The organism is Pseudomonas sp. 1L-B-1-E-C1, from assembly GCF_057291835.1.
Map to the genome: position 1 here is coordinate 343,206 of NZ_JBXAWN010000004.1, position 45,584 is coordinate 388,789.

At 59.1% G+C, this 45,584-nt stretch carries 42 protein-coding genes and 1 pseudogene (1 of these 43 only partly in view); 25 read left to right on the forward strand and 18 right to left on the reverse strand.

What is annotated here, in order from left to right:
- Positions 1-4,736 carry the 5' portion of a membrane-targeted effector domain-containing toxin gene (locus tag AC0Z4S_RS09815; RefSeq protein ID WP_485622824.1) on the reverse strand. 994 nt of this gene lie to the left of the window's left edge, so only the first 4,736 of its 5,730 coding nucleotides appear in the window; it begins with the start codon at positions 4,734-4,736; the stop codon falls past the left edge of the window.
- 504 nt (positions 4,737-5,240) lie between these two features.
- Between AC0Z4S_RS09815 and AC0Z4S_RS09820 the strand changes: the two genes are divergently transcribed.
- Positions 5,241-5,531 carry a hypothetical protein gene (locus tag AC0Z4S_RS09820; protein WP_485622825.1) on the forward strand — a complete coding sequence of 97 codons (291 nt, stop codon included), beginning with the start codon at positions 5,241-5,243 and terminating at the stop codon, positions 5,529-5,531.
- A 51-nt stretch (positions 5,532-5,582) separates the two neighbouring features.
- Here the strand turns inward: AC0Z4S_RS09820 and nagE are convergent, their stop codons facing one another.
- The 7 genes from nagE to AC0Z4S_RS09855 all read right to left on the reverse strand — a co-directional run bounded on the left by nagE (position 5,583) and on the right by AC0Z4S_RS09855 (position 14,316).
- Positions 5,583-7,328 (reverse strand): N-acetylglucosamine-specific PTS transporter subunit IIBC, encoded by a 1,746-nt coding sequence (gene nagE / locus AC0Z4S_RS09825; protein ID WP_485622826.1) that lies wholly within the window; start codon positions 7,326-7,328, stop codon positions 5,583-5,585.
- 23 nt (positions 7,329-7,351) lie between these two features.
- Positions 7,352-9,865: a phosphoenolpyruvate--protein phosphotransferase gene (gene ptsP, locus AC0Z4S_RS09830; protein ID WP_485622827.1), complete on the reverse strand. Its 2,514-nt coding sequence runs from the start codon at positions 9,863-9,865 to the stop codon at positions 7,352-7,354.
- Between the two features lie 143 nt (positions 9,866-10,008).
- Positions 10,009-11,031, reverse strand: a complete 1,023-nt coding sequence (locus AC0Z4S_RS09835) for an SIS domain-containing protein (protein WP_485622828.1) — start codon at positions 11,029-11,031, stop codon at positions 10,009-10,011.
- Positions 11,012-12,118 (reverse strand): N-acetylglucosamine-6-phosphate deacetylase, encoded by a 1,107-nt coding sequence (nagA, locus tag AC0Z4S_RS09840; RefSeq protein WP_485622829.1) that lies wholly within the window; start codon positions 12,116-12,118, stop codon positions 11,012-11,014. Before nagA ends, AC0Z4S_RS09835 begins: the two co-directional genes overlap by 20 nt.
- Before the next feature lie 40 nt (positions 12,119-12,158).
- The gene (locus AC0Z4S_RS09845) at positions 12,159-12,890 is read right to left on the reverse strand and encodes a GntR family transcriptional regulator (RefSeq protein ID WP_065615855.1); all 732 of its coding nucleotides are present in this window, start codon (positions 12,888-12,890) and stop codon (positions 12,159-12,161) included.
- A 282-nt stretch (positions 12,891-13,172) separates the two neighbouring features.
- A complete protein-coding gene (locus AC0Z4S_RS09850) occupies positions 13,173-13,688 on the reverse strand; it encodes a L,D-transpeptidase family protein (protein ID WP_485622830.1) in 516 nt (171 codons plus the stop codon).
- 76 nt (positions 13,689-13,764) lie between these two features.
- The gene (locus AC0Z4S_RS09855; protein ID WP_471877391.1) at positions 13,765-14,316 is read right to left on the reverse strand and encodes an NUDIX hydrolase; all 552 of its coding nucleotides are present in this window, start codon (positions 14,314-14,316) and stop codon (positions 13,765-13,767) included.
- Between the two features lie 147 nt (positions 14,317-14,463).
- Between AC0Z4S_RS09855 and AC0Z4S_RS09860 the strand changes: the two genes are divergently transcribed.
- The 5 genes from AC0Z4S_RS09860 (at position 14,464) to purT (ending at position 17,720) form a co-directional block, all read left to right on the forward strand.
- On the forward strand, positions 14,464-15,063 hold the full coding sequence (locus AC0Z4S_RS09860; protein ID WP_016771547.1) for a CoA pyrophosphatase: 600 nt from the start codon (positions 14,464-14,466) through the stop codon (positions 15,061-15,063).
- A gap of 38 nt (positions 15,064-15,101) precedes the next feature.
- On the forward strand, positions 15,102-15,626 hold the full coding sequence (locus AC0Z4S_RS09865; RefSeq protein ID WP_471877390.1) for a gamma carbonic anhydrase family protein: 525 nt from the start codon (positions 15,102-15,104) through the stop codon (positions 15,624-15,626).
- Positions 15,623-15,838 (forward strand): DUF1289 domain-containing protein, encoded by a 216-nt coding sequence (locus tag AC0Z4S_RS09870; RefSeq protein ID WP_485622831.1) that lies wholly within the window; start codon positions 15,623-15,625, stop codon positions 15,836-15,838. Before AC0Z4S_RS09865 ends, AC0Z4S_RS09870 begins: the two co-directional genes overlap by 4 nt.
- A 132-nt stretch (positions 15,839-15,970) precedes the next feature.
- Positions 15,971-16,438: a VUT family protein gene (locus AC0Z4S_RS09875; protein WP_016771544.1), complete on the forward strand. Its 468-nt coding sequence runs from the start codon at positions 15,971-15,973 to the stop codon at positions 16,436-16,438.
- Positions 16,439-16,538: 100 nt separating this feature from the next.
- Positions 16,539-17,720: a formate-dependent phosphoribosylglycinamide formyltransferase gene (gene purT, locus AC0Z4S_RS09880; protein ID WP_485622832.1), complete on the forward strand. Its 1,182-nt coding sequence runs from the start codon at positions 16,539-16,541 to the stop codon at positions 17,718-17,720.
- A 96-nt stretch (positions 17,721-17,816) separates the two neighbouring features.
- On the opposite strand, the gene AC0Z4S_RS09885 is transcribed toward purT, so the two are convergent.
- From AC0Z4S_RS09885 to AC0Z4S_RS09895, 3 genes are all read right to left on the reverse strand, one after another.
- Positions 17,817-19,133, reverse strand: coding sequence for an MFS transporter (locus tag AC0Z4S_RS09885; RefSeq protein ID WP_485622833.1), 1,317 nt, complete (start codon positions 19,131-19,133; stop codon positions 17,817-17,819).
- A gap of 293 nt (positions 19,134-19,426) precedes the next feature.
- A complete protein-coding gene (locus tag AC0Z4S_RS09890) occupies positions 19,427-20,668 on the reverse strand; it encodes a transporter associated domain-containing protein (protein WP_485622835.1) in 1,242 nt (413 codons plus the stop codon).
- A 12-nt stretch (positions 20,669-20,680) separates the two neighbouring features.
- On the reverse strand, positions 20,681-21,493 hold the full coding sequence (locus AC0Z4S_RS09895; RefSeq protein WP_485622836.1) for a cytochrome C assembly family protein: 813 nt from the start codon (positions 21,491-21,493) through the stop codon (positions 20,681-20,683).
- A gap of 210 nt (positions 21,494-21,703) precedes the next feature.
- Between AC0Z4S_RS09895 and ffh the strand changes: the two genes are divergently transcribed.
- The 12 genes from ffh (at position 21,704) to AC0Z4S_RS09955 (ending at position 32,818) form a co-directional block, all read left to right on the forward strand.
- Positions 21,704-23,080 (forward strand): signal recognition particle protein, encoded by a 1,377-nt coding sequence (ffh, locus tag AC0Z4S_RS09900; RefSeq protein WP_007967791.1) that lies wholly within the window; start codon positions 21,704-21,706, stop codon positions 23,078-23,080.
- A 310-nt stretch (positions 23,081-23,390) separates the two neighbouring features.
- The gene (rpsP, locus tag AC0Z4S_RS09905) at positions 23,391-23,642 is read left to right on the forward strand and encodes a 30S ribosomal protein S16 (protein WP_003185073.1); all 252 of its coding nucleotides are present in this window, start codon (positions 23,391-23,393) and stop codon (positions 23,640-23,642) included.
- Positions 23,643-23,647: 5 nt separating this feature from the next.
- Positions 23,648-24,184, forward strand: a complete 537-nt coding sequence (gene rimM / locus AC0Z4S_RS09910; RefSeq protein ID WP_016771538.1) for a ribosome maturation factor RimM — start codon at positions 23,648-23,650, stop codon at positions 24,182-24,184.
- 2 nt (positions 24,185-24,186) lie between these two features.
- A complete protein-coding gene (trmD, locus tag AC0Z4S_RS09915; protein WP_485622838.1) occupies positions 24,187-24,939 on the forward strand; it encodes a tRNA (guanosine(37)-N1)-methyltransferase TrmD in 753 nt (250 codons plus the stop codon).
- 45 nt (positions 24,940-24,984) lie between these two features.
- Positions 24,985-25,335, forward strand: coding sequence for a 50S ribosomal protein L19 (rplS, locus tag AC0Z4S_RS09920; protein WP_003175895.1), 351 nt, complete (start codon positions 24,985-24,987; stop codon positions 25,333-25,335).
- Between the two features lie 187 nt (positions 25,336-25,522).
- Complete coding sequence (gene xerD / locus AC0Z4S_RS09925; protein WP_253499433.1) at positions 25,523-26,419, forward strand: site-specific tyrosine recombinase XerD; 897 nt, start codon at positions 25,523-25,525, stop codon at positions 26,417-26,419.
- 250 nt (positions 26,420-26,669) lie between these two features.
- Positions 26,670-27,401, forward strand: a complete 732-nt coding sequence (dsbC, locus tag AC0Z4S_RS09930; protein ID WP_253499436.1) for a bifunctional protein-disulfide isomerase/oxidoreductase DsbC — start codon at positions 26,670-26,672, stop codon at positions 27,399-27,401.
- A 131-nt stretch (positions 27,402-27,532) separates the two neighbouring features.
- Positions 27,533-28,837, forward strand: a complete 1,305-nt coding sequence (locus AC0Z4S_RS09935) for a homoserine dehydrogenase (protein WP_485622839.1) — start codon at positions 27,533-27,535, stop codon at positions 28,835-28,837.
- A gap of 108 nt (positions 28,838-28,945) precedes the next feature.
- Entirely contained in the window at positions 28,946-30,355 is a 1,410-nt protein-coding gene (gene thrC / locus AC0Z4S_RS09940) for a threonine synthase (RefSeq protein WP_485622840.1), read from the forward strand.
- A 120-nt stretch (positions 30,356-30,475) separates the two neighbouring features.
- Positions 30,476-31,849, forward strand: a complete 1,374-nt coding sequence (locus AC0Z4S_RS09945) for a transporter substrate-binding domain-containing protein (protein ID WP_471877384.1) — start codon at positions 30,476-30,478, stop codon at positions 31,847-31,849.
- A 117-nt stretch (positions 31,850-31,966) separates the two neighbouring features.
- Complete coding sequence (locus tag AC0Z4S_RS09950; protein ID WP_485622841.1) at positions 31,967-32,374, forward strand: response regulator; 408 nt, start codon at positions 31,967-31,969, stop codon at positions 32,372-32,374.
- A 162-nt stretch (positions 32,375-32,536) separates the two neighbouring features.
- The gene (locus tag AC0Z4S_RS09955; RefSeq protein ID WP_253499450.1) at positions 32,537-32,818 is read left to right on the forward strand and encodes a DUF3509 domain-containing protein; all 282 of its coding nucleotides are present in this window, start codon (positions 32,537-32,539) and stop codon (positions 32,816-32,818) included.
- Between the two features lie 221 nt (positions 32,819-33,039).
- Here AC0Z4S_RS09955 and AC0Z4S_RS09960 read toward each other — a convergent pair whose 3' ends face one another.
- The gene (locus tag AC0Z4S_RS09960) at positions 33,040-34,239 is read right to left on the reverse strand and encodes a CaiB/BaiF CoA transferase family protein (protein ID WP_485622843.1); all 1,200 of its coding nucleotides are present in this window, start codon (positions 34,237-34,239) and stop codon (positions 33,040-33,042) included.
- 146 nt (positions 34,240-34,385) lie between these two features.
- Here AC0Z4S_RS09960 and AC0Z4S_RS09965 point away from each other — a divergent pair, with 146 nt between their 5' ends.
- The 3 genes from AC0Z4S_RS09965 (at position 34,386) to AC0Z4S_RS09975 (ending at position 38,064) form a co-directional block, all read left to right on the forward strand.
- Positions 34,386-34,928: a YaeQ family protein gene (locus AC0Z4S_RS09965; RefSeq protein ID WP_007908961.1), complete on the forward strand. Its 543-nt coding sequence runs from the start codon at positions 34,386-34,388 to the stop codon at positions 34,926-34,928.
- Between the two features lie 54 nt (positions 34,929-34,982).
- Positions 34,983-36,692 carry a single-stranded-DNA-specific exonuclease RecJ gene (gene recJ, locus AC0Z4S_RS09970; RefSeq protein WP_485622844.1) on the forward strand — a complete coding sequence of 570 codons (1,710 nt, stop codon included), beginning with the start codon at positions 34,983-34,985 and terminating at the stop codon, positions 36,690-36,692.
- Positions 36,693-36,957: 265 nt separating this feature from the next.
- Complete coding sequence (locus AC0Z4S_RS09975) at positions 36,958-38,064, forward strand: NADH:flavin oxidoreductase/NADH oxidase (RefSeq protein ID WP_485622846.1); 1,107 nt, start codon at positions 36,958-36,960, stop codon at positions 38,062-38,064.
- A gap of 176 nt (positions 38,065-38,240) precedes the next feature.
- Here the strand turns inward: AC0Z4S_RS09975 and AC0Z4S_RS09980 are convergent, their stop codons facing one another.
- A complete protein-coding gene (locus AC0Z4S_RS09980) occupies positions 38,241-39,869 on the reverse strand; it encodes a glucan biosynthesis protein D (RefSeq protein ID WP_485622847.1) in 1,629 nt (542 codons plus the stop codon).
- Positions 39,870-40,272: 403 nt separating this feature from the next.
- Between AC0Z4S_RS09980 and AC0Z4S_RS09985 the strand changes: the two genes are divergently transcribed.
- The 4 genes from AC0Z4S_RS09985 (at position 40,273) to AC0Z4S_RS10000 (ending at position 42,366) form a co-directional block, all read left to right on the forward strand.
- Positions 40,273-40,458, forward strand: coding sequence for a hypothetical protein (locus tag AC0Z4S_RS09985; RefSeq protein ID WP_016771524.1), 186 nt, complete (start codon positions 40,273-40,275; stop codon positions 40,456-40,458).
- 196 nt (positions 40,459-40,654) lie between these two features.
- The gene (locus tag AC0Z4S_RS09990; protein WP_253499460.1) at positions 40,655-40,900 is read left to right on the forward strand and encodes an AbrB/MazE/SpoVT family DNA-binding domain-containing protein; all 246 of its coding nucleotides are present in this window, start codon (positions 40,655-40,657) and stop codon (positions 40,898-40,900) included.
- Complete coding sequence (locus AC0Z4S_RS09995) at positions 40,900-41,301, forward strand: type II toxin-antitoxin system VapC family toxin (RefSeq protein WP_485622849.1); 402 nt, start codon at positions 40,900-40,902, stop codon at positions 41,299-41,301. The genes AC0Z4S_RS09990 and AC0Z4S_RS09995 overlap by 1 nt, the downstream gene beginning before the upstream one ends.
- Positions 41,302-41,643: 342 nt before the next feature.
- The gene (locus AC0Z4S_RS10000) at positions 41,644-42,366 is read left to right on the forward strand and encodes a tellurite resistance TerB family protein (RefSeq protein WP_485622850.1); all 723 of its coding nucleotides are present in this window, start codon (positions 41,644-41,646) and stop codon (positions 42,364-42,366) included.
- A gap of 124 nt (positions 42,367-42,490) precedes the next feature.
- Here the strand turns inward: AC0Z4S_RS10000 and AC0Z4S_RS10005 are convergent, their stop codons facing one another.
- The 5 genes and pseudogenes from AC0Z4S_RS10005 to AC0Z4S_RS10025 all read right to left on the reverse strand — a co-directional run.
- Entirely contained in the window at positions 42,491-42,835 is a 345-nt protein-coding gene (locus tag AC0Z4S_RS10005) for a hypothetical protein (RefSeq protein WP_485622851.1), read from the reverse strand.
- A gap of 107 nt (positions 42,836-42,942) precedes the next feature.
- Positions 42,943-43,230 (reverse strand): barstar family protein, encoded by a 288-nt coding sequence (locus AC0Z4S_RS10010; protein ID WP_485622852.1) that lies wholly within the window; start codon positions 43,228-43,230, stop codon positions 42,943-42,945.
- A gap of 145 nt (positions 43,231-43,375) precedes the next feature.
- Positions 43,376-44,133: pseudogene (locus tag AC0Z4S_RS10015) on the reverse strand (RHS repeat-associated core domain-containing protein); the annotation flags it as partial.
- A 132-nt stretch (positions 44,134-44,265) separates the two neighbouring features.
- Positions 44,266-44,679, reverse strand: coding sequence for a hypothetical protein (locus AC0Z4S_RS10020; RefSeq protein ID WP_485622854.1), 414 nt, complete (start codon positions 44,677-44,679; stop codon positions 44,266-44,268).
- A partial coding sequence (locus AC0Z4S_RS10025; protein ID WP_485622855.1) for an RHS repeat domain-containing protein occupies positions 44,676-45,584 on the reverse strand: 909 nt, incomplete at its 5' end. The genes AC0Z4S_RS10025 and AC0Z4S_RS10020, both read right to left, overlap by 4 nt.

Genomic DNA, 45,584 nt, shown 5'->3' on the forward strand with positions numbered 1-45,584 from the left:
TCGGCGAACGTGTCTCTGGCAGTTTTTTCCAGACGCTCGCGTATGGAAATGAAGGCGTCGTAGGCCGTTTGCTCATTCGACGCGACCGGGCGGTAGTTTGAATCCAGGGAGTAGGGTTTATTTAACATCTGCGCAATATCGTCACGCAGTGAGGGTGCAATGTCGTAGTCGCTGAAATGATCGACAACGGCGGCAGGTGCCTCTGGCTTTGTGACCGGTGGGGGAGCTTTGTACGGGGTCGGCGTTTGCACGAGATAGTCGCCCCTCGCCGTTGTGTCCCCGGCGATTGAACCTGGCGAATCCAGACCGACCCGTGTGGGCTGGTTCAGGCCGATGTCTTCAATGCGCACGGCAACGGCGTCGTGCAGATCCGCCAGACCTGGCGTGCCGTTGAAGGTGGTCATGCGCGAGTCGTCCACCAGTGCTACCCAGCGTTCGTCCGGTGCATCGGCAACATCGTCGGCAATGACCTGGTGCGAATAGAAGTTTCTGACCTCATTGCTACGTGGGGTGAGCGGCGAGACGTCCGACATCAGCAGGACATCGTCCAGCTCATAGCAGGTGGAGGCGTCCAGTGCACCGATCTTCAGGTTTTTTTCATGAGCCTTGCGCACCAGTGCCAGATAGGAGAATGCCGCGTCGGCCTCATGACCGAGGGCTTTATCCACAGCTTGCAGATGCTTTTTGATGTGCCGCCATGACTTGCCCTGGTTGAACTTCTCCAGCTTGAGGGCGAAGACATCCCCCGGCAGATATTCCAGATAAAGACGCTTGAAGCCGTTGGCGATCAGCGCGTCGATGTAGGTGATCAGCACCTGTTTGCTCGCGATGGATCCAGGGCGGGCGCCGATGACCAGATTCTTGCCGGTGAAGGCTTCGCTGGCGATCAACTGCGTGAAGGAGGTGTCCGCGCCGACAGAAGCGACCTCGGTCCGGGCGGGGAGGGCAGCCAGGTCTGCGAAATGCAGCCTGGCGTCCGTGGTCAGTTTGGCCGCCTGGCTCAGGTATACCCTGCGGGTAGTGCCAAGTTCATCGACCGCGCCAGCGAGGATCGTATTGGGGTGGGCCATGTAGTCCTCGGCTCGTTTTACGAGTTGTAGCCTTGTCTCCGGGTTCATGGCCGCTTCGATGCGCGCATGGTATTTGGTCGGAACACCGTAATCTTTATGGGGGCCGGGTGTTTCCGATACGGCGTCGTACTTCGGGGCTCCGCCGGCCACACCGCTGCGCACCAGCACGCCATCGGCATTGGGCACGACCACAATACCGGTCGACAGCAAACGGCCGGTATTCGGGTCAGGGCGATGCAACAAGTAGCGACCCAAGGCATCGGGCTTGTCCGGGGCCCACAGGGCCCGCCCGTCAAAAAACACCGGGCGCAGACCTTGTGTCAGAGAGGTATCGGATTCCAGCGGCGCGATCAACTTCAGCGCTTGCTCTGCACGGCTTCCGGCGGTGCTCAGACGCGCACTTTTCACATGGAACCTGAGTGAGCGCACAACCGGGCGCAGATCGGTCAACAACGCGCCGGCGCTGTTGAACAGGTAACCCACCAGATACTGCAGCGCGGCACCGTTGTCGCCTCGCTGGTAAGCGGCGAGCGCGAGCATGGCGTCCTTGAAGGCCAGCAGCAGACCGCTGCTCAGGCTTAAAAGAGGGTAGGGCATGGTTGCGATGGCGGTAACGATCTCGACGCACGTCCAGAGCAACCCCATGATCATCTCGTTGCGATTGACGGTGGTCGCGTGGACGTCGTCGATCTTGCGTTGCAACTTCATGTCGTAAAGGGCGTAGCGCAAGTCACTGACAGGCGCCACGGAACGCGTTGAATCGTAATGCGCCTCGCTGGGCGTGGACTTGTTGAGTTCCTGTGGTAAACGTTTTTTCGCCGTCTCGAGAAACGTGCGAATGCGGGTTCGCGATTGCACCGAGACCCGGCTGGTGAGGTATTCGATCATGCCGGGCTGCTGTTTCAGCAGGTAGTTGAACAGCCTGGCTTCGCGGAAACCGATGCCGTCCGGCGACTCGGGAGTGTAAAGCAGCACCGGATCGTTGCCGTGGCTGAACAGCCAGGTGTCGATCACCCATTCACCGTCGATCATCAGCCGGTGCAGCATGAATTCGTTGCGCTTGCTGGCGGAGCTGTCGCCCATGCTGGCGATGCTCTTTTCCAGCCATTGTTGATCGGCTTGGGTAATGTGCCCTTTCAACTGGCTTTCGAGGGCGGCGCCGCGCATTTGCCGCTGGATCACCGCCAGCGTCGTGTTGCGTCTGAAGCCATATCCGCGGCTGGCGGAGCTTTGCAGCTCAGCGCGAACCTTGTTGGTGTAACGTTCGCCGATCCATACGCCGGTGACAGAGCGGGCGACGTTTTGCGCGGTCAGCGCACTCAAATCAACCCCGTCCGGGCCTTTGAAGCGTGCCGAACGAGAGAATTTGGGATCGATCAGGCCGAAGCTGTCCGGGTAGCCATCGCGATACAGGCGGGTATAAGTCATCGGTGCGGCGGTCCATGAAGGCACCACCGAGGTCTGTGAATACGCCCATACGGTATCCGGATCGACATCGTTGGCCGGACGTTTGAGCAGCGCATTCAGGGCTTTTTTCGCCTGTTCATGTACATAGGTGTCGAACGGTGGAAACCCGCTGCCCGACAATGTATGCGCGTTGAACGCTTGCAGGGTGCCTTCGGCTTCTTCGGCCAGTGTCGACAGCTTCCTGCGGTTGGCTGTGCTGGTCGAGCGGTACCACAGCGGGGTGCTGAAGTCGTAGTCATCGGTGCGCGTAGCCAGTACATGCACAGTCATTGCCCGCAGGCAGTCACTATGCGGCCCGGTGTTGGCGAATGTGAGTTTGCTGTATTCCTCAGCCTCGGGTTTGAAACTCAGGCCGGACAACAGTTTCTGCATGCTTTGGCGAAAGCGCAGCGGCGCGCGGCTGACCAGATAGGCGACCATGCCTTCGGTATCCTCGCTGTGTTTGGCCCAGCCGAGAATGTGCGCCTGACAGGCACGCTCGCTGTCGAAAGCACGGAACCGCTTGTTGTCGGGCGCATCCGGCGTACACAGCAATATCCGCTTGAGGGCGCCTTTATCGTCGGACTGGCGCAACACCCAGAGATCCAGAAGTTGTGCACCGTGCAAGGTCAGTGTCGCGGCTCGCAGTCGAGCATCGTTACCGGCACGCAGTTGCTGGATCAGTTGCAGGTCACTGTCCACCAGGTCGCTCTGCAGCCTGGCGGTGTAGGCCGAGGCAACGATCCGCTGATCAAGCATGTCGGCGACGGCCAGACTGAAGGAGGGCAGGCCATGCAGGCGTTGCTGCACCTGGTTGAAGTCGATTCGCGGTCGCAGGGTCAGCGCTTGCTGGACGATCCAGGCCGGCGTGACATCCACGTAGGCTTCGGGTAGCGGCGCGTCCTTGTAACTCAGGGTCGTGGCTCGGAGGGAACTGGAACCGGCCAATTCGTCACCGGTGTGCGGCCCGAGCAAGGCCAGTTCGATGAGGTTGCGGCGGTGCTCGAATACACCGAAACCACTCACGTGGCGTTTGGTCTTGAGCGTCAGGTGCTCGGGTTCGAGGTCATCGATTTCAAGCTCATCGCTGAGGCGCTCGAGCCATTGGTGACGAGCCAGCGTCAGCGGGCTGGCGGCGGCTCCGATCAATTGCAACAGGGTCTGGCGGGCCTGTTCATATTGATTCAAGTGCCCCGCCAGTTCGGCCTTGCGAGCGCTACTCGCACTGCGATACCAATCCGGTGCGCTCAGGTACAGCTGGCGTTCGAACAGCGCTTGCGCCTGGAGCGCCAGACGCGGTGTGAGATCCGGCAAGGCGCCGGCGATGGCCAGATCAAGTGCTGTGCGCAACAGGCCCGCGTCGTGTTGCGGGTTATCGATGAGGCTCAATGCCCGTTCGATATCCTGCGTGCGCTTTTCGATCAATGCCTCGTAGAGGTGTTCAAACAGCGGTGTGCTATCAATCGGTGACAGCTCCAGCGGCCAGATGCCGGCAGCCCCGACACCGTGATAGCTCACGGGCAGCATCTGCAGGAAGCCGTCGCGATCGGCGTCGTGCTTCAGACACTGGAGCAAATGCCCGTCCAGCTCCGCCAGAGAATTGAAGAACTCGATGCCCCTGACCGGGGTGAACAGCACCGCGAAACCGGTGTTTTGCTCGGTCAGCAAATCACTGACTGACGTGCTGTTTTTTTCCGTGATCACGAAGGCCCCCGCCAGTTCCACGGTGGTTGCCTGATAACTGAACTGCAGTGCGTAGGTTGCGGGGCGCAGCATCGGCGCCAGTGCCAGTTTCTCCAGCAAGGCGCCGGCCTCGGCGGACAGCAGGCGATCCTTGACGGCCTGACGCGCCTCGTTTTCGATGGCGGTGAAGCCGGCATCGTAGATGAGGAAAGATTTGGCCGGTTTGCCATCAATCCGCTCGCGCTGGTCGATGTTTTGCAACTGCGCCAGCAGTTGGGTCTTGAGGGTGGCGAGCAGCTTCTGGCCCACCATGCTGTTCAGATCGGCGCCGTGCAGGGACTGGTAAAGCGCGCGGCTGGCTTGCAGATAGTGCTCGCGGTAGGTTTTCAGCAAACCGTTCACACGTTTCAGATAGGCCTGTTCGGTAGTAGGGAGGCTCTCGGCGAGTAGCGGCTTTTCGATCTTGAACAGATGGTGAGCGATCTGATTGAGATCGCCCCTGATTTCTTCGCCCGAGGGGGCGGTGTGTGCGTTCATTGGCATCGTCTTCATGCTGGTGGAAAAGACCTCAGCATGGGGACCGTGTCCGCGACGATGGTGGTACATAGTTATAGCGTCTGCCCGAGTGGATCCCTCCACCCAGCCGGTTTGTCAGCGATGGCGTTTGCTAAATGACCTGATTCCGGGTTGTTCGCATAAGCTGTAGCAGCTGCCGAAGGCTGCGATCCTTTGATTTCGCTTTTTACCGCGCCCCTAAAAAAGTAAGCAAAAAACGCTTGCTCCTGCGTTCGGCCCTCGCAGGCTCGGGGTCCTTCGCTGCGGGATCGATCCTGGCGCAGCGGCTCCGGTTTGCTTCGCTGCACCTCCTCTCGCTGTGTTCGACTGCGTCGGACGGTCGCTGCGCTCCCACCCCAGTGGCAGATGTGGCATTGACCATTCATCGGAAACACCCCTTAACCTGTAATTTCTGACAGTGGCGCGATACCTCCAACTCCTGTCACATAAGCCTTACATCCAAAACGGCTAAGAAGGAACTTGACTATGTCTGCTGAAATTGTGCCAGTAATCACCTCTGTGAGAGACGATAAGGGAGAGATTCCCAACGGTGGCGCCACCTCGGCAACTTCTGTGCAATTGAGCGGGGTTGCAGCTGCTGGAGAAAAAGTTGAAATCTTCGACGCTGCTGTTTTGAGGGGGCAAGTAGTTGTCAGTGCTGCAGGACGCTGGGATTTTCGCCTGACGAGTCTGATGCTGGGTGCTCATTCGGTTATGGCCAAAGGAAGCGCTGGTATGTCATCTATTCGTACGTTTACCGTTGTTGCAGCAAAGTAACTGCCGATTGAAAAAGCCGCTGAGCTTCATAGCCCGGCGGCTTTTCATGGGTCAGTAAGGCTGTTGGACTTTTATTGCGGGTAAAACCTTCGCACTTGTTTCACTACGATTGAGCAGAGCTTGAAGTGCTCCACTCAAACTCGCAGCTTTGTCACCCACTAACAAGTGCCAAACCCCACCCTCCAACTGGCTGACACCCTGACAACCCAGCTCTTTCAACTGCGCGTCGGACAGAGCCTTGCTATCCGCCAGCAACAAGCGAATCCGGCTCATGGCAATGCAATCCAGTTGCAGCACGTTGTCGCCGCCACCCAGTGCATTCAGCCATTGCTGAGCTTCTGGACCCGAGACCGAAACGGCTTTCGGCTCATCGACAAGCGCAACAGTCTCAGCGATGACCGCTCGGCCCAATGCCGGCATGGCGAGGCGAATCTCATCAGCAATGCTGTCCGCCATCGGACCCACAACAACCTGCAAGCTGCCGCCCTTGCCCGGGCGCACCACGGCCATTGCGCCCAGCGCTTTCAGCTCGGCGTCCGAGGCCTTGTTGCGATCGACCATTTCCAGGCGCAGTCGGGTCGTGCACGCGCCGACGGTCAGCAGATTCTCTGCGCCGCCCAAGGCTTTGATATATGCACTGGCGCGTTCGGTTTCCGAAAGCACAGCTTTTTCGGCCGTGGCCACGTCTTCACGCCCCGGCGTCTTCAGGTTGAAGCGGCGGATACAGAAGTCGAAAACCAGGTAATAAATGACCGCGTAAGCCAGACCGACAGGCACAACCAACCAGCCATTGGTGGACTTGCCCCAGCCGAGGATCATGTCGATGAAGCCACCGGAAAAGGTGAAGCCCAGATGAATGTTCAGGCCGTTGGTAATCGCCATCGACAGCCCGGTCAGCAGCGCATGCAGAAGGAACAGCAGCGGCGCGAGAAACATGAAGGCGAACTCAATCGGCTCGGTCACCCCGGTCAAAAACGAAGTCAAAGCCATCGACAGAAAAATCCCGCCCATGACCTTGCGCCGTTCCGGCAGGGCATTGCGATACATCGCCAGGCATGCCGCCGGCAGGCCGAAGATCATCATCGGGAACATGCCGGTCATGAACTGGCCGCCCTTCGGGTCGCCGGCGAAATAGCGCGACAGATCGCCAGTCACCAGCGCCCCAGTGGTCGGGTCGGTGAAGTTGCCGAAGACGAACCACGCCATGTTGTTGAGGATGTGATGCAGACCGGTGACGATCAGCAGTCGGTTGAACACACCAAACACGAACGCGCCGAGGCTGCCGCTTTCCATCATCAGCGCGCCGAACGCATTGATGCCCTGCTGGATCGGCGGCCAGATATAACCGAACAGCACGCCCAGCCCGACCGCCGCAAACCCGGTGACAATCGGCACGAAACGCCGGCCACCGAAGAACGCCAGATACTCCGGCAGCTTGATGTCCTTGAAGCGGTTGTACAGCGCGCCGGCCAACAGGCCGCTGACGATCCCGGCGAGCATGCCCATGTTGATGGTCGAATCGAGCACCTTGAGCGTGGAGATCATCACCAGATAACCGATCACCCCGGCCAGGCCGGCGGTGCCGTTGTTGTCTTTGGCGAAACCGACGGCGATGCCGATGGCGAAGATCATCGCCAGGTTGGCGAAGATCACTTGCCCGGCATCGTGAATGATCGCGATGTTCAGCAGGTCGGTGTCACCCAGGCGCAGCAGCAGGCCGGCGATCGGCAGGATCGCGATTGGCAGCATCAGCGCGCGGCCGAGGCGTTGCAGGCCTTCGATGAAGAGTTGGTACATGGCGTTTGTCCTTGTTGTTTTTGTTAGCGCAGTGGCCAATGTTGATGACAGGCCTCACGCACCGCTGCGGCGCTGCTCAACTTGAGCAGGTCACGGGCGAGGCGCTGACATTCGGCTTCGTGCAGCTGGCGCACGCGGTCCTTGATTTCACCGATCTGCACCGGGCTCACCGACAGTTCGGTGACGCCCAGGCCGATCAGCACCGGCGTCGCCAACGGGTCGGAGGCGAGGGCGCCGCAGACGCCGACCCAGCGCTTATGCACCGCCGCGCCTTCGCAGGTCATGGCGATCAGGCGCAGCAGCGCCGGGTGCAGGGCATCGACCCGCGCCGCCAGCCCGGCGTGGTCGCGGTCCATGGCCAGGGTGTATTGCGACAGATCGTTGGTGCCGATCGAGAGGAAGTCGGCGTGCTCGGCCAGTTGTTCGGCCTGCAGCGCGGCGGCGGGCACTTCGATCATCACGCCGATCTGCGGGCGCTCGGCAATGCCCAATTCAAGGCACAAGCCGTCAACGCGCTGACGGATGTGCAGCAACTCGTCGACCTCGGTGACCATCGGCAACAGGATCCGGCAACGCTGCAGCGGCTTGACCTGCAACAGCGCGCGCAGTTGCTGATCGAGAATGTCCGGGCGCGCCTGCGCCAGACGAATGCCGCGCAGGCCGAGCACCGGGTTGGCTTCGGCAGGCAGCGGCAGGTAGTCGAGTTGCTTGTCGCCGCCGACGTCAATGGTGCGGATGATCACCGACTTGTCGCCCATGGCATCGATGACCGCTTGATAGGCGCTGCGTTGTTCTTCGACGTCCGGTGCAGTCTGGCGATCGACGAAGAGAAACTCAGTGCGCAACAGGCCGACGCCATCGGCACCGTTGGAAAAAGCGTCTGCCGCTTCGCTGCTGGAGGCGACGTTGGCGACCACTTCGATGTGCACGCCATTACGGGTTTCGGCGGGCAAATGCGCTTTGGCTTGTTGGCTTTCGCGGCGCTGCTGGCGCTCGATTTGCGCTTGCTGCACGTCAGCCAGGCGCTGAGTATTTGGCGTCAGTTCGAGACGACCGCCATCAGCGTCGAGTACCACGGGCTGATCTTGCGGTTGATCGAGCAATTGAGCGCCCAAAGCGACGATGCACGGCAGGCCTTTACCGCGCGCCAGAATCGCGACGTGCGAGGTGGCGCCGCCTTCGGCCATGCACAACCCGGCGACACCTTGCGCGCTGAGTTGCAGCAGATCCGACGGCGTCAGTTCGTGAGCGGCGACGATTGCGCCGGCCGGCACCTGGTATTGCCAGGCCTCGCCAAGCAAGGCGCGCAGGACGCGTTGCTTGAGGTCGCGCAAATCGTTGGCGCGTTCGGCCAGCAGCGGACTGCCGGTGTCTTGCAGCATGTCGCACTGCGCGTCGATCGACTGACTCCAGGCGTGCGTCGCTGCGGTGCCTTGTTCGATGAATTGCTGCGCGGCGTCGAGCAGGGCCGGGTCTTCGAGCAGCGCCATGTGCGCAGCGAAGATGGCTTCTTCATCGGCGTTCTTGTGTTTTTTCGCTTGGGCGAGGGTGGCAGCGATTTCGCTGCGCACCGCGTTCAATGCCGCTTCAAGAATCTGCTGCTGTTGCAGCGGATCGTGATTGCCCGCATCCGCCGGCAACGTGATTGCGTTCAAGCGAAACAACGGCCCGGCGACCAGCCCCGGCGCCGCGCAAACACCATGCAACACCCCAGCCTCGGCCGGGGGTTCCAGCGCCGCAGTGCTGACCGGCGCTTGCGCGTGATGGTCGTCCGGCAGCGCCGTGGCCAATGCGCTGAGCAAGGCTTGCAGTGCGGCATCGGCGTCCGGGCCCTGACAACTGACCTGCACCTCATCCTGCTCGCCGATCGCCAGCCCCATCAAACCGATCAAGCTGTTGCACGGCGCCGATTTGCCAGCGAAATGCAGCTGCGATCGGCTATTGAAACCCTGCGCGGTCTGGCGGATCAGCGCAGCGGGGCGCGCATGCAAACCGCCGCGATGAGCGACGCGCACCTGGCCATGAGCTTCGGGCCCGCCGAGCGTTTCGGTATTCGCCGCGACAACGTTGCGCGCGATGATGTGCAGCAACGGCTCGCCGACTTTCACCGCTTTGAGGGTGATCGGCCGCACCTGAAAGTCCGCGCTGTTGGTCAGGATCAGCAGGCTGACCAGGCTTTTGCACTGCTGGCCGACTTTGTCCAGGTCATAGCGCAACAGCGGTTGACCGAGGCTGACGCGATCGCTTTCCTTGACCAGCATGGCGAAACCTTCACCGTTCAGTTCGACGGTGTCTAGGCCCAGGTGCAGAAGAATTTCCGCGCCGTTATCGGCGCGCACGGTCACCGCATGGCTGCTGCGCGCGACGTGGATGATCACGCCGGCGCAGGGCGAATACAGCGTGTCGTTGAGCGGGTCGATGGCGATGCCGTCGCCCATCGCGCCGCTGGCGAACACTGCGTCCGGGACGTTGGCGAGCGTCAGCACGGGGCCGCTGAGCGGGGCGCTGAGGGTCAGCTCTTTATTGTTGTCGGGCATGGCTGGGTCTCATCAGTTGAATCTCGGTTCGATGTCCCCTCGTAGGAGCTGCCGCAGGCTGCGATCTTTTGATCTTGTTTTTGGCTACGTCAAAATCAAAAGATCGCAGCCTTCGGCAGCTCCTACAGGTCGGACTTCGGTGGTCAGTGCGTGCGGGTCACTTTGCTCAAATGACGCGGCTGATCCGGGTCCATGCCGCGCGCCACGGCCAGGCCTGCGGCCATCACGTAGAAACTCTGGATCGCCAGAATCGGGTCGAGGACCGGGTGCTCGGCGCGGGTCAGGGTCAGGTCGCGTTCGCTGACGTCATCCGGGGCGGCGAGCAATACCCGGGCGCCGCGTTGACGCATTTCTGCCGCCAGGCTCAGCAGACCCGCCTGTTCGGCACCGCGTGGGGCGAAAACCAGCAGCGGATAGTGTTCGTCGATCAGTGCCATCGGCCCGTGACGGACTTCGGCGCTGCTGAACGCTTCGGCCTGAATCGCCGAGGTTTCCTTGAATTTCAGCGCCGCTTCCTGGGCGATGGCGAAACCGGCGCCACGGCCGATCACCATCAAACGCTCGCAATCGCGCAGCGCTTCGATGGCAACGCTCCAGTCCTGTTTTGCGGCTTTGCGCAAACCTTCAGGCAGGGCGTTGCCGGCCTCGAGCAATTCGCTGTCTTCTTTCCAGTGCGCGATCAAGCGCGCGCTGGCGCTAAGGGTGGCGATAAAACTCTTGGTCGCGGCGACGCTGCTTTCAGTACCGGCAAGCAGCGGCAGACTGAATTCACAGGCCGCTTCCAGTGGCGAGTCGGCGGCGTTGACCATCGACACACTTAGCGCGCCGCGCTTGCGCAACAGCCGCAGGCTGTTGACCAGATCCGGGCTCTGTCCCGACTGCGAAAACGCGAACGCCACCTGACCGCTGACTTTCAACGGCGCCTGCTGCATGGTCACCACGGACATCGGCAGTGAGGCTACCGGCACCCCCAGTTGCTGCATGGTCAGGTAGGCGAAGTAGCTCGCGGCGTGGTCGGAGCTGCCACGGGCAACGGTCATCGCCACTTGCGGTGGCTGCCGGCGCAGGCGCCCGGCGATCTCGATCATCGGCGCGTCGAGCTGTTGCAGTTGGGCTTGCACGGCCTCGAACGAGGACAGCGCCTCTTCAAGCATTTTTGAAGTCAATGTCTTCTCCTTCGACCATGACGGCGGTCAGTGTGAGTGAGCGATCGAGCCGCACGCAGTCGGCCCAGGCACCTGGGGCAAGGCGCCCGCGTTCAGTGAGGCCGAGGTAATCGGCGGGAAATTGCGACAGACGCTGCGAGGCTTCGCTGATCGGCAAACCGATCTTCACCAGATTGCGCAGGGCCTGATCCATGGTCAGGGTGCTGCCGGCCAGCGTGCCGTCGGGCAGACGCACGCCGCCCAGGCATTTGGTCACGGTGTGGCTGCCGAGCTTGTATTCACCGTCGGGCATACCGGCGGCGGCGGTCGAGTCGGTCACGCAATACAGGCACGGGATCGAACGCAGGGCCACGCGAATGGCGCCGGGGTGCACGTGCAACAGATCGGGGATCAGCTCGGCGTACTGCGCATGGGCAAGTGCCGCGCCGACGATGCCAGGCTCGCGGTGATGCAGCGGGCTCATGGCGTTGTAGAGGTGGGTGAAACTGGTCGCACCGGCAGCCAACGCAGCGACGCCTTCCTCGTAACTGCCGAGGGTGTGGCCGATCTGCATGCGAATGCCACGGCTGCTCAGTTCACGGATCAACGCATCGTGACCGGCGATTTCCGGGGCGATCGTAATCACGCGGATCGGCGCCAGCGCCAGATACTCTTCGACTTCGGCCATCAACGCGGTGTGGGCGAAGTTCGGTTGAGCGCCGAGTTTTCCCGGGTTGATGTACGGGCCTTCAAGGTGCACGCCAAGCACTCGCGCGGAGCCTTTCGGACGCTGTTCGCAGAATTCTCCTACCTCTTTGAGGACGCTGGAGATCTCCGCACTCGGTGCGGTCATGGTGGTGGCCAGCAACGAGGTCGTGCCAAAACGCACGTGGGTTTTGCTGATGGTTTCGAAGGCATCGGCGCCTTCCATGATGTCTTTGCCACCGCCGCCGTGAACGTGCAGATCGATGAACCCCGGCAGCAGATAAGGCAGATCGTTATCGGCCGGATCGCAGGGTACGCCTTCGATCGACACGACCTTGCCGTGTTCGTGAATCAGCCGGCCGCGAACCCAGCCGCTGGCGGTGAGGATGTTGTCTTCGGACATTTTCGTTCTCGCTTGGGGCCGCGCTTAACGGCGCGGCTCTTTATCTACGAAGCTCTGCAACAAAGTCGTAGTAGTCGTTGCGGCAATAGGTGTCGGTGACTTCGATCGGCGTGTTGTCTTCCAGATAGCCGACCCGGGTCATCAGCAGCATGGCGGTGCCGGGGGCGATGCCGACCAGTGCGGCGAACTCGTCAGAGGCGTTGATCGCCTGGATGTGCTGCAGGGCGCGGACGATGGGTTTACCGATGCCGTCGAGGTATTCGTAGAGCGAGTCACCCACCGCTTGCGGTTTGGGCATGATCGACGCGGGCAGGGTACTCATTTCAATCGCCATGACCGTGTCATCGGCTTTGCGCAAGCGTTTCATCCGCGCGACTTTGTCGTTGGGCGACAGGCCGAGGCGGATCAGTTCTTCGTGGGTCGGAAGAGTGATTTCCCGCTCCAGCCATTTCGAGCTGGGTACGAAGCCTTTCAAACGCAGCATTTCGCTGAAGCCGGAAAGCCGCGACAGCGGTTGTTCCAGGCGTGGGGTGATGAACGTGCCCGAGCCTTGCAGGCGGCGGATCAGGCCTTGATCAAGCAAGACTTCCAGCGCCTTGCGCGCGGTGACCCGGGAAATGCCGAGCTGGTCGCTGAGGTTGCGCTCGGACGGCATCGCCTGTTCGGCCTTCCACTGCCCGGCATGAATCGCCGCTTCCAGATTGCGCGCCAGCTGCAAGTACAGCGGCGTCGGCTGGGCGTCGTCAGGACGTAGGGATTGGAGGTCGTTCATGTAGGTCGTTTCCGCCGCGAGTATAGGATTGTTGTGGCTCGCTTGTGGGACGGAAACTAATACCACTTGAATACCATGTCAACGCAGGTAAATGGCTTGTAACCCGCGAATATCGGGGCTTCAGGGGGTAGTGGTCTTAAGTGGTATTAGCGGTGGACGTCGAAAAGCAAAAGATCGCAGCCTTCGGCAGCTCCTACAGTGGGAAGTGGTATCAACCCTGTAGGAGCTGCCGAAGGCTGCGATCTTTTGATTTATTTTTTTTGCGGTGACCAGCGGTCGAGATTACGGGCGAATCTCGATCATCGTGCCGTCCGGTACCAGATTCCACACTTCACGCATGTCGACGTTGCGCATGGCGATGCAGCCATCGGTCCAGTCGAGGGTGTGGAACAACTGCTCCGGGTTGTCCTCCGAGTCCGGGGTGCCGTGGATCATGATCATCCCGCCGGGCTCGACACCTTCACGGCGTGCGCGGGCGGCGTCGCTGATGTTCGGGTAGGAAATGTGCATCGACAGGTTGAATTTCTCGCTGGTCTTGCGCCAGTCGATCCAATAGAAACCTTCGGGTGTGCGTTTGTCGCCCTCGATCAGTTTCGGCCCTTTCTTCGCCCCCTTGCCCAAGGACACGCGATAGGTCTTCAACGGCTTGCCGTCGGCAATCAACTGCAGTTGGTGGGCTGATTTGAGGACCAGGACCTTTTCGATGAGGGGGGTATTCGACGGCGTCACGGTGGTCACGAATGACGCTTGCGAAACGCTGACGAACGACAGGCAGAACAGGGCAAGCAACCAGCGCATTGAAACGATTCCCCAAGAATGACGCAGACACATATTGATAGATGCAGGTGTGGTTATCGGCCGGCTACCGGGAAGCTCAAGTGATCGCCGGCTGCACCAGTGGCGGGATCGATTCCGAACGCACCGGGTAAGTCTCGCTGCGCCGATCAGCGAAGAAGCATTCTAAGGTGCGCCCGACCGTGCGGAAAGCCAGCTCGTCCCAGGGGATGTCGGCTTCGTCGAACAACTGCACCTCAAGACTTTCAGGGCCGGCGGCAAACTCGAGATCGGCCAGTTCGGCGCGAAAAAACACGTGCACCTGGCTGATGTGCGGTACGTCGATCAGCGTGTAGATGCTCAGGTTGCGCACCCGGGCGCAGGCTTCCTCGGCGGTTTCGCGGATGGCCGCCTGCTCGATGGTCTCGCCGTTTTCCATGAAACCGGCGGGCAGTGTCCAGTAACCGAGGCGCGGCTCGATGGCGCGGCGGCAGAGCAACACTTGCGTGCCCCAGGTCGGCACGCAACCGGCAACGATATTGGGGTTCTGGTAGTGAATGGTCTGACAGCTGTCACAGACAAATCGCAGCCGCGAGTCGCCTTCGGGAATGCGCTGGGTGACCGGGTTACCGCAGTGGCTGCAAAATTTCATGCTCGGGTTCCTGAATGCTGCGCCTATCTTGGCGTGCAGCGGGGCCGGTCGGCAAGTTGTCGTTTCGCGACACGACCGGTTTCGGGGGCTTGGGCGCTCGCTTTGATTGGTGCATGATGCGGAGCAAGGCACCGATCGAGAACACTCATGCTGGACGAGCTACTGCATAGGGTAAGCAACCACACACCGCGCACGCTGGAGACCGACGCACGTTTCCCCGAAGCCGCCGTGCTGGTGCCGATCACCCGCAGTGACGAACCGGAACTGGTCCTGACCCTGCGCGCCAGCGGGCTTTCGACCCACGGTGGCGAAGTCGCCTTCCCCGGTGGGCGCCGCGACCCGGAAGACCCGGACCTGATCTTCACCGCGCTGCGCGAAGCCGAAGAAGAGATCGGCCTGCCGCCGGGGCTGGTCGAAGTCATCGGCCCGCTCAGTCCGTTGATTTCCCTGCACGGCATCAAGGTAACGCCGTATGTCGGCGTGATTCCCGACTTTGTCGAATACCAGCCCAATGATGCCGAGATCGCTGCCGTCTTCAGCGTACCGCTGGAATTTTTCCGCAAAGACCCGCGCGAGCATACCCATCGCATCGACTATCAAGGCCGCAGCTGGTACGTGCCGAGCTATCGCTTCGGCGAGTACAAGATCTGGGGCCTGACGGCGATCATGATCGTCGAGTTGATCAACCTGCTCTATGACGCCAAAATCAGCCTGCACCGACCGCCGAAAAGTTTTATCGATACCTGAGCCGTCGTTCGAACGGCCGTGAGCCCGAGGAAAACAAAATGAAATACCGCCTGGGCGACGCCCGTGTCGAAACCCATCCGCAGAGCTGGGTCGCGCCCAATGCCGTATTGGTGGGCAAGGTCCGCCTGGAAGAGGGCGCCAACGTCTGGTTCAACGCTGTGTTGCGGGGCGACAACGAACTGATCCTCATCGGCAGGAACAGCAATGTGCAGGACGGTACGGTGATGCACACCGACATGGGCTATCCGCTGACCATCGGCACCGGCGTGACCATCGGCCACAACGCCATGCTCCACGGTTGCACGGTCGGCGATTACAGCCTGATCGGCATCAATGCGGTGATTCTCAACGGCGCGAAGATCGGCAAGAACTGCATCATCGGCGCCAATTCGCTGATCGGCGAAGGCAAGGAAATTCCCGACGGTTCGCTGGTGATGGGCTCACCGGGCAAGGTTGTGCGCGAACTCACCGAGCCGCAGAAAAGGATGCTCGAAGCCAGCGCCGCGCACTATGTGCATAACTCGCAGCGTTACGCCCGCGATCTGGTCGAGCAGGAAGAATGAGCGCTGTCGAACGACCTGTTGCCTCGCCGTGCGTGAATATCTGCGCGCTGGATGAAGACGATATCTGCACCGGTTGCCAGCGCACGGTCGCAGAGATCACCCGCTGGGGCCGCATGAGCAATGACGAGCGTCGGGTGGTGCTGGGGTTGTGTCATGAGCGGGCGAAGGCGAGTGGGTTGGTTTGGATGATTGGCAAGACGCCGAGCCAATAGATCAAAGGATCGCAGCCTTCGGCAGCTCCTACAGGGGAACGCATTTCCAAATGTAGGAGCTGCCGAAGGCTGCGATCTTTTGCTTTTCAGGGCACTCAAGTAACCTGTGCGCCAAATCGACAGGCCGCCCCCATGATCTTCCTCATCGCCTACATCAGCAGCGTCGTGCTGATCAACTTCGCCTTTTCCACCGCACCGCACCTGGACATCATCTGGTCGGCCTGGGGCGGGCTGGTGTTCGTGCTGCGCGACATGGTGCAAACGCGCTTCGGTCATGGCGCGATCGTGGCGATGCTGGCGGCGCTGGTGCTTTCCTACATCACGTCCGACCCTTCCATCGCGCTGGCCAGCGCTACGGCGTTCGCGGTCTCCGAATGCATCGACTGGCTGGTGTTCAGCATCACCAAGCGGCCATTGCGCGACCGTTTATGGATCAGTTCGGCGCTGAGCATTCCGCTGGATACCTTCATCTTTTTCGGCATGATCGACGCCTTGACGCCGCCGGTGATCATCACCGCGTTGGCCTCGAAGTTCGCCGGCGTCACCGCTGTCTGGCTGATCATGGCCTGGCGTGATCGCAAACAGGCTGTCGCCAGCTGAAGCCAAACCCTCGGGTTCATGTAAAATGCCGCGCTTTCTCCCCATGGAAAGCGCACTTGCGTGGCTTTCCTCGATGATCCGCTTCCTTTGAGGACCTGAGATGACCCGTATCGGAACTCCATTGTCGCCAACCGCGACCCGCGTATTGCTGTGTGGCTGTGGTGAGTTGGGCAAGGAAGTGGTAATCGAACTGCAGCGCCTGGGCGTTGAAGTGATTGCCGTCGACCGCTACGCCAACGCGCCGGCCATGCAGGTTGCCCATCGCAGCCACGTGATCAACATGCTCGACGGCGCCGCCCTGCGTGCAGTGATCGAAACCGAGAAGCCGCATTTCATCGTGCCGGAAATCGAAGCCATCGCCACCGCCACGCTGGTCGAGCTGGAAGCCGAAGGCTTCACCGTGATCCCGACCGCGCGTGCGGCGCAATTGACCATGAACCGCGAAGGTATTCGTCGTCTGGCCGCCGAAGAGCTCGACCTGCCGACCTCGCCGTACCATTTTGCCGACACCTTCGAGGATTACAGCAAAGCCGTTCAGGACTTGGGTTTCCCTTGCGTGGTCAAGCCGGTAATGAGTTCGTCGGGCAAGGGCCAGAGCCTGCTGCGCAGCGCCGATGACGTGCAGAAAGCCTGGGATTACGCGCAAGAGGGCGGTCGCGCCGGCAAAGGTCGGGTGATCATCGAAGGCTTCATCGATTTCGATTACGAAATCACCCTGCTTACCGTGCGTCACATCGGCGGCACCACGTTCTGCGCGCCGGTCGGCCACCGTCAGGAGAAGGGCGATTATCAGGAGTCCTGGCAGCCGCAAGCCATGAGCCCGATTGCCCTGGCTGAATCCGAGCGCGTTGCCAAAGCCGTAACCGAAGCGCTGGGTGGCCGTGGCCTGTTCGGCGTTGAGCTGTTCATCAAAGGTGATCAGGTGTGGTTCAGCGAAGTGTCGCCGCGTCCGCATGACACCGGCCTGGTGACGCTGATTTCCCAGGATCTGTCGCAGTTCGCGCTGCACGCTCGCGCCATTCTCGGCCTGCCGGTACCGCTGATCCGTCAGTTCGGCCCGTCGGCGTCGGCAGTGATTCTGGTGGAAGGGCAGTCGACCCAGACCGCTTTCGCCAACCTGGGCGCTGCGCTGAGCGAGCCGGACACCGCGCTGCGCCTGTTTGGCAAGCCAGAAGTGAACGGCCAGCGCCGCATGGGTGTGGCGCTGGCGCGGGATGAGTCGATCGAGGCTGCGCGTGCCAAGGCGACTCGTGCTGCTCAGGCGGTTGTTGTAGAGCTGTAAACCGAGTCGCGGCAGCTATTCGCGAGCAGGCTCGCTCCCACATTTGGAATGCATTTTCCTGTGGGAGCGAGCCTGCTCGCGAAGCTTTGGATCTTTTCAGGCAACTTGATTCAGATCGTTATCGCGGGTTTCCTTCAGGCACAGCACCGCAATCAAACTCAACACCGCCGCCGCCGATACATACCCGCCGACATAACCCAAACCACCCATCGCCACCAGTTTCTGCGCAAAGAACGGCGCCGCCGAGGCCCCGACGATGCCGCCCAGGTTGTACGCCGCTGAAGCGCCGGTATAACGCACATGGGTCGAAAACAGCTCGGGCAGCAGCGCGCCCATCGGTGCGAATGTCACGCCCATCAGAAACAGCTCGATGCACAGAAACAGCGCCACGCCCCAGGTCGAGCCCTGACTCAGCAACGGCTCCATCAGAAATCCGGACAGAATCGCCAGTACGCCACCGATGATCAGCACCGGTTTGCGCCCGAAACGGTCGCTGGCCCAAGCAGATAGTGGCGTCGCAGCAGCCATGAACAACACGGCAAAGCACAGCAGACCAAGAAACGTTTCGCGGCTATAACCCAGCGTCGATACGCCGTAGCTCAGCGAGAACACCGTCGAGATATAGAACAGCGCATAGCAGACCACCATTGCCGCCGCACCGAGCAGGGTCGGCGCCCAGTATTGGCTGAACAACTCGACCAGCGGCACTTTCACCCGTTCCTGACGGGCGATCGCATTGGCGAATACCGGTGTTTCATGCAGCTTGAGTCGCACATACAGGCCGACCATCACCAGCGCCGCGCTGAGCAGAAACGGAATGCGCCAGCCCCAACTGCGGAACTGCTCGTCATCCAGGGTCATCGCCAAGGTCAGGAACAGGCCGTTGGCCGCCAGAAAACCAATCGATGGCCCGAGCTGCGGGAACATGCCGAACCAGGCGCGTTTGCCCTTCGGCGCGTTCTCCGTGGCCAGCAGCGCCGCGCCGCCCCATTCCCCGCCAAGGCCCAGGCCCTGACCGAAACGCAGCACACACAGCAGAATCGGCGCCCAGGCACCAATGCTGTCGTAGCCCGGCAAGACGCCGATCAAGGTTGTACACACACCCATCAACAGCAATGAGGCAACCAGTGTCGATTTGCGCCCGATACGGTCGCCGAAGTGGCCAAACAGCGCCGAGCCCAGTGGTCGGGCGAGGAAGGCGATACCAAAAGTGAGAAACGCCGAAAGCATCTGCGCCGTGCCGGAGGTCTGCGGAAAGAACACCGGCCCGATCACCAGCGCCGCAGCAGTGGCGTAAACGTAGAAGTCGTAGAACTCGATAGCGGTGCCGATAAAGCTGGCCGTGGCCACGCGGGTGGCAGAATTGGTCGGCTGGGCAGGCGCGGTTTCGCTGTAAGCGGTATGGGTCGTCATGCGGTGATCCCTGACAGTCATGAGCTCCAGTGGAGCGAATTATTATGGTCGAACACCCAGGGATGTGGGGTAGGGCGCGAGCGCTGTTTCGAGTAGGAACAGTCGTCGGTTTGCAGCGGAAACAGTCGGGATCCGGATAGTGCCGGGTAAGCACAGGGAGCGACGGCGCTTGGGTAAGCGCCTCGATTATAGGAAGGGGGTTAACAATCGAACAAGCGCAAAAGATCGCTACATTTGGAACGCGTTCATCTGTAGGAGCTGCCGAAGGCTGCGATCTTTTGATCTTTTGATTTTTATCTGGCGGGCACCAAAGCAGGAGCAGAAGAGGTATGCCAGATCAGCACCTTGCTCACCCGGTTCTCCTCGGTCTCAAGGATTTCCAGTCGATAACGCCCGATCTTCAGGCACACCGCGCTTTCCGGAATGGTTTCCAGCGCTTCGGTGACCAGACCGTTCAGGGTCTTCGGCCCGTCGCTCGGCAGATGCCAGCCCAGGCACTTGTTAAGGTCGCGAATCGACGCGGCGCCATCGATCACCATGCGCCCGTCGGCCTGAGGATGGATGTGCGGGTTGTCCAGGCTGTGTTCGCTTTCGAATTCGCCGACGATCTCTTCGAGAATGTCTTCAAGGGTGACGATGCCCAGCACTTCGCCGTACTCATCGACGACCATGCCGAGGCGGCGCTGCTGCTTGTGGAAGTTCAGCAGTTGCAGCTGCAACGGCGTACTTTCCGGGACGAAGTACGGCTCGTAACTGGCGGCCAGCAGCGCCTCGCGGGTCAGTCCGCCATTACTGAGCAGGTGGCCGATCTGGCGGGTGTTGAGCACCGCTTCGACCTGGTTGATGTCGCTGTGAAACACCGGCAGACGCGTGCGCTTGTTCTCGCGCAGTTGCTCGATGATCTCTTCGATCGAGTCGTCGAGGTTGATGCCATCGACGTCACTGCGCGGCACCAGAATGTCGTTGACCGTGATGTTGTCCAGCGCATGAATGCCCGACACCGGGTGGGCGCGGACCGGATGTTCGGGATCATCATCGTGATCGGCTGGCATCTCGTCCTCGCTCTGTTGCACCACCTGAGCCTTGCGCGTGAACGGCGTCATCAGCAAAGCACTGAGACGGCTGAACAGCCAGGCGGGCGGGTAGACGATTTTCATCGGCACCATCAGCAAAGCATTGCCGAACGCCAGCACGGCGTCGGGATGGCGCCGGGCCACAGTGCGCGGAAAATAATCGGCAAATACCAGCAGAATGGCGCCGGCCCCAAGGCACGCCGCCCAGGGGCCGTTTTCGTCGCAGAGGAAAATCGCCAACAGCGTCGCGATGATCACCGCAAGGGCGCGGCACAGGGTGTTGCAGAGGATCAGGCTGTCGAGCGGGAAGCTCAGCTTCGCCAGCGGCTTATCGCTGGCGCGCGAGGCAACACGTTGCGCGAGCAGGTGCTGCTGCGCGATTTCGACGGCGGTAAACAGCCCTGACCATAAAATCAGCAGGACAAATACCGCGAGCATCGGCCCTATGGGCAAACCGTCCATTTATGCCGCCCGTCAGATGTGCAGAATGTATTCACGAACCAGTTTGCTGCCGAAGTACGCCAGCATCAGCAGGCAGAAACCAGCGAGGGTCCAGCGAATCGCCTTGTGGCCACGCCAGCCCAGACGGTTGCGCCCCCACAACAGCACGCTGAAGACGATCCATGCCAGACACGCTAGCAGGGTCTTGTGCACCAGATGCTGGGCAAACAGGTTGTCGACGAACAGCCACCCGGAAATCAGCGACAGCGAGAGCAGCGTCCAGCCGGCCCAGAGAAAGCCGAACAGCAGACTTTCCATGGTTTGCAGCGGCGGGAAGTTCTTGATCAGCCCGGACGGGTGCTTGTGCTTGAGCTGATGGTCCTGAACCAACAGCAGCAACGCCTGGAACACCGCAATGGTAAACATGCCATAGGCGAGGATCGACAATAGAATGTGGGCGAGGATGCCCGGCTCTTCATCGATGATCTGCACCGTGCCGGTCGGCGCGAACTGCGCCAGCAGTACCGTGATCGCGCCGAGCGGGAACAGCAGCACCAGCAGGTTTTCCACCGGGATCCGCGAACAGGCGAGCAGGGTCAGGGCAATGACTGCGGCGGCAATCAGGCTCGAAGCACTGAAAAAGTCCAGGCCGAGGCCGATCGGCGTCAATAAATGAGTGAGCAGGCTGGCGCCGTGGGCGAGCACGGCGAACACGCCGAGGCTGACCAGCAGGCGCTTGTTCGCCTTGGCACCGGTGGCCAGGCGGGTACTTTGATAGACGGTCGCAGCGGCGTAGAGCAGGGCGGCGGCGAGGGTGGTCAGCAAACTGGGTGACAAGGGGAGCATAAATCCTGTTAGGCGAGCCCGAAAGGCGCTGAGTTTGGCATAGAACCGCCACGGCACGAAAGACTCCGCAAGCTGACGGCGAGGTGTCCGCCGGCCGCAGTCTTCGCTATAATCCGCGACCTGCCCACGCCGCAGGCTCGCCGAGCACATGTTGATTCCGGTCTGGGCCGCCATTATCCCGGTTCGTACAGGGCCTGAAAGGATCGCGCAATGTTTGAAAACTTAACCGACCGTCTCTCGCAGACGCTGCGCCATGTCACCGGCAAGGCGAAGCTGACCGAGGACAATATCAAAGACACCCTGCGTGAAGTGCGCATGGCGTTGCTCGAAGCTGACGTCGCACTGCCGGTGGTCAAGGACTTCGTCAATTCGGTCAAGGAGCGCGCTGTCGGCACCGAGGTGTCGCGCAGCCTGACGCCGGGCCAGGCGTTCGTGAAGATCGTCCAGGCCGAACTCGAAAGCCTGATGGGCGCGGCCAACGAAGACCTCAACCTGAGCGCCGTTCCGCCCGCCGTGATTCTGATGGCCGGTCTGCAGGGCGCGGGTAAAACCACCACTGCCGGCAAACTGGCGCGCTTCCTTAAAGAGCGCAAGAAGAAGTCGGTCATGGTTGTTTCGGCGGACATCTACCGTCCGGCGGCGATCAAGCAGCTGGAAACCCTGGCCAACGACATCGGCGTGACGTTTTTCCCGTCCGACCTGAGCCAGAAGCCGGTCGACATCGCCAACGCGGCTATTAAAGAAGCAAAACTGAAATTCATCGACGTGGTCATCGTCGACACCGCCGGTCGTCTGCACATCGACGAAGAGATGATGGGCGAGATCAAGGCGCTGCACGCCGCGATCAACCCGGTCGAAACCCTGTTCGTGGTCGACGCCATGACCGGCCAGGACGCCGCCAACACGGCCAAGGCCTTCGGTGATGCGCTGCCGCTGACCGGTGTGATCCTGACCAAGGTCGACGGCGACGCCCGTGGCGGTGCCGCGCTGTCGGTGCGCGCCATCACCGGCAAGCCGATCAAGTTCATCGGTATGGGCGAGAAGAGCGAGGCGCTCGACCCGTTCCATCCTGAGCGGATCGCCTCGCGGATCCTCGGCATGGGCGACGTGCTCAGCCTGATCGAGCAAGCCGAAGCGACCCTCGACAAGGACAAGGCCGACAAACTGGCCAAGAAGCTGAAGAAGGGCAAGGGCTTCGACCTCGAAGACTTCCGCGATCAGTTGCAACAGATGAAGAACATGGGCGGCCTCGGTGGCCTCATGGACAAACTGCCGAGCATCGGCGGCGTCAACCTGTCGCAGATGGGCAATGCCCAGAACGCCGCAGAGAAGCAGTTCAAGCAGATGGAAGCCATCATCAATTCCATGACCCCGGCCGAGCGCCGCGACCCTGAGCTGATCAGCGGTTCGCGCAAGCGCCGGATCGCCATGGGTTCCGGCACTCAGGTGCAGGACATCGGCCGCTTGATCAAGCAGCACAAGCAGATGCAGAAGATGATGAAGAAATTCACCGCCAAGGGCGGTATGGCAAAAATGATGCGCGGCATGGGCGGTATGTTGCCCGGCGGCGGCATGCCGAAGATGTAAGACGTTCTGTCTGATCCATTCTTCTTATATATGGCGAGAGAAATGGGTAAGGCGGGCACAAGATCCGCGCCGGTCGTCGCACCGGCGCAGACCCTGCAAGGAAGCAGGATCAACAGCAAACCCGCACTCGGCGGGAGCTGACTGGCCGTTTTCATCGACGGCTCTCTATGCAAATCTGCACGGCATGCCATGGGCGCCGGAAAAAGGCATTTGCAAAAGTCCGGATATTCCTTAGAATATGCGGCCTTTCGGGCACCCATGCCCGCTGTGCATTTAGATTTGCAGCACCGACTACAGGAACGATGTTCACATGCTAACAATCCGTCTTGCCCTTGGCGGCTCCAAAAAGCGCCCGTTTTACCACCTGACCGTAACCGACTCGCGTAACCCGCGTGACGGCTCCCACAAAGAACAGGTTGGCTTCTTCAACCCTGTTGCCCGTGGACAGGAAATCCGTCTGTCCGTGAACCAAGAGCGCGTTGCCTACTGGCTGAGCGTTGGTGCACAACCTTCTGAGCGCGTTGCTCAGTTGTTGAAGGAATCTGCCAAGGCTGCGGCCTGAGCAATATGAACGCGACGCCAGCCCCTGCCGATGATTTGATCGTTATTGGCAAAATTTATTCTGTTCATGGCGTTCGCGGCGAAGTGAAGGTTTATTCCTTTACTGATCCGACTGAAAACCTGTTGCAGTACAAAACCTGGACGCTCAAGCGCGAAGGCAATGTCAAACAGGTCGAGCTGGTCAGTGGACGCGGGAGCGACAAGTTCCTGGTCGCCAAGCTCAAGGGTCTCGATGATCGTGAAGAAGCTCGTCTTCTGGCCGGTTATGAGATCTGCGTGCCGCGCAACCTGTTCGCTGAATTGACCGAAGGCGAGTACTACTGGTACCAGCTGGAAGGTCTGAAGGTCATCGACACTCTTGGGCAACTGCTCGGGAAAATCGATCATCTTCTGGAAACCGGCGCCAATGATGTAATGGTCGTCAAGCCTTGCGCTGGCAGCCTGGATGATCGCGAACGCCTGTTGCCCTATACGGAGCAATGCGTGTTGGCCGTCGACCTGGAAGCGGGCGAGATGAAGGTGGATTGGGACGCGGACTTCTGAACGTGGCTAACTTGCGCGTAGAAGTGATCAGTCTGTTTCCCGAGATGTTTTCCGCCATTGGCGATTACGGCATCACCAGTCGTGCGGTCAAACAGGGGCTCTTGCAGCTGACCTGTTGGAATCCGCGAGATTACACGACGGATCGGCATCACACTGTGGACGATCGCCCGTTTGGCGGTGGTCCGGGCATGGTGATGAAGATCAAGCCCCTGGAAGATGCTCTGGCCCAGGCCAAAGCAGCAGCCGGGGAGGTGGCGAAGGTGATTTACCTGTCCCCCCAAGGCCGTCAACTGACTCAGTCGGCGGTACGCGAGCTGGCACAATCGGATGCATTGATCCTGATTGCCGGCCGCTATGAAGGCATTGACGAGCGCTTTATTGAGGCTCATGTCGATGAAGAGTGGTCGATTGGCGACTATGTACTGTCTGGCGGCGAGCTGCCGGCCATGGTCCTGATCGATGCGGTTACACGACTGCTGCCTGGAGCTTTAGGGCATGCAGATTCCGCTGAGGAAGATTCCTTTACGGATGGTCTGCTGGATTGCCCGCACTACACCCGACCGGAGGTGTATGCGGATCAGCGTGTTCCCGACGTGTTGCTGAGTGGCAATCACGCGCATATCCGGCGTTGGCGTTTACAGCAGTCCCTTGGTCGGACCTATGAACGACGCGCCGATCTTCTGGAAAGCCGCTCGCTTTCTGGAGAAGAGAAGAAGCTGCTCGAGGAATACATCCGCGAGCGGGACGATAGTTAACAACGTATCGATGGTAGATCGAACGATTTACCTTAGGAGCACAGCATGACCAACAAAATCATCCTTGCACTCGAAGCAGAGCAGATGACCAAAGAAATCCCTACCTTCGCCCCAGGCGACACTATTGTCGTTCAGGTGAAAGTGAAGGAAGGCGATCGTTCCCGTCTGCAAGCGTTCGAAGGCGTTGTAATCGCCAAGCGCAACCGCGGCGTGAACAGTGCGTTCACCGTTCGTAAAATCTCCAACGGTGTTGGCGTAGAACGTACTTTCCAGACCTACTCCCCGCAGATCGACAGCATGGCTGTTAAACGTCGCGGTGACGTACGTAAAGCCAAGCTGTACTACCTGCGCGACCTGTCGGGTAAAGCAGCTCGCATCAAGGAAAAACTGGCTTAAGCCCAGCTTCCGATGCAGAAAAAAGCAGCCTACGGGCTGCTTTTTTGTTGCCTGGAATTTACCGGTTCAATCTCACACGCCGCGCTCAATGAAGTTGCCTGTTTCTTGAACTGGCCGGCTATGAAAGACTAGCCCCCCTTCACTGTCCATTTGCGCGCAGCTCGAAAGCTGCCTGCCCCGAGCATCCATGCCTGCCATCGACCATCCGCTGATTGATCAATTCCTCGACGCTTTATGGCTGGAGAAAGGCCTGTCCGACAACACTCGCGACGCCTATCGCAGCGACCTCGCGCTGTTCAATGGCTGGTTGCAGGAGAAGAACCTCGAGCTGATCAATGCCGGTCGCGAGTTGATCCTCGATCACCTGGCCTGGCGCCTGGAGCAAAACTACAAGCCACGCTCGACGGCGAGATTTCTCTCCGGGGTGCGGGGCTTTTATCGCTATCTGCTGCGGGAAAAGCTGATCCACGTCGATCCGACGTTGCGCGTCGACATGCCGCAACTCGGCAGGCCTTTGCCCAAGTCGCTGTCGGAAGCTGATGTCGAAGCGCTGCTCAAGGCGCCGGATCTGAGTGACGCCATCGGCCAGCGCGACCGCGCGATGCTGGAAGTGCTGTATGCCTGTGGTCTGCGCGTGACCGAACTGATCAGCCTGACCCTGGAGCAGGTCAATCTGCGCCAGGGCGTTTTACGGGTGATGGGCAAGGGCAGCAAGGAACGCCTGGTGCCGATGGGCGAGGAGGCGATTGTCTGGGTCGAGCGTTATATGCGTGATGGCCGTAGCGAGTTGCTCGGTGGGCGCCCCAGCGATGTGCTGTTTCCCAGTCAGCGCGGCGAGCAGATGACCCGGCAGACGTTCTGGCATCGCATCAAACACCAGGCCAAGGTCGCCGGGATCAGCAAATCGCTGTCGCCGCACACCTTGCGCCACGCATTTGCCACGCATCTTCTCAACCATGGCGCGGACTTGCGCGTGGTGCAGATGTTGCTCGGGCACAGCGACCTGTCCACCACGCAGATCTATACCCACGTCGCCCGCGCCCGCTTGCAGGACCTGCACGCCAAACACCATCCTCGCGGCTGAACACGAAACCCTGTGTAGGAGCTGCCGAAGGCTGCGATCTTTTGATCTTGCTTTCGTTTACAGAAGCCAGAATCAAAAGATCGCAGCCTTCGGCAGCTCCTACGGAGTGAGATCGATGTCTTGTGTCAGGCGCATTCGGCCCTCGCGGCCTTATGTGTTAGGCTTTGCCGGTTTGCACGATGGACGGTTATGACCCGGTGTTTCGCACGGGCGTTCTGATTGTTTCATTGGCCCGCCCTCAGGAGTACTCATGCGTCTGACCCAGATTTTCGTCACCGCCGCCATTGCGCTGGTGAGCACCTTTGCCGTCGCCGATGACGCGGCCGACAAAGCCATTCGTCAAAGCCTAGAAAAACTCGAACTCGAGGTACCGGTCGAAAGCATCAATGCCAGCCCGTTGCCCGGCATGTACGAAGTCAAACTCAAAGGCAGCCGCGTGCTCTACGCCAGCGCCGATGGCCAGTACATCGTGCAGGGCAACCTGTACCAGCTCGAGAACGGCAAACCGGTCAACCTGACCGAAAAGACCGAGCGCCTGGGCATTTCCAAACTGATCAACGCCATCCCGGTAGCCGAAACCGTGGTCTACCCGGCCGTGGGCGAAACCAAATCGCACATCACCGTGTTCACCGACACCACCTGCCCGTACTGCCACAAACTGCACGCTGAAGTGCCCGAGCTGAACAAGCGCGGCATCGAAGTGCGCTACGTGGCGTTCCCGCGCCAGGGCCTGAATTCGCCGGGTGACGAGCAGCTGCAAGCGGTGTGGTGCTCCAAGGACAAGAAAGCCGCCATGGACAAAATGGTCGATGGCAAGGAAATCAAAGCCGCCAAGTGCGATAACCCGGTTTCCAAACAGTTTGCGCTCGGTCAGTCGATCGGCGTGAACGGCACGCCGGCCATCGTTTTGGCTGATGGACAAGTCATTCCGGGCTACCAGCCTGCGCCACAAGTCGCCAAACTGGCGCTGGGCGCGAAGTAATTCGCATCGTCACGGGCAGCCGTTGACGATCGTGGTCCGGCAGTAACAGCGCCGGGCCATCAACAGAGAGCCGCGAGCACGCGGTTGTTTTCCGGCCGACCCTGCGTCGGCCGTTTCATGGGGAGTTCACAGTGAATCCGGTCAAAGTAGGCATCTGTGGGTTAGGGACCGTCGGTGGCGGTACCTTCAACGTACTTCAGCGCAACGCCGAGGAAATTGCTCGTCGTGCCGGGCGTGGAATCGAAGTGGCACAAATTGCCACGCGCACGCCAAAGCCTCAGTTCCAGACGACCGGTATTGCGATTACCAACGATGTCTTCGAAGTGGCCACGAACCCTGAGATCGACATCGTCATAGAGCTGATGGGCGGCTACACCGTTGCCCGCGAGCTGGTACTCAAGGCCATCGAGAATGGCAAGCATGTGGTCACCGCGAACAAGGCCCTGATAGCCGTTCACGGTAATGAGATTTTCGCCAGGGCACGCGAAAAAGGCGTGATCGTGGCGTTTGAAGCAGCAGTGGCCGGTGGCATTCCGGTGATCAAGGCGATCCGTGAAGGCCTGTCTGCCAACCGCATCAACTGGGTTGCCGGGATCATCAACGGCACCGGCAACTTCATCCTCACCGAAATGCGCGAGAAGGGCCGTACGTTCGAAGACGTGCTCGCCGAAGCGCAAGCGCTGGGTTACGCCGAAGCCGATCCGACTTTCGACGTCGAAGGCATCGATGCCGCGCACAAGTTGACCATTCTGGCGTCGATTGCCTTCGGTATTCCGCTGCAATTCGACAAGGCGTACACCGAAGGCATCACCAGACTGACCACTGCCGACGTCAACTACGCCGAAGCGCTGGGCTATCGCATCAAGCACCTCGGTGTGGCACGCAGCACTGACGCCGGCATCGAGTTGCGTGTACACCCGACGCTGATCCCGGCCGATCGCCTGATCGCCAACGTCAACGGGGTGATGAACGCAGTGATGGTCAACGGTGACGCCGCCGGTTCGACGCTGTTCTACGGTGCCGGCGCTGGCATGGAGCCAACCGCTTCGTCGGTGATCGCCGATCTGGTCGACGTGGTTCGCGCCATGACCTCCGACCCGGAAAACCGTGTACCGCACCTGGCCTTTCAGCCGGACTCGCTGTCGGCGCATCCGATCCTGCCGATCGAAGCCTGTGAAAGCGCTTATTATCTGCGCATTCAGGCCAAGGACCACCCGGGCGTACTGGCTCAGGTGGCGAGCATCCTGTCGGAGCGCGGCATCAATATCGAATCGATCATGCAGAAGGAAGTCGAAGAGCATGACGGCCTGGTGCCGATGATCCTGCTGACCCACCGCGTGGTCGAGCAGCGTATCAATGATGCAATCACTGCGCTGGAAGCACTGGCTGGCGTCGACGGCCCGGTTGTACGGATCCGTGTCGAACATTTGAACTAAAAAGCAGCGGCACGCTTCGAGCTGCAAGCGGCAAGAGAGAAGCAGTCTGGCTTTTACTTGCGACTTGCAGCTTGCAGCTTGCAGCTCAAACCGAAGGTTTGAAAAAAAATGCGATATATCAGTACTCGCGGCCAGGCCCCGGCCCTGAATTTCGAAGACGTCCTGCTGGCCGGTCTGGCGACCGATGGCGGTCTGTACGTCCCGGAAAACCTGCCACGTTTTACTCAGGAAGAGATCGCTTCCTGGGCCGGCCTGCCGTATCACGAACTGGCGTTCCGAGTGATGCGTCCCTTCGTCACCGGCAGCATCCCGGATGCCGATTTCAAAAATATTCTCGAAGAAACCTACGGTGTGTTCGCCCACAGCGCCGTGGCGCCACTGCGTCAGCTCAATGGCAATGAATGGGTGCTGGAGCTGTTCCACGGCCCGACCCTGGCGTTCAAGGATTTCGCCCTGCAACTGCTCGGTCGTCTGCTCGACTACGTGCTGGAAAAGCGTGGCGAGCGCGTAGTGATCGTCGGTGCCACCTCCGGTGATACCGGTTCGGCCGCTATCGAAGGCTGCAAGCACTGCGAAAACGTCGACATTTTCATTCTGCATCCGCACCAGCGCGTGTCTGAAGTGCAGCGTCGGCAGATGACGACGATCTTCGGCGAGAACATCCACAATATCGCCATCGAAGGCAACTTCGATGACTGCCAGGAAATGGTCAAGAACAGCTTCGCCGACCAGAGCTTCCTCAAAGGCACGCGTCTGGTGGCGGTGAACTCGATCAACTGGGCGCGGATCATGGCCCAGATCGTCTACTACTTCCATGCAGCCCTGCAGTTGGGCGGTCCGGCGCGTTCGGTGTCGTTCTCGGTACCGACCGGCAACTTCGGCGACATCTTCGCCGGTTACCTGGCGCGCAACATGGGTCTGCCGATCAATCAGTTGATCGTCGCGACCAACCGCAACGACATCCTGCACCGCTTCATGAGCGGCAACCAGTACGTCAAGGAAACCCTGCACGCGACGTTGTCGCCGTCGATGGACATCATGGTTTCGTCGAACTTCGAACGCCTGCTGTTCGACCTGCACGGTCGTAACGGTGCGGCGATTGCCGGCCTGATGGGCTCGTTCAAAAAGGACGGCAGCTTCAGCGTCGAACAAGAGCGCTGGACCGAAGCGCGCAAACTGTTCGACTCGCTGGCGGTGGACGATGCGCAGACTTGCGAAACCATTGCCGAAGTCTACGAGCAGAGCGGTGAAGTCCTTGATCCGCATACGGCGATCGGTGTGAAAGCCGCGCGCGAATGCCGTCGCAGTCTGGACATCCCGATGGTGATTCTGGGGACTGCCCATCCGGTCAAGTTTCCCGAGGCAGTGGAGAAAGCGGGTGTAGGAAAAGCGCTCGAACTACCTGCACATCTTTCTGATTTGTTTGAGAGAAACGAGCGCTGTACGGTGCTGCCAAACGACCTGAAAGCCGTGCAAGCCTTTGTCAGTCAGCATGGCAACCGCGGCAAGCCACTCTAAGCCTGCAAAAGCTGTCACATTTTGAAGCCCGTCTCCTGACGGGCTTTTTTGTTTCTGCTGCCACACTGCTCGGGTTTTCACCCACGAAGGACGGGTGAGTCGATCACGAAGGAAATGGCAATGCTGTTTTACAGAGGTTTGAAACCGGCACTGGGCTGGTTGTTTTTGTTGGCGATGCTGGGCTGGATGCACAACGGCGTGGCAGCGCAAATGGCGCTCGATCAGGCGAATGCGGCAGTCAATGTGCAGGCTGTCGAACTGGATGCGCACGAGCGGCAATGGATCCGTGACAACCCCAAAGTGACGGTGGCGTCGGTGCAATATCCGCTGTACCTGTTTCAGGACGAGCACGGACAGTGGAGCGGCCTGAACAACGACGTACTCAAACACGTCAGCGCGATGACCGGTTTGCAATTCGAGCATCAGGAATCATTCTCCACCGATCATATGCTCGAACGCCTGCAAAGCGGGGTCGCGGACATTAGCACGACCTTGGCCATGAGCGATGATCGCAAGCTGTTTCTTGATTTCAGCCATGCGTTCGGCGGCGCCGGCTGGGTGTTCGTCGGGCATGCCGGTGCACCGACCATAGAGTCTTTCGAGCAATTGGCAAAACGCGTCGTAGTGCTGCCGGCTCGCCACGCGCTGGAAGATGTGATTCGGCGCGATTATCCAGCGATCGAAATACGCTCGGTGAAGACTTATGCCGAAGCCCGGGCATTGGTCGAAAGTGGTGAGGCCTACGCCACGATCGAAAACGAAATCGGCGCGCAGCTCTATCCGCTGGGCATGCTCAAGGTCGGCGGCTTGGTGGAGGGCAAGTGGGAAGCCGATCACCTGGCTGTACGAAAAGGCATGCCGGAGCTGCTGAGTATTCTCAACAAGGCGCTGGAGGCTTTCCCTGCTGCGGAGTTACGGGCGATCCGTCTTAAATGGCTGGAAGGAATTTCGCCAGCGCCCGTGCCATCGATCTGGCAGCAACTGGTCGAGTGGGGATGCTGGGCGATGGGGGTGATCGGCGTTTTCGGAATACTGTCATTGGTTTGGAACAGGCGCCTGGCGGCCGTGATCAAATTGCGCTGCGAAGCGGAAAAGGAACTGGGCGATCAATTGGCGTTCCAGCACGCCCTGATCGATTCGATGCCGGATCCGGTGTTCGTCCGGGATCTGCAAGGGCGCCTGATCATCTGTAATCGCAGTTACGAGGAGGCGTTGTCAGTGCGCCTTGATCAGATGCAGGGGCGCCTGCTGATCGAGGTCGATGCATTTCCTGAAACCACCGCCCGGATGCTGCACGACGAATTCATCGCGCAGTTGCAAACCCGCAAGTCGCGCTTCAGCAAAAGACAGCTGGTATTCAATGGCGGGCCGCGCGAGGTCTATCAGTGGACCGTGCCGTTTTACAGCGGTGACGGTAAATTGCGCGGCTTGTTGGGCGGCTGGACCGACATCACGCAGCGCAAGTCCGAAAGCGGGTGTCGCTGTCTGCAGTAAAGATGGGAAATGTCCTGCAAGACGCGGCTACTTTTCTGATGGGAGGCTTAAGACGCCTGCCCTAGAGTGAACGACAACTGCGGTGAGAGTCCGCGATGATCGCTCCAGAGGTCGCCAATGCGCTCGCTTAAAGTCCTGATTCTTGAACCCAACCCGTTCCAGCTGATGGCGTTGCATCAAATGCTCAACGCCATCGGTATCTACGACGTGCTGACCGCGCCTTCGTTAGCCTCAGCTCTGTGTTCTCTTGGCCATCGCGGTGCGGTCGATATTGCTATCTGCGATCCGCAACTCAAGGGTGGGGATGGCCTGGCCCTGATTCATCACCTGGCGGCGCACCACGAGGCGCGTGCATTGATCCTGCTGGGCGCGGTCGCGCAGAGCCTGTTGAGTGAGCTCGAGCCCATGCTGCAACAACGCCGCCTGCGCCTGCTGGGGCGTCTGCAAACGCCGGTCTCGGCAGTGTTGATGAGAGCGCTGCTGGACAATTATCTGATATCGCCGCCGGAGCTCGTCGAGGCCTGAGCCCGGCGGTTATTTTTCTGTCATCTTCGCCGTGCATGCTTTGTCAGACGCGGCCCCCTGCGATTGGGTCGCGACAGGCAGAACTTTCTTCTCGGGCCGGTGGTCATTTAATGTGAACACGCCCCAGGCACTGTGTTTTCGGACTATTGAGTGGAGATCGAGATGGAAAGTATCAGTCTATTGCTCGGTGAGGCTCTGAGCCCGTATCAGGTGACGCTGACCCCTCGCGGCAGCCATGGTGAATGTCTGGTGACGCTGAAGAACAGCAGCGGCGCCATTGTGGTGGAACGCGAATTCAATCAGGCCCAGTTGAGCGACAAGCGCTTGCTGACTGACGTGGTAGACGGGCTGCACCGTGACGTCATGATCGCCGAGGGACGGCTGGAACCCTGCGTCATCGCGGCGTTGCGCAATGCGGCTCTGGACAAGCGTCCTGTCCTGTAAAGATGAAATATTTTTTGTGGGAACCTTCCTGCATCCCTGTCAGTCAGACCCCATAACAGCAGGATCAAGCATTGTGCTCCGGTGCTTGTCGCTTGCTGCTACGGGTCTCGAAGCAGACCACGTTTAACCCCGAGTCGTCTCCCCACTTCTCGGGGTTTCTTTTTGCCTCGCGTTTGCTCACTGCGTTGCGGCTTGCTCGAAAACCAGCGCGCCCGTGGTGCTCAAATGGCTCCGTCTTCACGCAACCGAGCGATTTGCGCCGCGTCGTAGCCCAGTTCGCCAAGCACCTGCGCATTGTGTTCGCCAAGCTGCGGTCCGACCCACTCGGACGAACCCGGCGTTTCGGACAGTTTCGGGACGATGCCGGGCATCTTGAAGTCCTTGCCGTCCGGCAGCTTGGCATGCAGAAACATTTCCCGAGCCAGGTATTGCGGGTCGTTGAACATGTCCTCGGCGCTGAAGATTCGGCTGACTGGCACCTCAGCCTGGTTGAGCAGGTCGAGCACGCCTTGCAGCGGTAGCGAATTGACCCAGCGATCAATCACGCCATAGAGCTCGTCGCGGCGACTGTCACGCCCGTCATTGCTGGCCAGTGCCGGGTCATTGGCAAGGTCTTCGCGGCCGATCACCTGCATGAAACGTTTGAAGATGGCATCGCCGTTGGCGCCGATCTGCACATGTTTGCCGTCGGCACTGGTGTGGATCGAAGAGGGCGTGATGCCCGGCATGATGTTGCCACTGCGTTCGCGGATGAAACCGAAGACATCAAATTCCGGCACCATGCTTTCCATCATCGCGAAAATCGCCTCATACAGGGCGACATCGACCACTTGGCCGAGTCCGCCGTTGACCTCGCGATGACGCAGCGCCATCAGTGCACCGATCACGCCCCACAGCGCGGCAATCGAATCGCCGATGGAAATCCCGGTGCGCACCGGCGGCCGATCCTCGAAACCGGTGATGTACCGCAGGCCGCCCATGGATTCGCCAACTGCGCCGAAGCCTGGCTGATCCTTCATTGGCCCGGTCTGACCAAAACCGGACAGGCGCACCATCACCAGTTTCGGGTTCAGCGAATGCAAGGTTTCCCAGTTCAGGCCGAGTTTTTCCAGCACTCCGGGGCGGAAATTCTCGATGAGGATGTCGGCCTCGCCCAGCAGTTGTTTCAGGATGGCCAAACCGTCGGGATGTTTGAGGTTGAGGGTCAGGGACTTCTTGTTGCGCGCCTGGACGAACCACCACAGGGAGGTGCCTTCGTACAACTTGCGCCATTTGCGCAGGGGATCACCGCCGTCCGGCGATTCGATCTTGATCACTTCGGCGCCGAACTCGCCGCAGATGCGCGAGGCAAACGGCCCGGCGATCAGCGTACCCAATTCAATGACTTTCAGACCCGAGAGCGGTTTGCTGGTGAACGGCATGCGAAATCCTGTAGGACAAGGCTGAGCGGATACAGGTTTTTAACATAGCCGGCTGTCAGACGCCGCAGCTTGATTGCCATCAATTCGATGATTGCCTGTGCCATCGGTTAGACTTGCCGACTTTCCTCGTATCAAGAAGCCCGTTCATGGCCCAGCCGTCCACTACGTACAAATTTGAACTGAACCTCACCGACCTCGACCGCAGTGTCTACGAGAGCGTCAAGCAGACCATCGCCCGTCACCCTTCGGAGACTGAAGAGCGCATGACCGTGCGGCTGCTGGCCTACGCGCTCTGGTACAACGAGCAACTGTCGTTCGGCCGTGGTCTGTCAGACGTGGATGAACCGGCCTTGTGGGAAAAAAGCCTGGATGACCGCGTCCTGCACTGGATCGAAGTCGGCCAGCCGGATGCCGACCGCCTGACCTGGTGCTCGCGCCGCACCGAACGCACCAGCCTGCTGGCCTACGGCAGTCTGCGCGTGTGGGAAACCAAGGTGATCCCGGCGATCAAGAACCTGAAAAACGTCAACATCGCCGCCGTCCCGCAAGAAGTGCTGGAAACCCTGGCCAAGGACATGCCGCGCGTCATCAAGTGGGACGTGATGATCAGCGAAGGCACGATCTTCGTCACCGACGACCGCGGTCAGCACGAAGTCCAGTTGCAATGGCTGCAAGGTGAGCGCGGCTGAGGTCGCGACACCGCTGATATTTCCCACGAATCAAAGAGAAACCTCCGTCGCCCCATGCGTATCGAACCTCGTCAATTGCCTGCCACGCTGCCTTTCCTTGGTGATCTACCGCCACTGCTGACCCGCCTGTACGCGGCGCGGGGCGTGCAGTCGGAGGCGGAACTGGACAAGAGTCTGGCGCGCTTGATCCCGTTTCAGCAGCTCAAAGGCATCGATGCGGCGGTCGACCTGCTGGTGACGGCACTGGAGCAACGCCAGCGCATTCTCATCGTTGGCGACTTCGACGCGGACGGCGCCACCGCCAGCACCGTCGGTGTGCTCGGTTTGCGCCTGTTGGGCGCGGCGCATGTCGATTATCTGGTGCCGAACCGTTTCGAATACGGCTATGGCCTGACTCCGGAAATCGTCGAAGTTGCGTTGACCCGTGAGCCGCAATTGTTGATCACCGTCGACAACGGCATTTCCAGTGTCGAGGGCGTCGCGGCGGCCAGGCGCGCCGGGCTGAAAGTGCTGATCACCGACCACCACTTGCCCGGCGATGAACTGCCGCAGGCTGACGCGTTGGTCAATCCGAACCAGCCAGGCTGCGAGTTTCCGAGCAAGGCACTGGCCGGCGTCGGGGTGATTTTCTATGTATTGATGGCCTTGCGCGCGCGCCTGCGCAGCCTCGGCTGGTACGAGAGCAAACCGCAACCGAACATTGGCGAGCTGCTGGATCTGGTAGCGCTGGGTAGCGTCGCGGACGTGGTGCCGCTGGATGCCAACAACCGTATCCTCGTGCATCAAGGTCTGGAGCGGATTCGCGCCGGGCGGGCGCGGCCGGGGATCAAGGCGATCCTCGAAGTCGCCAAGCGAGAGGCGGCGCGGATCACTTCCACCGATCTTGGCTTTATCGTCGGCCCGCGCCTCAACGCCGCAGGACGTCTGGACGACATGAGCCTGGGCATCGAATGCCTGCTCACCGCCGACGCCAATCTGGCCCGGGAAATGGCTGCACAACTGGACGGCATGAACCAGGATCGCAAATCCATCGAGCAGGGCATGCAGCGTGAAGCCTTGGCGCAGCTCAAGGATCTGCCGGTCGAATCGATGCCGTTTGGTCTGTGCCTGTTCGATCCGGAGTGGCACCAGGGTGTGATCGGCATTCTCGCTTCGCGCATGAAAGAACGCTATTTTCGCCCGACCATTGCCTTCGCCGATGCTGGTGATGGCTTGCTCAAGGGCTCCGGTCGTTCGGTGCAGGGCTTCCATATACGTGATGCGCTGAGCGTGGTCGCGGCGCAGCATCCAAACCTGATCGCCAAATATGGTGGTCACGCGATGGCCGCTGGTCTGACCTTGCCGCAGGAGAATTTTCCGCTGTTCGCCGAGGCATTCGACGCCGAAGTGCGTAGGCAACTTCGCGAGGAAGACCTCACCGGGCGCATGTTGTCGGACGGCACGCTGGCCGTCGAAGAGTTCCACCTCGAACTGGCCCGCGCCTTGCGCCACGCCGGGCCGTGGGGTCAGCATTTTCCCGAGCCGCTGTTTCATGGCGTGTTTCAGCTGGTCGAGCAGCGCGTGGTTGGCGAACGGCATTTGAAAGTGGTGCTGAAAAGCGAATGCGGCTCGGTGAAGCTCGATGGCATCGCGTTTGGGATCGATCGCGATGTCTGGCCGAATCCGACGATTCAGTGGGTTGAACTGGCTTACAAGCTCGACGTTAACGAGTTTCGCGGCAACGAGACTGTGCAGTTGATGATTGCTCACATCGAACCGCGTTGACGCCATTCGCGAGCAGGCTCGCTCCCACAGGGAATGTATTCCAAATGTGGGAGCGAGCCTGCTCGCGAAGCGTCCTCACACACTGAATTACTCTGAACCCTCCGTCATTCCCGGTTGTCGACTAGGCTCTAAGCACTGCTTGATTGGCCTTGTGACGTCTTGTCGTTTTTTTGCCCGCGGGGGCGGGTGCTGCACCCTTTTTCTGTCACTCGTCGACTTTTCAAACAGAACCCTGGAGCCTGCCCACTGATTCGAGAGGTGCCCCATGAGTCTGCTGCTTGAACCCTTTACCCTTCGCCAACTGACCCTGCCCAACCGTATTGCCGTGTCGCCGATGTGCCAGTACTCCAGCGTTGACGGCCTGGCCAACGATTGGCATCTGGTGCACCTGGGCAGCCGCGCGGTGGGCGGTGCCGGGCTGGTTTTCACCGAAGCCACGGCGGTTACCGCCGACGGGCGGATCACTGCCGAAGACCTTGGGCTGTGGAACGATGAACAGATCGAACCGCTACAACGCATCACCCGCTTCATCACCGCCCAAGGTGCGGTTGCCGGTATTCAACTGGCCCACGCCGGGCGCAAGGCCAGCACTCACCGGCCGTGGATCGGCAAGCATGGCAGTGTCAAACCCGAGGACGGCGGCTGGACCCCGGTCGGGCCATCGCCGATTGCTTTCGATCCGCAGCATACGCAGCCGAAACAGCTGGATGAAGGGCAGATCGCTGAAGTGATCCAGGCCTTCGTCGACGCGGCCAAACGCGCGCTGACGGCCGGTTTCAGCGTGGTCGAGGTACATGCCGCGCATGGCTATCTGCTGCATCAGTTTCTGTCGCCGCTGAGCAATCAACGCCGCGATCAGTACGGTGGTTCGTTCGAGAATCGCATCCGTCTGGTGCTGCAGGTCACAGAAGCGGTGCGGGCGGTGTGGCCGGAAGAACTGCCGGTATTCGTCCGCGTTTCGGCGACCGATTGGGTTGAAGATGGCTGGAATCCGGATGAGACCGTGGAGCTGGCGCGGCGTCTGCACTCCCTCGGCGCGGATCTGATCGATGTGTCGTCGGGCGGTACTGCGGCCAACGCGGAAATCCCGGTTGGACCCGGATATCAGACGCGCTTCGCCGAGCGTGTACGCAAAGAGTCAGGCATCGCCACCGGTACTGTCGGAATGATTACCGAGCCGGCCCAGGCCGAGCACATTTTGCGCACCTGTCAGGCCGATATCATTTTCCTCGCCCGCGAGCTGCTGCGTGATCCGTACTGGCCGCTGCATGCCGATGATGATCTGGGCGGGCGCAAAGCGGTGTGGCCGGCGCAGTATCAGCGCGCGACCCATCGCGATCAGCCGATTCATGAGTCTGATTTGCGCGATTGATCGAAGGCTGGAAAGCAAAAGCCCCGACCAGTGATGGTCGGGGCTTTTCTATTCGGCACAAGCTTGCGTTGTCAGGCGGGCCTCTTCGCGAGCAGGCTCGCTCCCACAATAGGAATGCGGACCCCTGTGGGAGCGAGCCTGCTCGCGAATGACGCCAGAACAGCCGCCTTATAACCTCAAGGGTATTTACGCTTGTCCGGCGCCGGCGGGAAATACTGGTACAGCCAGGTCTCGCTCAACGTGCGATCGTTGGTGCGAATGAACAAGCGCAGTTCCACTGGCTCGACGCTGTCATTGGTCGGGTACCAGTCGAACAGGATCCGATAACCCTTGATGTCATCCAGCACCAGCACGCTGAAGTCCTGCACCTTGCCGTTGGAACAGGTGACCACCGGCTCGATCCCGGTGCCCTGTGGCAAGCGCTCAAGGCCGCCACCGGTGAAGTCCACGGCGAAACGGCGCGCCCAGACCGGCGGGTAGTGTTCACCCGGCGCCCAGCCCTCGGTGAAGCCGCCCATGCCCGAACGCGTTGCGTGCACCCGTGCCAGTGGTGTGCCGACCGGTGGCAGCGCGCTCCAGTACAGCTTGTAACCGTAATTCAGCGAATCACCGGCGGCCACCGGTTTCTTCGGCGTCCAGAACGCGACGATGTTATCCAGCGTCTCGCCGGTTGTAGGAATTTCCAGCAGATCGATAGAGCCTTCGCCCCAGGCGGTTGTAGGTTCTACCCACAGGCTCGGGCGTTTGCTGTACCAGTCGACAGTGTCCTGATAGTTGGCGAATTCGTGGTCGGTTTGCACAAGGCCGAAGCCTTTCGGATCCTTGTCGGCGAACGCGTTGAATTGCAACGTTGCCGGGTTATTCAGCGGCCGGCAAATCCACTCGCCATTGCCGCGCCACATGGCCAGGCGATCGGAGTCGTGAATTTGCGGGTGAATGGTGTCGCACATGCGCCGTTCGTGGGTGCCGCAGCTGAACATGCTGGTCATCGGCGCCACGCCGAGTTGTTCGATGGTGGTTCGAGCGTTGATGTGCGCGTCGATTTCCATGACCACGCGCTCGGCCTGGCAATCGATGTCGAAGCGATAGGCGCCGGTGGCGCTCGGCGAGTCGAGCAGGGCGTAGACCACAAAGCGCGTGGCGTTCTTGTCCGGCGTCTCGAACCAGAACTTGGTGAAGTCGGGAAACTCTTCGCGCTTCTTCGCGTAGGTATCGATGGCCAGGCCGCGTGCGGAGAGGCCATATTGGCCAGTGGCGTCGACCGCACGGAAATAGCTGGCGCCGAGAAACGACACCACGTCATGCCGATCCAGCTCCGGCGCCTTGAACAGTTTGAAACCGGCAAAACCGAGGTCGCCCTTGAGCTGCTGGGTGTCGACCGAAGTGTTCTCGTAGTTGAACAGAGCCGGACGGAAATGCACTTCGCGAGCCATGCGCGTCTTCGGATCAACGCTGTACATGCGCACCGGTTGACGGAAGCCCATGCCGACGTGGAAGAACTGCACGTCCAACTGGCCTTTGTTCTCCTTCCACAGGGAATGCTCGCCGTCGTAGCGGATCGCGTTGAAATTCTGCGGAGTCATGGTCGCCAGGGTCGGCGGCAACACCTGTTTCGTATCCTGATAGGCATTGCCGGCGAGCTGTTTGGCCTGACGCTTCAGCGACTCGAAATCGAAGGCCTGGGCCTCGCCATCGGCGGCGCCACCATTGGCCGCCCAGGCGCGAGCGGCCAACAGACCCGACGCGGAAAGACCGGTATAGGCCGCAATGGCCATGGACGCTTTGAGCAAATTCCTGCGGTGCATAAATACAACCTGTCGTGTGCAATCCAGCGCCGTTCCTGGCACCTGTCGGATCGGAAATTACGGTTCGGTCATGCCTTCGGCCAAACGCAACGGACTATAAACAGATGCCCGCTAGCTTAATCGGTTCGATTGTCGGGCAAAAAGCCTTGTTTGCATCGCGTCATCTGGCAATGAAACAAGACATGTCTGTAATTTTTCTGACAGGGGTCTCTGATTTAGAGGGCATATCTGCTTTTTTCGATTAATTACTCTAAAAACCACTTTTCAACGCGGATTTAATTCCTATTCTATGGGCAAGACCGGATACAAGCCTTCGTGCCGGCAGGGCACACGACGCTGCTCGGAGAGGCAGGGCGATGTGAGGTTCAGCAGTTTCTTGACTCAATAGAGAAGGACATCGTCCATGGCAAAAATACAAGGCATCACCGAAATGTTAGGCATCTTCCCTTGCTTGGGCGGCGGGCGCAGAAGACGCCGCCTCAATTCCGAAGAATTGAAATTGGTGGAGCGTTATCGAGAGCTGTCAGAGAGTGACCGGATCGCCATGCGTTATCTGGTGGATGCGATGCGCAGTGTTTCGCGGTTTTAACCTGAAAAAAAGGACGGACTGTGAAGTCCGTCCTTTTCTACGTCCTACACGCTGTGGAACACCACGGTGCAAAGGAGCGACCTCTTAGAAGGTGTTTCCGTCAATTCGAGGAGAATGATCCTACGATAAGCGGCGGTTGCGGATTCTGATAGCAGGTATTGCGTTGATGGCACGAGTAATACTCAAGGAGCACGATATGACGACAACCATGACCAGCAAGGGCCAAGTCACTATTCCCAAACCCATACGCGACGCCTTGCGCCTGACGCCGGGGTCGGCTATTGAGTTCAGCGTCAATGAGCAGGGTGAAGTGGTTTTGCACAGCGCCAGACACGATCCAGGTCAACCAAACACACCGGATCGGTTTGACGCAGTTCGTGGCAAGGCAGATATCAAATGGCGGACGGATGACTTGATGGCATTACTCCGGGGGGATGATTGATGGTATTGGTCGATACCAACGTATTGATCGATGTTCTGGAGGACGATCCCGTGTGGGCTGAATGGTCGATTCAGCAGCTTCGGTCTCAGTCATTGATCCACGATTTAGTAATCAACCCGGTTGTTTACGCAGAACTGTCCCAGACGTTCTCTTCATTCGAAACCTTGGATGAAGTCGTTAACCAGCTAGGGCTGGTCGTCCAGGAAATTCCGCGACCTGCGCTTTTTCTTGCCGGCAAGGCGTTCGTACGTTATCCAAAAGTGGGTGGTGGAAAACACAACGTGCTGGCTGATTTCTTTATCGGTGCACATGCAGCGGTAAAGAAGCTCCCGTTGTTAACTCGGGATTCCAAGCGGTATCGCAATTACTTCCCCTCGGTCCAGTTAATCACACCCTCCTGAATGCTCAGCCCGGTTGCCAACCGCGAGCAGCGGAACTCCCCCGGTTTGGGATGTCTGTACCTGATGTGAGTCAGCCTGCTCGCGATGCATTTAGCGCTTGAACATCACATGCCGAACCGTGGTGTAGTCCGCCAGCCCAAACATGGACATGTCCTTGCCATAACCGCGGCGGCGGACATTTTTCGCTGGACTGAAGTGCAAAATCGGTTTTCCCCAGGTCAGCTGCGCAGTTCAATCCCGAGCGCGAGCAACATCTCGAAGCACACTCGCGGGGCGGGTTCGGGCACTTTCGAACTAGGCTGAGGGCCTTAGATCCGGATAACCCTTGTTTGGAGACGGAACATGAACACCCGTGGATTGCTCGATCAACTGCTCAAGTCCGGGCAGGAAATGCTGCAGAACAAGGCTGGCGGCGCTTCCAACAAATCGGCTGCCAGCGGACTTGGCGGCTTGCTCGGTGGCTCGTCTGGCTCCAGCGGCCTCGGCGGCCTGCTGTCCGGCGCGGGCGGCGGCGCATTGGCCGCGGGCGCGATGGGCCTGCTGCTCGGCAACAAAAAAGTCCGCAAGGTCGGCGGCAAAGTCGCCATCTACGGCGGCCTCGCCGCGCTGGGCGTGCTGGCCTACAAGGCCTACGGCAACTACAACGCCCAGAAAGGCAGCGCACCCCAACGCGAACCACAAACCCTCGACCGCCTGCCACCCGCGCAAGTCGAAGAACATAGCCAGGCGATCCTCAAAGCCCTGGTCGCCGCCGCCAAGGCCGACGGCCACATCGACGAGCGCGAGCGCGAACTGATCGAAGGCGAATTCACCAAACTCGACAACGACCAGGAACTGCAACACTGGCTCCACGCCGAACTCAACAAACCCCTCGACCCCACCGACGTCGCCCGCGCGGCGAGCACACCGGAAATGGCGGCGGAGATGTACATCGCCAGTGTAATGCTGGTGGATGAGGAGAACTTCATGGAGAAGAGTTATCTGGATGAACTGGCGCGGCAGTTGAAATTGGAGCCGGGGTTGAAGGTGGAGTTGGAGAGGCAGGTGCGGTTGGCGGCAGATTGATTCTATGGGGTGAGAAATCGCAGTGTTGTGCTGCGATTTTTCCTGTGTCGCTTATTGAGGCGTCAATACAGATTTAGGTTGGAAAGCCGTTTTTAATCTTTTTGATTCGTGAACAATGATGTAATCAAGCCTCAATCATAAACTCTTCAATTCTTTCAATGAATTCGATTTTGCTTTTGGTTCTGAACTCACCTAGAAACTTTTCGGAGTTTTTGATTGGCTCACCTTTTTTATCATATTCTATAGTTAGCATATCAATCACAAATTCTCCGTCGGGATCCCCTTCGGGCTCGACTCTCGTGTCAAAGCAATGCCCGGTACTCTGACGGACTCCTCCAATCAGTACCGAACTAGAGAACCAGTCGCAAGTTTCCGGTGTCAGCTCCACCTCAAACAGGTTGTTGATTGTTATTGTCCATCCGCTTGGTATGCGGATAGGCTGGAGTTTGTATTCGAGTTTTGATCTCATTAGCTCTCTTCGAATCGTTGCATCGTGAATACTTTGTTCTGATCATCCTGATGATAATCGTGCTCACTGCAGCGCTGAACAAAAGCGCTCGCAAGTATCAGGTTATTTTACTTTAATTTGTATTTGAATTTTTCATCTAAACCCAGAGATATGTCCTGATTTTTTGTTCGCTCGAATATAGAGATTATTTTTTTAAAAGTTTCGCCCATGCTTTGTTCAGATTCTTTCGAATTTTTCCATACTATTTCAACAGGACGCTCTACGTCCGTACTGAGCAAATCCCACAGAGCATTTAGGTTGTTCCCGTAGTATTGAGCCACGGAAAATGCAGAAGCTATACGTTTATGGAAATCTTGCTCGGAGGAGATGGATAGGCCGTCAAGTTCAATTAGCATTAAGATTATTTCCACTTTCCGGTTGGGCTGACAGTTTCATAATGATCACTGGTGATATATAAAAGGCCATCATTCGAATAGGGCGGCCTAGTTCAGGTTGGTTGCTCCGTGACATAGTATTGCTCAGTCCGACGTCGGCTTCATACTAAGTACGGCCAGAGGCGGATGGGAGAACATTTGTATCATTGTAGAAAATATCTCCACCTATTTGTCCACCGGGAACGCTGTTGTTAACTGCTTTACCCGGCTTCCACCCGCTCTGAGCAGCCTGAGCCTTCGTGACGTAATTGGGCGGAAGCTGTCCATTAGATCGCAAGCTTTCTACCAAGGGATTAGCGGCCTCAGTCGTCCTCAGGTCCCGTTTCATGGCCTCGTATTTGGCGGCGTTATGGGCGGCATTATCGTAGGGTTCAGGTTCGTCACAGTCTTTACTGGCTAGCCCCAACGGATCCACCCACCCCGCAGGGTTAGCACGTACTGGTAGCTATTCAACCCACCCGCAAGCTTGATCGGATCCGGGGTCAAGAACCGTCCAGTCCCCGGATTGTAGTAGCGGTGGCGGTTGTAATGTAAGCCTGTCTCAACGTCGAAATACTGACCTTGGAAGCGCAGCGGGTTGTCGATTTCGCTGACGTCCAGTGCAGCGAGATTGCCGTAGGCGCGGTACTTCGCCGACCACATGATTTCTCCGCTGTAGTCGGTGAGTTCTTGGGGCGTTCCGAGGTGGTCGAGTTGGTAGTAGAAGGGTGCCGCTCTAAGCGGGCCTTCGCCGTCAAGCATTGCCAACGGGCGGAAGGTGCCCGGTTCGTAGATGTAGCTGCGAAAGCGATTTTCTGCACTTTAGGTAATCAATCGCTCGCCTTGCCAGAGGAATTCAGTGGTGTGGCCGTCGACGGTTTTCTCGTTGGGACAAATGGGGACAGATTTATTTCAGTAGAAAATAAATCTGTCCCCATTTGCCTTGATTCTAACCATCAAGGATGGAGGTTTTGTACGTTGAAAATAACAGTAGCGATTTTGGTCCTTGGTTGTTTTCTATTCGGCGTTCATCATTTTCCTATAGCTGTCGAATGTATTAACGCATTCTTCGTCTTCGTTAATCAACCTTTCATAGAAGCTCTCATCGTCAGCCCACTCGCAAAATACGAGCTGTGTCTTGACTTTTTTGTTGTGCGTGCACTGTGAGTTAAGAACCCAGTGAGAAGAGATTTTTTTTTCGGTGACTTCAAAAAAGTCCAATGCGAATGGTTTAGGGTATTCATCATATGGCTCTGGGCATATATAAACCCATGGGCAGTTGTCCCAAAATTCAACGCCGTATACGGTATATTCTTTTCCAACTTCGATGTCTAGCTCACTGTCGCCGATCGAGATATAGCGCTTAAGCCTTGTTGCAGTATCCTGCGTGAAACTTTGGTCTATTTTGTTTGTTTTACATTTAACTTTCATTTTTTTTCAGAATTCCCGGGTGGTACGGATGGGTCGTTTCCCCACGGTTTTATATCGTCGGTGCTATGCTTTTTGAATTTAAAGTCCATTAATTTGCCAGTCTCCGGATCACGAACATAGTGCACCACCGAGTCGTTACCGTTTTTGGATTTTACTTTAAGCTCCCATTTGTCCATTCCTTTGAAGTTTGGATCATTTAAGCCCTCAATGATCCTGACCCCGTGTCCTTCTTTCGCCGCCTGCAATGTCATCTGATCCTGAATGCTTTTAGGTTCACGACTCCATTTGTCATGTTTTGGTGGTTCAGGAGGTGGGGGCGATCCTTCCTTTACAACTGCTTTACTTGCAGGGTTTTCGGTGCTTGAGCCGGAGGAGCCATCTTTGCCTCCGGGGCATCCGCTCAATCCCAACGGATCCACCCACCCCGTAGGGTTAGGTACGTACTGGTAGCTATTCAACCCACCCGCAAGCTTGATCGGATCGGGCGTCAAGAACCGTCCAGTCCCCGGATTGTAGTAGCGGTGGCGGTTGTAATGTAACCCTGTCTCGGCGTCGAAATACTGTCCTTGGAATCGCAGCGGGTTGTCGATTTCGCCGACATCCAGCGCTGCGAGATTACCGTAGGCGCGGTATCTCGCAGACCACATGATTTCGCCGCTGTAATCGGTCAGTTCCTGCGGCGTGCCGAGATGGTCGAGTTGATAGTAGAACGGTGCCGCTCTAAGCGGGCCCTCTCCATCAAGCATGGCCAAAGGGCGGAAGCTGCCCGGTTCATAGATGTAGCTGCGGTAGCGGTTCTCTGCGCTTTCAGCGATGAGGCGTTCGCCTTGCCAGAGGAATTCAGTGGTGTGGCCGTCAACGGTTTTCTCGATGCGGCGGCCGAAGGCGTCGTATTTGTAGGATGC

Coding starts and splice junctions, on each gene's coding strand:
- AC0Z4S_RS09820 (WP_485622825.1), top strand. CDS start 5,241: ATGTCTGCTGAAATTGTGCCAGTAATCACCTCTGTGAGAGACGATAAG.
- nagE (WP_485622826.1), bottom strand. CDS start 7,328: ATGTACCAACTCTTCATCGAAGGCCTGCAACGCCTCGGCCGCGCGCTG.
- ptsP (WP_485622827.1), bottom strand. CDS start 9,865: ATGCCCGACAACAATAAAGAGCTGACCCTCAGCGCCCCGCTCAGCGGC.
- nagA (WP_485622829.1), bottom strand. CDS start 12,118: ATGTCCGAAGACAACATCCTCACCGCCAGCGGCTGGGTTCGCGGCCGG.
- AC0Z4S_RS09845 (WP_065615855.1), bottom strand. CDS start 12,890: ATGAACGACCTCCAATCCCTACGTCCTGACGACGCCCAGCCGACGCCG.
- AC0Z4S_RS09850 (WP_485622830.1), bottom strand. CDS start 13,688: ATGCGCTGGTTGCTTGCCCTGTTCTGCCTGTCGTTCGTCAGCGTTTCG.
- AC0Z4S_RS09855 (WP_471877391.1), bottom strand. CDS start 14,316: ATGAAATTTTGCAGCCACTGCGGTAACCCGGTCACCCAGCGCATTCCC.
- AC0Z4S_RS09860 (WP_016771547.1), top strand. CDS start 14,464: ATGCTGGACGAGCTACTGCATAGGGTAAGCAACCACACACCGCGCACG.
- AC0Z4S_RS09865 (WP_471877390.1), top strand. CDS start 15,102: ATGAAATACCGCCTGGGCGACGCCCGTGTCGAAACCCATCCGCAGAGC.
- AC0Z4S_RS09870 (WP_485622831.1), top strand. CDS start 15,623: ATGAGCGCTGTCGAACGACCTGTTGCCTCGCCGTGCGTGAATATCTGC.
- AC0Z4S_RS09875 (WP_016771544.1), top strand. CDS start 15,971: ATGATCTTCCTCATCGCCTACATCAGCAGCGTCGTGCTGATCAACTTC.
- purT (WP_485622832.1), top strand. CDS start 16,539: ATGACCCGTATCGGAACTCCATTGTCGCCAACCGCGACCCGCGTATTG.
- AC0Z4S_RS09885 (WP_485622833.1), bottom strand. CDS start 19,133: ATGACGACCCATACCGCTTACAGCGAAACCGCGCCTGCCCAGCCGACC.
- AC0Z4S_RS09890 (WP_485622835.1), bottom strand. CDS start 20,668: ATGGACGGTTTGCCCATAGGGCCGATGCTCGCGGTATTTGTCCTGCTG.
- AC0Z4S_RS09895 (WP_485622836.1), bottom strand. CDS start 21,493: ATGCTCCCCTTGTCACCCAGTTTGCTGACCACCCTCGCCGCCGCCCTG.
- ffh (WP_007967791.1), top strand. CDS start 21,704: ATGTTTGAAAACTTAACCGACCGTCTCTCGCAGACGCTGCGCCATGTC.
- rpsP (WP_003185073.1), top strand. CDS start 23,391: ATGCTAACAATCCGTCTTGCCCTTGGCGGCTCCAAAAAGCGCCCGTTT.
- rimM (WP_016771538.1), top strand. CDS start 23,648: ATGAACGCGACGCCAGCCCCTGCCGATGATTTGATCGTTATTGGCAAA.
- rplS (WP_003175895.1), top strand. CDS start 24,985: ATGACCAACAAAATCATCCTTGCACTCGAAGCAGAGCAGATGACCAAA.
- xerD (WP_253499433.1), top strand. CDS start 25,523: ATGCCTGCCATCGACCATCCGCTGATTGATCAATTCCTCGACGCTTTA.
- dsbC (WP_253499436.1), top strand. CDS start 26,670: ATGCGTCTGACCCAGATTTTCGTCACCGCCGCCATTGCGCTGGTGAGC.
- thrC (WP_485622840.1), top strand. CDS start 28,946: ATGCGATATATCAGTACTCGCGGCCAGGCCCCGGCCCTGAATTTCGAA.
- AC0Z4S_RS09945 (WP_471877384.1), top strand. CDS start 30,476: ATGCTGTTTTACAGAGGTTTGAAACCGGCACTGGGCTGGTTGTTTTTG.
- AC0Z4S_RS09950 (WP_485622841.1), top strand. CDS start 31,967: ATGCGCTCGCTTAAAGTCCTGATTCTTGAACCCAACCCGTTCCAGCTG.
- AC0Z4S_RS09955 (WP_253499450.1), top strand. CDS start 32,537: ATGGAAAGTATCAGTCTATTGCTCGGTGAGGCTCTGAGCCCGTATCAG.
- AC0Z4S_RS09960 (WP_485622843.1), bottom strand. CDS start 34,239: ATGCCGTTCACCAGCAAACCGCTCTCGGGTCTGAAAGTCATTGAATTG.
- AC0Z4S_RS09965 (WP_007908961.1), top strand. CDS start 34,386: ATGGCCCAGCCGTCCACTACGTACAAATTTGAACTGAACCTCACCGAC.
- recJ (WP_485622844.1), top strand. CDS start 34,983: ATGCGTATCGAACCTCGTCAATTGCCTGCCACGCTGCCTTTCCTTGGT.
- AC0Z4S_RS09975 (WP_485622846.1), top strand. CDS start 36,958: ATGAGTCTGCTGCTTGAACCCTTTACCCTTCGCCAACTGACCCTGCCC.
- AC0Z4S_RS09980 (WP_485622847.1), bottom strand. CDS start 39,869: ATGCACCGCAGGAATTTGCTCAAAGCGTCCATGGCCATTGCGGCCTAT.
- AC0Z4S_RS09985 (WP_016771524.1), top strand. CDS start 40,273: ATGGCAAAAATACAAGGCATCACCGAAATGTTAGGCATCTTCCCTTGC.
- AC0Z4S_RS09990 (WP_253499460.1), top strand. CDS start 40,655: ATGACGACAACCATGACCAGCAAGGGCCAAGTCACTATTCCCAAACCC.
- AC0Z4S_RS09995 (WP_485622849.1), top strand. CDS start 40,900: ATGGTATTGGTCGATACCAACGTATTGATCGATGTTCTGGAGGACGAT.
- AC0Z4S_RS10000 (WP_485622850.1), top strand. CDS start 41,644: ATGAACACCCGTGGATTGCTCGATCAACTGCTCAAGTCCGGGCAGGAA.
- AC0Z4S_RS10005 (WP_485622851.1), bottom strand. CDS start 42,835: ATGAGATCAAAACTCGAATACAAACTCCAGCCTATCCGCATACCAAGC.
- AC0Z4S_RS10010 (WP_485622852.1), bottom strand. CDS start 43,230: ATGCTAATTGAACTTGACGGCCTATCCATCTCCTCCGAGCAAGATTTC.
- AC0Z4S_RS10020 (WP_485622854.1), bottom strand. CDS start 44,679: ATGAAAGTTAAATGTAAAACAAACAAAATAGACCAAAGTTTCACGCAG.